Consider the following 55,806-nt stretch of genomic DNA (forward strand, 5'->3'; position numbering starts at 1 on the left):
CGGCCAGACAGGCCGTCAGGATCAGGTGAAACATCCCGGACCTCGTGGGCTGGCAGGCGATCCTAGCTTGGCTTCCGGGCGAAACCACCTAAGACCTTTTGGCGGTTGACTGGTCATGGCGTCGGCATACCATCGCAATCTGGCTGCATCCAGCGGCCCCATTGCAGAGGAGGAGATACGCATGGCCTGGACAAAACCCGCGCTGAAGGAAATTGCCTGCGGCATGGAGATCAACATGTATGCCCCGGCTGACGACGAGCCGGTGCTGTTCTGATCCGTCGAACGGCATGATGCGAACCGGCCGGCGCTGAGGTGCTGGCCGGTTTGCAGCAGCGCAAGATGCGTATCGTCATTCTGGGCACTGGTGCAGGCGGAGGACTGCCGCAATGGAATTGCGGATGTCCGAACTGCGGGCGCGCGCGCGACGGGCTGATCCCGGCGATGAGCCAGAGCGGGATCGCAGTGTCCGCCAATGGCCGCGACTGGGCGCTGATCAACGCCTCGCCCGATCTGCGCGGCCAGTTGCAGGCGACGCCGGCGCTGGCGCCGCAGGCGCTGCGCGGCACGCCGATCCGTTCGGTTCTGGTCAGCAATGGCGACATCGACCATGTCGCCGGGCTTCTGACGCTGCGCGAGGGGCAGGGGTTCGACCTGTTCGCCACAAAGGCGATCCATGCCGTGCTGGCGGAAAACCCGATGCTTTCGGCGCTGGACGCGCGGCTGGTGCGCCGGGCCGAGGTGGCGCTGGATCAGCCCTTTGAGCTGGCGCCGGGCCTGACCGCCTGCCTGTTCGCGGTGCCGGGCAAGGTGCCGCTGTATCTGGAGGGCGAGACGGTCGAAACCGGGCTGATCGGTGAGCAGACCGTCGGCGTCGAGCTGACGGCGAACGGTCGCCGCGCCTGTTACGTGCCCGGCTGCGCCGAGGTGCCGGACTGGCTGAAACAGCGGCTTGCGGGCTGTGACGCGCTGCTGTTTGACGGCACACTGTGGACCGATGACGAGATGATCCGCGCCGGGCTGGGCGCCAAGACCGGCCGGAGGATGGGCCATGTGCCGGTCTCGGGCGCCGATGGCAGCATGGCGGCGCTGGCCGGGCTGGCGCTGGGGCAGCGCATTTTCGTGCATTTGAACAATTCGAACCCGCTGGTCGATCCCGGCAGTCCCGAACGCGCGCTGGCGCGGGCCGAGGGCTGGCAGGTCGGGCATGACGGACTGGAGATCACGCCATGACCACCCCGGCCCCCGCGCCCCGCGCCCCGCAATCGCGCGCCGAGTTCCACGAGCGGCTGCGGCGCATCGGCGCCGAGCGCTATCACGATCTGCATCCCTTTCATAAGCGCCTGCATGGCGGCGGCTGCACCCCCGACGAGGTGCGCGCCTGGGTGGTGAACCGCTGGCAATACCAGTCGCGCATCCCGATGAAGGACGCGGCCTTCATGTCACGGCTGGACGATCCGCAACTGCGCCGCATCTGGCGCAGCCGGATCGAGGATCACGATGGCGGCGTCGACGAAGGCGGCGGCATCCGGCGCTGGCTGGCGCTGGCCCGCGCGGTGGGGCTGGACCCCGATTATGTCGCAAGCGGCGTGGGGGTGATGCCGGCGACGCGCTTTGCCGTCGATGCCTATGTCCGCTTCGTGCGCGACATGCCCTTGCTGGATGCGGTGGCCGCCAGTCTGACCGAGATGTTTGCCCCCCGCATCCATGCCGAGCGCATCGAGGGCCTGCTGAAGCACTATGATTTCGCCGATGACGCCAGCCTTGCCTATTTCCGCAACCGCCTGACCGAGGCGCGCAAGGATGTCGAATTCGGCCTGACCTATGTGCTGGACCATGCCGATACGCTGGAGAAACAGGATGCGGCGGCGGCGGCGCTGAGCTTCAAGACCGATGTGCTGTGGGCGCAGCTCGATGCGCTGTGGCACGGCTATGTCGAGGGCAGGATCCCCCCCGGCGCCTGGCAACCCGGTCAGGGGTTGCTGGCCGCTTCGGCAGCAAGCGAGGTCGCATGAGCAGGCCGCGCATCAGCAATGCCGCCGTGCCCTACCTGCCGCGGGGCGTGCGTCTGCATGACGACCGGGTGCGGGGCATCCGTGTGCTGCTGGCGCCCGAACGTGCCATGCAGCTGGACCCGGTGGGCGATGCCATCCTGTCGGAACTGAACGGCAAACGCTCGCTGGCCGAGGTGATTTTGGTGCTTTGCAACCGCTATGCCGCCCCCGCCGAGCAGATCGAAAGCGACGTGCGCGAGTTCATCACCGGGCTGGTCGACCGGCGCATGGTCTTTCTGGCCGAAGAAGGTGGCGCCGGGATCGCGGCGGATGCCGCAAAGGCGGAGGTCGCCCATGCCGGATGATGGTCCCCGCGATATTCTGGGCAATCCGGTGTTGGTCGCGCCGCCGATGGCGATGCTGGCCGAGCTGACGCATCGCTGCCCGCTGGCCTGCCCTTATTGTTCCAACCCGGTCGAACTGGCGCGGGTGCAGACCGAGCTTTCGGCGGCGGAATGGGCCGATATCTTTGCGCAGGCGGCCGCGATGGGCGTCTTGCAGGTGCATCTGTCGGGGGGCGAGCCGGCCTCGCGCCGCGACCTGACCCAGATCGCCACCTCGGCCCGCGACGCCGGGCTTTATGTCAACCTGATCACCTCCGGCATCGGTCTGACCGAGACGCGGCTGCGCGAACTGGACGGGGTCGTCGATCACGTCCAGCTGTCGCTGCAGGGCATCGACGCGGAAATGGCCGACTGGATCAGCGGCTATGGCGGCAGTTTCAGCCGCAAGATGCAGGCGGTGGAATGGATCCGCGCCATCGGCTTTCCGCTGACGCTGAACGCGGTGGTGCATCGCCAGAACCTTGATCGCCTGCCCGAGATGATCGATCTGGCCGAGCGGCTGGGTTGCCGCCGCATCGAGGTGGCGACCGTGCAGTTCCACGGCTGGGCCGATCTGAACCGCCGTCCGCTGATGCCGACGCAGGCGCAGGCCATACGCGCGCGTGAGGTGGTGCTGGCCGCGCGCGAACGTCTGCGCGGGCGCATGGTCATCGACTATGTGCCGGCCGACCACCACGCCGCGCATCCCAAAAGCTGCATGGGCGGCTGGGGCTCGACCGGGCTGAATATCGCGCCGGACGGGGTGGTGTTGCCCTGCCATGCCGCGCAGACCATCCAGTCGCTGCGCTTTGACAATGCGCGCGAACGGCCGCTGGCCGAAATCTGGCGCGACAGCACCGCCTTCAACGCGTTTCGCGGCACCGCATGGCTGCCCGAGCCCTGCCAGTCCTGCGACCGCCGCGAGCTGGATTTCGGCGGCTGCCGCTGTCAGGCCATGGCGGTCGCGGGCGATGCGATGGTCACCGATCCGGTCTGCACCCGCTCACCCCTGAACGCCCGGCTGCGCGCCGAGGCCGAGGCCGATGCCGCCAGCGACGACACCGCGCTGGTCTATCGGCGCATGTCGAGGGAGCTACGATCATGACCCGGTTGGCGCTGATCCTGATGCTGCTTGCGGCGCCGGCGCTGGCGCAGGACGGCGCGGCGGTGGACAATCCGCTGCAACCCTCGGCGCTGTGGGATGACATGCGGCTGGCGGTGATCGGCACCGAGTCCGAGCCGCCGGTCGATCCCGCGATCCTGAACCTTGATGCGCCCAAACGCGCCGACAATCCGGCGCTGGTGCCGGTGCATCTGACCCAGCCGCCGGGCGCGCCGGCGATCACCGGGCTGGTGCTGGTGGTGGATGGCAACCCGGCGCCGGTCGCGGCCGAGTTCACCTTTGGCCCGGCGCTGATGCCTCTGGATTTCGAAGTGCGCGTGCGTGTGGACAGCTATTCCGACCTGCGCGCCATCGCGACGCTGGCCGATGGGCGCAAGGTGATGGCCGGGCGCTATGTGAAAGCCTCGGGCGGCTGCGCGGCGCCTGCCGGCAAAAGTCTGGACGAGGTCCGCGCCGGCATGGGCCAGATGAAGCTGCGCCAGACCGAAGAGGCCGGGCGCCAGATCGGCACGCTGATGATCCGGCATCCGAATTTCTCGGGTCTGCAACGCGATCAGGTGACGCTGATGACGATCCCGGCGGAATTCATCCAGTCGCTGGCGGTGAAGCAGGACGGGGCCGAGCTGTTCACCATGAGCGCCGGGATCTCGATTTCCGAGGATCCGGTGTTCCGCTTTGCCCATGCGCCGGGGCAGGGGCCGATCAGCGTCCATGCCGAGGATACCGAGGGCCGGGTCTGGGACCAGTCCTTCTAGGGGGACTCGTGCGGGGGCGACAGCCGCGCCGGCTGGCCCGCCAGCACTTGCAGCCGGCAGTCCAGCGCCAGCGCCTCGTCCCGGGCATGGGTGACCAGCACCAGCCCGGCGCCGCTGCCCGCCAGCAGCCGGCCGGTCAGCGCCACCATCCGCGCCGCCGTCTCGGGGTCGAGCGAGGCAAAGGGTTCGTCCATCAGCAACAGATCGGGACGCGCGGCAAAGGCGCGGGCCAGCGCCAGCCGCCGTTGCTGGCCCAGCGACAGCTGGCGCGGGAAATGCGCCTCGCGCCCGGCCAGCCCGACCTCGGCCAGCCAGTCGCGGGCGCGGGCGGGATCGCAGCCGGTCGGGATGGTGATATTGGCCAGAGCATCGCGCCATGGCAGCAGCACGGGTTCCTGAAACACCAGCGCCAGCCGTTCGGCCCCCTCGCGTCGGCCCGCGAAATCGCCGTCAAGCCCGGCAAGAATGCGCAGCAGCGTGGACTTGCCGATGCCCGAGGGGCCAAGGATCGCCAGCCGCTCGCCGCGCGTGACCGACAGTGACAGCGGCCCCAGCACCTGCCGGCCGGCATAGGATTTCCCCTCCAGTTCAAGCCGCATCGTGCCGCCAGCGGTTCACCCGCCGCTCCCATGGCCGCAACAGGGCCAGATCCACGGCCAGCATCACCAGCACAAAGGCCAGCGCCCAGGCCAGCACGCCGGCCACGTCGAAATTGGAAAACAGCAGGTGGATCTTGAAGCCGACGCCGTTCGAGCGGCCAAGGAATTCGACCACCAGCACGATTTTCCAGATCAGCGAGATCCCGGCCCGCGCGGCGCCCGCGATCTGCGGCGCAAGCTGCGGCAGCACGACATGGCGCAGCCGCGTCAGGGGCGCCATGCGAAAGGCGCGCGCCATCTCGTCCAGATCGGGGCGCAGGGCGCGGGCGCCTTCGCGGATCATCACCGTGACCACCGGAATCTTGTTCAGCGCCACCGCCAGAACGGCGGCGGTTTCGTTCAGGCCGATCCAGATATAGCACAGCACGATCAGAACCAGCGCCGGCACGTTCAGCAAGATGATCAGCGCCGGGTTCAGCCAGTCGTCGGCGCGGCGCGACCGGCCCATCCACAGCCCCAGCGCCAGCCCCGCCGCCATGGCCAGCGCAAAGCTGAGCCCGACCCGCATCAGCGTCATGCCGGCGTTGAACCACAGCTCGCCGCTGCCGATGAGCTGGCCGATGCGCCCCGCCACCACCAGCGGCGAGGGCAGGGTCTGCGGCTTGCCGACCAGCTCTGCGGCAATGGTCCAGCCGGCCAGCAGCATCAGCACGGACAGCAAGCCGGGCCAGAAGGCCCGTGACGGCGCCTGTCTCAACCGGCCTGCTCCGGCCACCAGAACAGGCCCTTGGGCAGCGTGGTCAGCCCGCCGGTCAGCGCGTCACCGCCAAGTGCCGCCATGGTGGCGAACAGCTTTTGCGCATTGTCGGCATTCACCGGGGCATCGGCCGGCACGCCCGCGCGCCAGCCCGCGCGCAGCGCCTGAAATTCGGCGTCATTGGCCGCGTCCATGTAGCGGCGCAGCGGCTGCCATGCCGCGTCGTCCTGCACCAGCGTGGTCTTGGCGGCGCGCGATGCCTGGGCCAGCCCCCGCGCCAGCGTCGGATTGGCCGCGATCCAGCGGTCGCGCAGCACATAGCCCAAAAGCGGCGTCCGCGCGTCCAGCCCCAGCTCTTGCGCCGCCTGCGCCACCGAGGCGATCTCGCGCATGCCCCGCGCCTGCATCAGCGCCTGCAGGTGCCACAGGTTGATCGCGGCATCGACCTGTCCGGTCTCGGCAGCATTCATGATCAGCGGGGGCGCGCCAAAGACCTGCTCGGTCAGGTCGGCCAGATCCGCGCCTAGCACCTGACGCGACCAGGCGCGCAGGATCAGCCAGCTTTTGTCGATCGGACCGCCGGCAATGCCGATCTTCTTGCCCTTGAGATCGCCGATGCTGCGCACCGGGCTGTCCTTGGGCACGATCAGCCCGCCCACGGCGGTGGAATAGGGCAGAAAGGTGAAATCCTCGCCCCGCGCGCGCTGCTGGGCGACCCATAGCCAGTCCGAGACGATGGTATCGACCTCGCCGCCCTGCATCGCGACCTGAGTCGCCGGCGTTCCGGCCAGGATCAGCGGTTGCAGCGAAAAGCCGCGCGCCTGATCCAGCCCCTTGCCGCGAATGGTCTGAATTTCCCAGTTCACCGTGCCGTTTTCCAGCGTGCCGATGCGCAGCGCCGGCAGGTCGGCGGCCCGTGCTCTCCGGGGCAGGCCCAGACCGGACAGGAAAAGCGCCCCGCCCGCAAGGACGATTCGCCGGTGCAATTCCATGGTATTTTCCCTTTCCTTCGGGGGATTATGCCATTGCCCCACGTGCGGGCCAATCCCTCCGAGGTCTTAGGACGATCCGCTGCATCGCGCCATGAGGCTTGCGCCGTGGTCGCATCCGCCTAAGATGGACGCATGCCACGCCGGATCGGACGCTTTCCGGCGAACCATCCGTTTCTTTGGGAGGAGAACGATGGCCCTAGCCAGTACTGAGATGCAGGACCGTGCGCCGGCTCATCGCCTTTCGGCGGACCGCGTGCGCGAGATCCTGATCGTCGACGACCATCCGCTGATGTGTGACGCATTGGCCCTGACGCTGAAGATCAGCTTCGGGCTGAAGAATGTGCGCACCGCCCGCAGCCTGGCGGCCGCGCAGGAACAGATCAGGGCACAGGGTGCGCCGGATGCGGTGATCCTTGACCTGAACCTGCCCGATGCGCGCGGTGCCGAAGGGCTGGTGACGCTGCGCCGCCAGATCCCGGATGTGCCGATCACCATGATTTCGGCCGATCTGGAAAACGCCATGATCTCGGCGGCGATGGCCGCCGGGGCACAGGGCTATATCAGCAAGTCGCTGGGCCGCGAGGCGCTGGTCGACAGCCTGCGCCGCATGTGGGAGGGCGAGCAGGTCACACCCGACAGCTACCAGCCCGAATGCGCCGGCGAAGAGGATGCCGCCCGTGCCGATCTGGCGCGGCGCTTTGCCAGCCTGACGCCGCAGCAGATGAAGATCCTGCGGCTGATCTGTCAGGGCAAGGCCAACAAGGAGATCAGCTACGAGCTGTCGATCGCCGAAGCCACGGTCAAGACCCACATCACCGCGATCATGTCCAAGATCAACGCCCGCCGTCGCACGCAGGCGGTGCTTCTGGCCAATAGCGTGAGGCTGTTCGAGCCGGCATGACCACGGCCAAGTCCGAGCCATGGCCCGGCGAGGCGCCGCCCGTCGTGGCGCCTCGTGTTTTTGCCGTGCCGCCGGGGCCGGTGATGCTGACCGTGCCGGCTGCGGCGCCTGATCTGGTGCAGCGCATCGCCGAGGTGATGGGCCCCGCCCGTCCGGCGGCGGTGTTGCTGTTTGGCAACCCCGAGGGCGGCGCGCTGGCGCCGGGGCGGGCGCTGCGCGAGGCCCTGGGCGGGCATTGCCATGTCGTCAGCTGCTCATCGGCCGGCGAGATCGGCCCGACCGGCTATGTCAAGGACAGCGTCGTGGCGCTGGGCCTGCCGGCCGAAAGCTTTCGCGTCGGCGTCTGCCTGCTGCGCGATCAGGCGCAGGTGCCGGTGTCGGAATGGATGGCGCGGTTGCGCCGGTTTCATGCCGATTTCCGGCCCGATCTGCGGCGCTCGATCTTTGGCATCCTGCTGGCCGATGCGCTGGCCCAGCACGAGGACGTGCTGGTCGCAACGCTGGATGCGGCCATTCCCGGCCTGCCGGTGGTCGGCGGCTCGACCGCCGAGGGCATCGGCTTTCTGCCGACCTCGCAGGTTGTCGATGGCGTGGCCCATCCCGGTGCGGCGATGTTCCTGCTGATCGAGACCGATCTGGCCGTGGCCGAGGTCTCGTTCGCGCATTTCCGCCCGACCGAGCGGCGCGCCGTCGTTACCGCCGCCGATCCGCAAAGCCGCATCATCTGGGAACTGAACGCCGAACCTGCGGCGCAGGAATATGCCCGGCTGGCCGGGCTGCCGCCGGGGGCGCTGACCACCGCCGAATTCGCCCGCCACCCGTTGTTGCTGCGCACCGGCCGGCGCCACCATGTCCGCGCCATCCGCGCGGTGACGCCCGATGGCGGGCTGCAATTGCTGTCGGGGATCGAGGCCGGGCATATCCTGACCGTCGGCCGGGCGGTGGACATGACGCGCGGCTTTGCCGATGCGCTGGACGCGCTGCCGCGCCCGCCGATGATCGTGCTGGGCTTTGACTGCATCCTGCGGCGGCTGGCGCTGGAACGCGCCGGGATGGCCGGGCAGATGTCCGAACTGCTGTCGCGCTATCGCGTCGCCGGCTTCAACACCTATGGCGAACAGCACAGCGGCATGCATGTGAACCAGACCTTCGTGGGCATGGCCTTGATGCCGCCCGAGGCCGGCTGACATGTTCCTGCGCGATGACGACAGCCCCGAGCGGCGGGTCGAAAAGCTGACGCGGATTTCGGATGTGCTGGTCGCCCGCATCGACCGGCTGGAGGAATCGCGCGGCTCGGCCTGGTCGATGTTTCAGGCCGCCGTGGCGCTGGAACACGAGGTTCAGGTCCGCTCGCGCGAGCTGGAACAGGCGCTGGCCGATCTGAGCGAACGCAACCGCGAACTGGCCGTGGCCCGCGCCCTGGCCGAAGAGGCCAACCGCTCCAAGACCCGCTTTCTGCGCGCCGCCAGCCACGACCTGCTGCAACCGCTGTCGGCGGCCAAGCTGTTTCTGTCCGCGCTCAAGGACACGCAGCTGGATGAATTGCAGGGCGAGCTGGCGAACCGGCTGTCGGGTGCCTTTGAATCGGTCGAGGAACTGATGCATGCGGTGCTGGATATCTCGCGCCTCGACAGCCAGCGCATCGAGTTTCAGCGCAAGCCGGTCGATCTGGGCGAGCTGTTTCGCCGCCTCGCCATCGAATATGCGCCGATGGCCGAGGCCAAGGGGCTGCGGCTGAGTTTCGCGCCGACCTCGGCACGGGTCGAAAGCGATCCGACCTTTCTGCGCCGCATCGCGCAGAACCTCGTCTCGAACGCGATCAAATATACCGACAGCGGCGGCGTGCTGGTCGGCGTGCGCAAGCGCGGCGGTCGGGCCTGGCTGGAGATCATCGACACCGGCATCGGCATCGCCGCCACCGACCGGGCGCGGATCTTTGACGAATTCCAGCGCATTGGCCGCGACGGCGGTGCGCCCGGCATGGGGCTGGGCCTGTCGATCGTGCGTCGCGCCTGCGCCAAGCTGGGCCATCCGATCGCCATGGACAGCGAACCGGGGCGGGGCACGGTGTTCCGCGTCAGCCTGCCGCTGGTCGGGCACGAGGGCGCGGCCTGCCCGGCGCCGGTCGTGCCCTCGGTCGAATATCTGCGCGGGCGTGTGGCGCTGGTGGTGGAAAACGATGATGCGATGCGCCGCGCCTATGAGCTGATCCTGAAGGATCGGCTGGGCATGGTGCCGCGCATCGCCGGCGGCATCGCCGAGGCGCTGGCCCAGATGGGCGACGATGCGCCCGACGTGCTGATCGCCGATTACAATCTGGACAATGGCGACACCGGGTTGCAGGCGATCCGCGATCTGCGCGCACGGGCGGGCCAGCCGGTGCCGGCGATCATCGTCTCGGCCCGGCGCGACCCCGAACTGGGGCGCGCCAGTCTGGAAATGGGCGTGCCGGTGCTGGAAAAGCCGGTGCGGCCCGAGGAATTGCAGGCGGTGCTGCACCGGATGCTGGCCTAATACCAAAGCCGCAGGCGCGGGGGGCGGGGCTTTTGTCCTGACCCGGACAGGGACAATCATTGGCCAATGAGGGGGAGAATTTCATGAAGCATCTGCTTGTCCTGGCCCTGCTGGGGCTGAGCGCGCTGCCGGCGCCGGGTCGGGCCGGCGAGGCGGGCGATCTGGTCTTTGCCGAACGCGCGCCATGGTCGCTGCCGCAGCCGCTGGTCTGGTCGCTGCGCCAGTCCGGCCCCGAGGTCGAGGGCTTCAAGCCGCTGGGCGAGGGCCGCGTCACCCTGTCGGCCATTACCGATCCCACGGACGGCAAGCCGGTGCTGCAACTGGCCGAGGACACCCCCCGCATCAAGCGCAAGATCGGCCCGTTCCCGACCGAGGGCGGCGATCCGGCGCTGACCTTCTTTCTGGAGACGGTCTCGCGTGATATGGCGGCGCTGACCGGTGGCAGCCCGTTCTATATCCGCAACCGGCTCAAGGATGCGCTGTTCCGGGGCGGCGAGGTCCGCGCCGAAAATGGCGGCAAGCTGGCCGTGTTCACCCCGTTCAAGGGCGACAAGAACGCCGAGCGCATGTATGGGTTCGACACGCTGGAGCTGCGCTTTGCCCTGTCCGATGCCCGCCAGCCGATCCGGGCGATGGTGGCCGAAACCGGGCCTCTGGCCGGTGGCCGCCCAGCCTATCACAGCGAAATGGTGTTGAAATGAAGGGGCTGGGCCTGCTGGCGCTGCTGCTTTGGGCCGGCTCGGCCCAGGCGCAGGCGGTGAACGACTATCCGACCAATGCCCGCGCCGATTACGTCTTTGTCTGCATGGCCACCAATGGCCAGACCCGCGACATGCTGGACAAATGTTCCTGCGCCATCGACCAGATCGCCACCGTCCTGCCCTATGACGATTACGTCAAGGCCGAGACGGTGCTGGCCATGCGCCAGATGGGCGGCGAACGTTCGGCGGTGTTTCGCAACATGGGCAGCAATGACATGGTCGCCAATTACCGCCGCGCCGAGGCCGAGGCCGAGATCCTCTGCTTCTGAACTGGACAATCCCCCGCCCGCGCGCTTCCCTGTGGTCAGTCTGAACAGGAGAAGCCGATGGATCTGGGCATCAGAGGCAAGAAGGGGCTGGTTTGCGCCGCCTCGAAAGGGTTGGGCCGGGGCTGTGCCGAGGCGCTGGCCGAGGCGGGTGTCGATCTGGTCATCAATGCCCGCGGCAGCGAGGTGCTGGAGGATACTGCCCGCCAGCTGTCGGGCCGCTATGGCGTGAACGTCACCCCGATCGCCGCTGACATCACCACCAGCTCCGGCCGTGCCGCCGTGCTGGAGGCGCTGGAGGGGCAGGCCGACATTCTGGTCACCAATGCCGGCGGCCCGCCGCCCGGCAACTGGACCGACTGGAACCGCGACGATTTCATCCGCGCCATCGATTCCAACATGCTGTCCGCGATCGCGCTGATGCAGGCTCTGGTGCCGGGCATGATGGAGCGCGGCTGGGGCCGGGTGGTCAACATCACCTCGCAATCGGTCAAGTCGCCGGTCTCGATTCTGGGTCTGTCGAACACCGCCCGCGCCGGGCTGACCGGGTTCGTCGCCGGCATGTCGCGGCAGGTGGCGGGTTCGGGCGTCGTGGTCAACAACCTGCTGCCCGGGATCCATGCGACAGACCGCGCCTATGCGCTGGACAAGGGCGTGGCGCAGGCCGAGGGCATCGAGATCACCGCCGCCCGCCGCAAGCGCGAGGCGACGATCCCGACACACAGCTACGGCCTGCCCGAGGATTTCGGTGCCACCTGCGCCTTTCTGTGCAGCCAGCATGCGCGGTTCATCATTGGCCAGAACATCCTGCTGGACGGCGGGGCGTCGAACAGCACCATGTAGGTTCATGGAACCCATGCGACAAAACCGTGGAAGCCTCTTGTCAGGTTTCCGCGGCGCCGCTACGACTTAAGGTGGAAATCGGGAGACGCTGGCCATGCGCCAGGGCCGAAGGAGCAACCGCCCCGGGAATCTCTCAGGCAAAGGGACCGTTTTCCGCAAATATCTGGAGAGTGGCGGAAATTTTCGCCCGCCGAAGGGATAACGATCTCAGGCGCCCCCGCAGGGGCAGGGACAGAGGGGGCATCTGAAGGGGGACGGAGCAGGTCCGTCCCGAAACAGGGGATGCCCATGGCCGATCTAAGGCGCACGCCGCTATTTTCGCTGCACATGTCCTTGGGGGCACGGATGGTGGCCTTTGCCGGCTGGGAGATGCCGGTGCAATATCCGATGGGCGTGCTGAACGAGCATCTGCACACCCGCGCCCATGCCGGGCTGTTCGACGTGAGCCACATGGGGCAGGTGATCCTGCGCGGGCCGGAGGTGGCGCAGGCGCTGGAGGCGCTGGTGCCGGCCGATGTCGCCGGTCTGGCCGAGGGGCGGCAGCGTTACGGGCTGTTCACCACGCCCGAGGGCGGTGTGCTGGACGATCTGATGTTCGCCAACAAGGGCGATCACCTGTATCTGGTGGTCAACGCCGCCTGCGCTGAGGCCGATATTGCGCATCTGCGCGGCTTGCAGGCGCGCGGGATCGAGGTCGAGGTGGTCACCGACCGCGCGCTGCTGGCGCTACAGGGCCCCGAGGCCGAGGCGGTGCTGGCACGGCTGGTGCCGGGTGTCGTGGCGATGAAATTCATGGATGTGGCCGAGTTTGACTGGGCGGGCGTGACGCTGTGGGTCAGCCGCTCGGGCTATACCGGCGAGGACGGTTTCGAGATTTCGGTGCCAAAGGCGCAGGCCGAGGCGCTGGCCCGCGCGCTGCTGGATCAGCCCGAGGTGGCGCCCATCGGGCTGGGCGCGCGCGACAGCCTGCGGCTTGAGGCCGGGATGCCGCTTTACGGTCATGACATGGATGCGGCGACCACGCCGGGGGCGGCGGGTCTGGGCTGGTCGATCCCCAAGGTCCGGCGTCTGGGCGGCGCACGCGCCGGCGGGTTTCCGGGCGCGGAAACCGTGCTGGCCGAGCTGGTCGCCGGTCCGGCGCGGGTCCGGCAGGGGCTGCGTCCCGAGGGCCGCGCCCCGATCCGCGAGGGCGTGGCGATATTCGATGCGCCCGAGGGCGGCGTGCAGATCGGCACCGTCTGTTCGGGCGGCTTTGGCCCCTCGGTCGGCGCGCCCGTCGCCATGGCGATCCTGCCGGCGCATCAGGCGCCCGGCGATACGGTCTGGGCCGAGCTGCGCGGCAAGCGCCTGCCGGCCCGCGTGAGTCCGCTTCCTTTCCACCAACCCGGCTACAGGCGCTGAGAGGCCAGAGATGCTGAAATATACCGAAGACCATGAATGGTTGAAACAAGAGGGCGACGAGATCGTCGTCGGCATCACCGCCCATGCCAGCGAGCAATTGGGCGATGTCGTCTTTATCGAATTGCCGGAGGTCGGCCGTGAGGTCGAGGCCGGCGAAGAGATCGTGGTGATCGAATCGGTGAAGGCCGCCTCGGATATCGTGGTGCCGGTGGCGGGGGTGATCACGGCGGTGAACGAGGCGCTGCCCGACAGCCCCGGCGCGGTGAACGATGACCCGGCCGGGGCATGGTTCTTTCGCATCAGGCCGGCGGCAGTTGATCTGTCGGGCTTCATGGATGAGGCGGCCTACAAGGCGCTGATCGGCTGATCGCTGCCGGGCCCTGCGGGTCCGGCGGTTACCGGGGGCGCTTCGCCCCCGGACCCCCCGAGGATATTTGGACACGAAAGAAGCCGCGCGCCCGGTTTCGATGGGAAGGCAATCATGGCTGGCTGGATGCCGACGAGCTATAACCCCGACGATTTTGCGAACCGCCGCCATATCGGCCCGTCTCCGGCCGAGATGGCGCAGATGCTGGAAGTCGTGGGCGCCGAGAGCCTGGAGGCGCTGATCGGGCAGACCGTGCCCGCGCGCATCCGTCAGGCCGAGGCGCTGGACTGGCCGGCGCTGTCGGAGGCGGCGCTGCTGGCGCGGATGCGCGAGGTGGCCGGGAGAAACAGGGTGATGACCAGCCTGATCGGGCAGGGCTATTACGGCACGGTCACGCCGCCGGCGATCCAGCGCAACATTCTGGAGAACCCGGCATGGTACACGGCCTATACGCCCTATCAGCCCGAGATCGCGCAAGGCCGGCTGGAGGCCTTGTTGAATTTCCAGACCATGGTGGCGGATCTGACCGGCCTGCCGGTGGCCAATGCCAGTCTGCTGGATGAGGCGACCGCCGCTGCCGAGGCCATGGCCATGGCGCAGCGGGTGGCCAAGTCCAAGGCGAGGGCGTTTTTCGTCAGCGACGAGTTGCATCCGCAGACCGTGGCAGTGATCGAGACGCGGGCCGCGCCCTTGGGCATCGAGATCCTGCGCGGCGATCTGGATCCGGCGCGGGTCTTTGGCGCGATCTTTCAATATCCGGGCAGTCATGGCGGCATCTGCGACTACAGCGACCAGATCGCGGCGCTGCATCAGGCCGGTGCGGTGGCCGTGGTGGCGACCGATCTGCTGGCGCTCTGCGTGCTGAAGGAGCCGGGCGCGATGGGCGCCGATATCGCCGTGGGCAGCGCCCAGCGGTTCGGCGTGCCCATGGGCTATGGCGGGCCGCATGCCGCGTTCATGGCCTGCCGCGACGAGATGAAGCGGGCGATGCCGGGGCGGATCGTCGGTGTCTCGATCGACGCCAAGGGCAACAAGGCTTACCGGCTGTCCCTGCAGACCCGCGAGCAGCATATCCGGCGCGAGAAGGCGACCAGCAATGTCTGCACCGCGCAGGCGCTGCTGGCGGTGATGGCGGGCTTTTATGCCGTGTTCCATGGGCCGGTGGGCCTGCGGGCCATTGCGCAGCGGGTGCATCTGAATGCGGTGACCTTGGCCGAGGCGCTGCGTGCGGCGGGGGCCGAGGTCGAGCCGCAGGCGTTTTTCGACACCATGACCGTGCGCGTTGGTGTCGGGCAGGCGGGCATTCTGGCCGCCGCCCGCCAGCGCGGCATCAACCTGCGCCAGGTGGGCCGCGACCGGGTCGGCATCAGCGTCGATGAGACCACCGATGCGGGCGTGATCGCGCGGGTGCTGGATGCCTTTGGCATCTCGGCTCCGGCGGTGGCGGCGGTGGCGCCGGCCATCCCCGAGGCGCTGCTGCGCGACAGCGATTACCTGACGCATCCGGTCTTTCACATGAACCGCGCCGAATCCGAGATGATGCGCTATATGCGCCGCCTCTCGGACCGGGATCTGGCGCTGGACCGGGCGATGATCCCCTTGGGCAGTTGCACGATGAAGCTGAACGCAGCCGCCGAGATGATGCCGATCACCTGGCCCGAATTCGGCGCGCTGCATCCCTTCGCGCCCGAGGATCAGGCGGCGGGCTATCATGAGGTCTTTGCCGATCTGACCAACAAACTGTGCCAGATCACCGGGTATGACGCGTTTTCGTTACAGCCCAATAGCGGCGCGCAGGGGGAATATGCGGGGCTTCTGACCATCGCGGCCTATCACAAGGCGCGGGGCGAAGAGCGCGACATCTGCCTGATCCCGGTCAGTGCGCATGGCACCAACCCGGCCAGCGCCCAGATGGCGGGGATGAAGGTCGTGGTGGTCAAGTCGGCGCCAAATGGCGACATCGATCTTGAGGATTTCGCGGCCCAAGCGGAGAAGGCGGGCGAGCGGCTGGCGGCGGTGATGATCACCTATCCCAGCACGCATGGCGTCTTTGAGGATACCGTGCGCGAGGTCTGTGACATCACTCACAGCCATGGCGGTCAGGTCTATATCGACGGCGCGAACATGAACGCGCTGGTCGGGCTGGTGAAACCGGGCGAGATCGGCGGCGATGTCAGCCACCTGAACCTGCACAAGACCTTTGCCATTCCACATGGCGGCGGTGGTCCCGGCATGGGGCCGATCGGGGTCAGGGCGCATCTGGCGCCCTATCTGCCTGCCGACCCGCGCAGCGGCGAAGAAGGTGCGGTCTCGGCGGCGCCATGGGGCTCGGCCTCGATTCTGCTGATCTCCTGGGCCTATATCCTGATGATGGGCGGGGCCGGGCTGACGCAGGCGACGCGGGTGGCGATCCTAAATGCGAATTACATTGCCAGCCGTCTGGCCGCCGCCTATCCGGTGTTGTTCATGGGCAATCGCGGCCGCGTGGCGCATGAATGCATCCTGGATATGCGCCCCTTTGCCGCGCATGGCGTGACCGTCGATGATATCGCCAAGCGGCTGATCGACAACGGCTTCCATGCGCCGACCATGAGCTGGCCGGTCGCAGGCACGCTGATGGTCGAGCCGACGGAATCGGAAACCAAGGCCGAGATCGACCGGCTGATCACCGCCTTTCTGGCCATCCGTGACGAGATCACCGACGTGTCCGAGGGACGGATCAGTGCCGAGGCCAGCCCCCTGCGCCACGCCCCGCATACGGTCGAGGATCTGGTGGCCGATTGGGACCGCGAATATTCGCGCGAACAGGGCTGTTTCCCGCCGGGCGCGTTCCGGGTGGACAAATACTGGCCTCCGGTCGGGCGGGTGGACAATGTGTTCGGCGACCGCAACCTGATCTGCACCTGCCCGCCGGTCGAGGATTACGCACAAGCCGCCGAATAGGCCGGCAGAATGAAAATCGGGTCGGGGCAATGACGTCCCGGCCTTTCTTAAAGTCGACGGGGCGGGCAATTCTGTCGGCATGATGCATGTCGGCGCAGAAACCCACTCATTGTTTCACGCGTTCGTGTGCGCGCCCAACTCGTCCCCATGCCTTTGGCAGGAGCGGGGGCCATTCAAACAGGTGAACGGACCATGGCTACAACAACAACCTATCCGACCTTGCCCCCGAACCTGCTGCGCGAGCGGCTGGTGGCGCAGATCATGGCCGTGCCGGCGGCACTGGCCGTCGTCGCTGCATTGGTGGAATTCCTGTGGCACGGCTCGGGCGTGTCATGGACCACGGGCGCGGCGCTGTCGCTGTTCGGCTGCGTCGCGCTGCTATTCGGGGCCTTCATGCTGAAGGTGCTGTCCCCCGGTGCGCTGCGCACCACTTTTACCCTGCTGGTGCTGATCGGGGGCGTGCTGACGGCGCTTGCGGCATGGTTTCTGGAAAGCCATCTGGTGCTGATCGCCGTTCTGGCCATGCTGCTGTGCTGGCTGCTGTTCATTCTGGTCACGAGGTAAGACATGCGTATTCTGGCAACTGTCCTGATCCTTGGCTCGGCCATGCCGGCGCTGGCGCAGCAGGCCGAGTGGCGATCCTTTCACGGCGACGAGATGGGGCAGAAATTCTCGCGCTCGGAGCAGATCACGCCCGAGAATGTCGGCAAACTGGAAAAGGTCTGGGAACTGCATACCGGCGACGTCTCGGACGGCAAAGGGGATATTCCCGGCACCGTCTGGTCGGCCACGCCCATCGTCGCCAATGACACGGTTTATATCGGCACGCCCTTCTATCGCGTCATTGCAGTCGAGCCGGACACCGGCAAGGTGAAATGGACCTATGATCCCAAGACCGAGCTGAAGGCGCTGACCCAGCCCGAGCTGAAGAACCGCGGCGTGACCTATTGGGCCGCCAGCGACGGATCGACCGGCCCCTGTTCCAAGCGGGTCTATATCGGCACCATGTCCGGCCAGATCCATGCGCTGGATGCCGACAGCGGCCAGCTTTGCAAGGATTTCGGCCAAGGCGGCATCCTTGACGTGAACCAGTGGAACAAGCCCGACGCCAACTTTCCGCTGTCGCAATTGCAGCCGCCGACCGTCTACAAGGACACGCTGCTGCTGGGCTGGGCCGGCAAGGATTGGGTGGATAGCAAGAACCCACTGGGCTCGGTCCATGCCGTCGATGCCCGCACCGGCGCGCTGAAATGGAAATTCTATTCGATCGACCCGGATTATCCCGGCAAGACCGGCACCGCCAATATCTGGACCGCCATGTCGGTCGATGAACAGAACGGGCTGGTCTATCTGCCGGTGTCCTCGCCCAGCCCGGATTTCTACGGCGGCGACCGGACGGCGCCGATGCCCTATGCCACCTCGGTCACGGCGCTGAACGGCGATACCGGCGCGGTGGTCTGGTCGCGGCAATTGGTGCATCACGACATCTGGGATTATGACATCAACGCCGCGCCGACGCTGGTCGACATCCCCAAGGACGGTGGCACGGTGCCGGCGCTGGTTCAGACCAGCAAGATGGGGATGATGTTCGTGCTGAACCGCCTGACCGGCGAGCCGATCTTTCCGATCGAGGAACGCCCGGTCCCGGCCAGCGACGTGGCCGGCGAAGAGGCGGCGCCGACCCAGCCCTATCCCACCCTGCCGAAGCCGATGATCGCCGATCACTGGAGCGGCGTCTTCAAGCTGGCCGACATCGCCTCGTTCGGCTGGTGTTCGCGCAAGGCGGCCGAGCTGCGCAACGAGGGCCGCTATACGCCGCCCTCGCTGCAGGGCTCGCTGGCCTTTCCGGCGACGGCGGGCGGCATGCAATGGGGCGGCGGCACCGTCGATCCCGAAACCGGGATCTATTACGTCAACTCGTCCCATGTCGTGCAGATCTATCAGCTGATCGCGCGCGCCGAATATGACAAGCTGTCTTCGGGCGGGTCCGAGGCCGAGGGCGGCTTGTTCCCGATGCATGGCTCGCCCTATGGCTTCCGGCTGACCAATTTCCTCAATCCGCTGGGCATGCCCTGCTGGGCGCCGCCCTATGGCACCATGGCGGCCATCGACCTCAAGACCGGCAAGACGCTGTGGGACGAGCCCTTTGGCCAAGTCCAGCAATGGGGCTTTTACATGCCCGAGAGTTGGGGGTCGCCGACCATCGGCGGGCCGGTGCTGACCAAGACGGGGCTGATCTTTATTGGCGCGTCGATGGATGCGCGGGTGCGGGCGCTGGATGCCAAGACTGGCAAGGTGCTGTGGAAGGCGCAGGTCGACGCGCCCGCCGTCTCGATCCCGGCGGTCTTCGATTACAAGGGCCGGGAATATGTGCTGTTCGCCGCCGGCGGCAATTCGATTATCAAGCCGCAGGTCGGCGATCAGCTGGTCGCCTTTGCCCTGCCGCCGGCGAAGTGACGCGGCAGGGATTGAAAAACGCCATGGCGATCACATCCTTGAAGGCAAGGAGATCGCCATGGCTGAAACATCGCTGAAACTGACCTGTCTGGCCTGCGGCCAGCTGAACCGCATCCCGGCCTCGCGTCTGGCAGAGGCGCCCAAATGCGGTACCTGCGGCGCAAGGCTGCTCCAGCCCAAGCCCTTTGCCGTCGATTTCGCCACGCTGCGCAAGGCCACCCGCGCCGATGAGCTGCCGCTGCTGGTGGATTTCTGGGCGCCCTGGTGTGCTCCCTGCCGCGCGATGGCACCCGAATTCGAAAAGGCGGCGGCGCAGCTGGCGGGGCGGGTGCGTCTGGCCAAGATCGACACGCAGGCGCATCCGCAGGCCAGCCAGGTCTTTGGTATCCGGGGCATTCCTGCCTTTGCCCTGTTCCGTGCCGGGCGTGAGCTGGGCCGCGAATCCGGTGCCCGCCCGGCCGCCGATCTGCTGCGTTTTGTCGAAGCCCGCATCGCCGGCTGAGTGCGCGACAGAATTTGCACGCCGCCGCTTTTCGGTGCCTTGACAATCCCCACGCCCCGGTCCAGATAGCGCGCCAGTGGGGCCGTAGCTCAGTTGGTAGAGCGCATCGTTCGCAATGATGAGGCCAGGGGTTCGATTCCCCTCGGCTCCACCAAGCAATCTGAAATTTCCCTGTTAAATCAATTGCTTGTGCTGGGGGGTAAGTTGCCAGTCCGGCTCGCTGTCCCCCACCTTGCAGCGCAATAGTGCGGATGAAAGCGGAATGATCACACCGCGCGATCCGCCGCCGCGTCCAGCCGAACCAGACGATAGCCGCCGAAGCGCGCCACATTCTCGACCACCAGCCCGACGCGGGCGAGCTTGCCGCGCATCAGAGACAGCTTTTCCTTGAAGGTCGCATACATCGGCGCGGGGTCAGGCGGACTGTCGTCGTCGCGATAGATCGCCCGCAAAATCGCGTCTGTCGGGATCGGCTGGCCGCGACCGGCCATGACAGCGCGCAGGATCGCGGCTTGAACTGGCGTCAGCCCCAGCGCCAGGCCGAGGGGGCTGCGAGTGCGGTCCCACGACGCCGACGCCAAAGCCCGGCGCAACGCGGGCGCGGATGATCTCGACCAGCAGCCGTGCGCGGTTTTCCAGCAGCCCGCCCCAGCGGTCCTCACGCCGGTTGGTCAGGGGCGAGAGGAACTGGCTCAGCAGATAGCCATGCGCGGCATGGACCTGTACGCCGTCGAACCCGGCCTGCTCGGCCAGCGCGGCGGTATTGGCAAAGCGGCGGACCACCTCGTCAATGTCCGCATCAGACATGTGACGAGAGCGCAGCGCGGACCGTCCGGCTGCCGGGCAACCCGCCTGCCTTGATGGGATACCTGTTGCCCGACCCCGCCGGTTGCCAAGGTCGTCACCCCAGCCTAGAGAGACGCCCCAACCAAAACCAAAGGCATTTCAATGAAACAGATCTTGCTGCCCCTCGTCGTCGCCTTAGCTGTTGGCTTCGGCTTCATGGCATATGACAAGTCGCGTGGCGCTGAATGGGTCGTCTCGCCCGAGCAGATTGCAGCGGCCAAGGCGCAGGGCAAGTCCGGTTATGAAAGCGCGCCGGGAACGGTAGCGGTGCTGCCGATCCGAAGCGAGACGGCAGATGCGCTGCCATTCAAATGGGCACTGGCTGGCATCGCGGCCGGTGTGCTTGTGTTCTCGGCCACACGTCGTCGGAAGAAGGCCGCATAAGGGTTTTTGTGGCGCAAGAGAGTTGCACGCATTCGAGACAAGCAATCGTATCTTGAGCAATCCGAGCTCGTAGGGAACGCTCTTTATACACGTGTGCGCCACTGACAAAGGCATTGCCGATCATCAGAAGTGGCTCGTCTCGCGGTATCGCAGTCACCCCGCTGCCCCGACGCGTCACTCCCAGGTGGCGCTCAGGGGTGCGCGGATGCGGCAGGTCACGCCTTCGGGGGCGAATTCCAGCTCGACCTCGCCGTTCAGCTCGGCGGCCAGCGCGTCCTGGATCAGCATCGAGCCAAAACCGGTCCTGACCGGCTCCTTGACCGTCGGGCCGCCGCTTTCACGCCATGTCAGCTGGAACTCGTCCTTTTCGGGGCAGCAGCCCCAATCGATGGAAACCAGCCCTGTCGGTTGCGACAGCGCGCCATATTTGGCGGCATTGGTGGCCAGCTCGTGCATCGCCATCGACAGCGTGACGACAGCGCGCGGCGGCAGCGGCATGTCCGGGCCGGTGACGCGGAAACGTTCGGCGCCAAAGGCGCTGACCACGCCATCCACGATCGAGACCAGACTGGCGCTTTCCCAGTTCCGCTGGGTCAGCAGGTCATGCGCCCGGCCAAGGGCCCGCAGCCGGTCCGAAAAGGCGCGCGATTTCTCTGGCTCGGCGGCGCCGAAGCTTTGGTTGGCGATGGCCTGCACGGTGGCCAGCACGTTCTTGACGCGGTGTTTCAGCTCTCCCATCAGAAGCTGCCGCAGGCGTTCGGATTTCTTGCGGCCGCTGATGTCGCGGGCGATCTTCGAGGCGCCGATAATCCGGCCGGCGTGGTCATGGATCGGCGACACGGTCAGCGACACGTCGATCAGGCTGCCGTCCTTGTGCCGGCGCTGGGTTTCATGCGTGTCGACGCGGACCCCGGATATGATCTGGGCCATGATCCGGTCCTCTTCATCGGGGCGGTCCTCGGGCAGGATCAGGGTCACGGGCCGGCCCAGCACCTCGGCGGCGGCATAGCCGTAAAGCGCCTCGGCGCCCCGATTCCACGCCGTGATCCGCTGTTGCATGTCCATGCCAAGGATCGCATCGCCCGAGGACGAGACGATGGCGGCAAGGCGGCGCTCGGCCTCTAGCGCCTTCAGCCGTTCGGTGGTCTCGGCGACGATGCATAGCACCGCATGGATCCGGCCCCGCGCGTCGCGGATGGGCGAGAAAGAGAAATCGAAACGCACCTCCTCCAGAAAGCCACGGCGGTCGATATGGAACGGTCGATCCAGCGCCGAGACGGTTTCGCCGGTCGTGCTGACCCGACGCAGCATCTGTTCGAGTTCGGACCAGAGCTCGGCCCAGCCTTCGCGCGCGGGGCGGCCAAGGGCGCGGGGGTGCTTGTTGCCGATGGTGGCAGCATGCGCGTCATTGTAAAGCGCGACATAATCCGGGCCGGCAAAGATGACGATCTGGGCATGGGTCGGCAGGATCAGATCCACGGCTGCGCGCAGGCAGTCGGGCCATTCGCCCTTGGGGCCCAAGGGGCAGGTCGGCCAGTCCAGTGCCGCGATCAGATGCGCCAGGTCGTTCTGGCCGCGCGCCAAAGTCGTGTCCACAATTCCCGCCGATCGGGCCAGCATGGCCAGAGCCTTACCGTGGCGCAACGACAAGGCATGGTCCTAAAAAGCCATGGGCTGGGGGGATTTGCAAGGTAATCCGGCAAGGTCGGGGGCAGGTGGCGCGGCCCCGCCGATGACACGGCGCGCCGGGGCAGGGCCCGTGGCTGCTGGGGGTCAGCAATCCTCGTCCTTGTCCACGAAGCCGGGGCGGTCGCGGTTTTCGCACATGGCGGTGTCAGGCTTGGCGCCGCCGGGGCGCGAGGGCCAGCTTTTGCCCTGCTCTGGCGGGTTTTGCTCGGGCTGGCCCCGCAGGAATTCTTCGGGCCGATGGGGCATGCCCTCATGCCGGCCCTGACCGTTTTCCCGCTTGGGAGCCGTGGCCGGATAGTCCTTTTGCGTCGGCTTTTCAGGTGTCATTTCCGATCCTCCTGCCTGCCAACCCCGGCTCAGCGGGGATGTTCCAAGTCAGCGGGATGGGGCGGTCGGGGCGCCGTCGCCCAATCCCCCTCGCGTCGCCACAAATCTGGCGCGGGATCGTCACGCGCCTGTCAATCGCCGCCGCTACCGAAGGGCCGTGACTGTTTCTCCCGGTCAGCAGGCATCTGGGCAGGGCGCCAAGAGCCCGCGCGGAAAGGGCAAGGACAAGCCCGCCGCGCCATGCGGCATCCGGTCGGGACGGGAAACAGGCCGGACCTGCGCCGCAAGGCGCGGGCCCACCCCAAGGCGCCCCTGCGGCGCAACCTATTGCGGAGAAGCAAGCAATGACGGACCTCACCAGCAACGCCGGCCTCGTCGGCAAGGTCGCGATCGTGACCGGCTCGACCAGCGGCATCGGCCTTGGCATCGCCCGCGGTCTGGCCGCCTCGGGCGCGCATGTCGTCATCAACGGTCTGGGCGACGCCGCCGGGATCGAGGCCGAGCGCGCCGGGATCGAGGCCGAATTCGGCGTGCGCTGCCTGTATTCCCCCGCCAATATGCTGTCCGCCGACGAGATCGCCGGCATGGTCGGGCTGGCCGTGGACGAACTGAGCAGCGCCGACATTCTGGTCAACAACGCCGGCATCCAGTTCGTCTCGCCGATCGAGGAGTTCCCCGACGACAAGTTCGAGGCGATCATGCGCATCAACCTGATGGCGGTGTTCCATTCGATCAAGGCGGCGCTGCCGGTGATGAAGGCGCGCGGCTGGGGGCGGATCATCAACGTGGCCTCGGCGCATGCGCTGGTCGCCTCGCCCTTCAAATCGGCCTATGTCGCGGCCAAGCACGGCGTCGCCGGCCTGACCAAGACCGTCGCGCTGGAGGCGGCCACCCATGGCGTCACCGCCAATGCGATCTGCCCGGGCTATGTCTGGACGCCGCTGGTCGAAAAGCAGATCCCCGACACCATGGCCGCGCGCGGCCTGACCAAAGAGCAGGTCATCCACGACGTGCTGCTGGAGGCCCAGCCGACCAAGCAATTCGTCACCGTCGATCAGGTGGCGGCGCTGGCGCTGTTTCTGGCCTCGGACGCGGCGGCCTCGGTCACCGGGGCGATCCTGCCCATCGACGGCGGCTGGACCGCGCATTGAACCCGGAGCTGAAGCCATGAAAGCCGAAGATGTCGCCCGCGCCTATGCGATGCCGCTGACCAATCCCGCCTATCCGCCGGGGCCTTACCGTTTTATCGACCGTGAATATGTCATCATCACCTATCGCACAGACCCCGAGGCCCTGCGCGCCGTGGTGCCCGAGCCGCTGGAGATCGCCGAGCCGCTGGTGAAATACGAATTCATCCGCATGCCGGATTCCACCGGCTTTGGCGATTACACCGAGACCGGGCAGGTGATCCCGGTTCTCTTGGACGGCAAGCCCGGCACCTATGTCCATTCCATGTATCTGGACGACGATGCCCCCATCGCCGGTGGCCGCGAGATCTGGGGCTTTCCGAAAAAGCTCGCCACGCCGAAACTGTCGCATGAGGGCGAGGTGATCCTGGGCACGCTGCACTATGGTTCGGTGCTTTGTGTGACGGCGACCATGGGCTTCAAGCATCGCGCGGTGCCGCTGGGCCCGCTGACCGAGGCGTTGGCCGAGCCGAACTACCTGCTGAAGGTCATCCCGCATGTCGATGGCACGCCGCGCATCTGCGAACTGGTCCGCTATCACCTGACCGACATCAACGTGAAGGGTGCCTGGACCGGGCCGGCCGATCTGCAGCTCTTTCGCCATGTCATTGCCGATGTGGCGCGCCTGCCGGTGCTGGAGGTGGTCTCGGCGCTGCATTTCATCGCCGATCTGACGCTCGACATGGGCGAGGTCGCCCACGACTATCTGAAAAGGGACTGAGCCCATGGACGCGACAGCAACGCCTGCCACCCAACGCAAGCCGGCGCGCAGGACCGTGGCCGCGCCGCTGGTGCCCGACGAGCAGCGCTCTGATGCCATCGGCGAGCCGCCCGAGATCCGTGACCTTCTGGCCGATTACGCCTCGGTTGCTCTGGTGCTGCAGGGCGGGGGGGCGCTGGGTGCCTATCAGGCCGGCGTGTTTCAGGCGCTGGACGAGGCCGGGATCGACCCGGTCTGGCTGTCGGGCGTGTCGATCGGCGCGATCAATGCCGCCATCATTGCCGGCAACCATCGCGGCGACCGGCTGGACCGGCTGCGCGATTTCTGGGAAACGGTGTCGAAACGCAAGGTCTGGCACTGGAACCCCGAGGGCGACTGGATGCGCCGGCTGCGCAACCACACCAGCTCGTCGATGACGATGATGCACGGCCTGTCCGGCTTCTTTCAGCCGCGCCCGGTCAACCCTTGGCTGCGCCTGCCCGGCGCCAGCGGCGCCACCAGTTTTTACGATACCTCGATGTTGGAAGGGACGCTGAACCGGCTGGTGAACTGGGACGTGCTGAACGATCCCCAGCGGCGGTTGTCGGTGGGGGCGGTGAACGTGCGCACCGGCAACTTCCGCTATTTCGACAGCCAGATTGAACGGATCGGGCCGCAGCATATCATGGCCTCGGGGGCGCTGCCGCCGGCCTTCCCGGCCGTCCATATCGAGAACGAGTATTACTGGGACGGCGGCATCGTGTCGAACACGCCGCTGCAATACCTGCTGGAACAGGAAGAAATGCACGACACGCTGGTGTTTCAGGTCGACCTGTTCAGCGCGCGCGGCATCCTGCCCCGCGACATGGGCGACGTGATGGCCCGGCACAAGGACATCATGTATTCCAGCCGGACCCGCAACAACACCGACACCTTCCGCCGGCTGCACAACCTGCGGCTCTGGCTGCACAAGGCGCTGCAAAAGGTGCCGGCCGAGCGGCTGACCGATGAGGACCGCGCCTTCCTGACCTCGATGGAGGAGGACGTGCCGCAGATCAACATCGTCCACCTGATCTATCAGCAAAAGATCTATGAAAGCGATGCCAAGGACTATGAGTTCTCGGGCACCTCGATGCGCGAGCATTGGGAAAGTGGCTATCAGGACACGCGCAAGACGCTGCGGCACCGCAAATGGCTGGTCAAGCCGCCGGAATCGATCGGCATGACCGTCCACGACGTGCATCGCGACGATCCGACCTGACCCGGGCCGGCGGGCGCTGCGGCCCCGCCTGTCCACCTGACCTTTGTCCGGGCAAGCGCCGTTTGACGGCCTTGCCCAGTCTGCTTTTGGCCGGGCGGCACCGCTGCATGAGGGGCGGGACGCGCGCGAATCATGCGCCTGATCGGCCCTGCTGCGCGCCGGTTTCGGCGCCCATCCCGGCGCGGGCGCCGGGCATCTGCGACCGCCGCAGCCAGCAATTGCAGAGATAAACCTTAGGTAGAAAATTTTATGGGCCTTTCGCAGACTAATTGATCCAGTCGCGATTTGGTGATAGCTTTTCTTGAAATAGACGTGTTTTTGTTTCGCACCAGAAATGGTCGGTTTTTCCTGGTTTTTTCCGAGGATGCCGCTATGAATCCGGACCGTGCCTTTCCGCATGAAGAGAATGCCAATGTCATTTTCCGACCGCTGACTTTCAGAAATCTGGAAATTAAAAACCGCCTGCTGCGCTCGAACATTTCCGGTACTTTTGATGACTATAATGGGCACGGCGGTCATGCGCGGCTGAATTGGGAAGAAAAGTTTGCCCGCGGTGGGGTGGGGGCGATCCTGACCTCGTTCACGCCGGTCACGGTGCGCGGGCGCATCCTGACGCGCTATGCGATGATCGACCATGACGACAAGATCCCGTTCTGGCGCGCGGTCGGGCAGCGGGTGCATGGCCATGATTGCAAGCTGATCATGCAGCTGTCCCATTCCGGCCGGCAGCAGGATCTGGGCGGGGTCGAGAACCTGCATCTGCGGGCGCAAAGCTCGACCGACAAGCGGGATTATTTCCACGGCATCCTGTGCCGGGCCATGTCGCGCCCCGAGATCGCCGAGATCGTGCGCCTGTTCGCCCAAGGCGCGCGCCGCGCGCGCGAGGCGGGGCTGGACGGGGTCGAGCTGCATGGCGCGAATGGCTATCTGATCACGCAGTTCCTGTCCTCGGGCATCAACGACCGCAAGGACGAATATGGCGGCAACTGGGAGGCGCGGGCCCGCTTCGTGCTCGAGATCGTGCGCGCCATCCGCGCCGAGGTCGGGCAGGATTTCCACCTGCAGATGAAGATCAACGGCGAAGATCACAACGCCTGGCTCTACCCCTGGCAAAAGCCGGGCAATACGCTGGACGAAACGCTGCGCATCTGCCGATTGCTGATGGATGACGGCAAGGGCGTCGATGCCTTTCACGTCTCGTCCGGCTCGACCTTTCCGCATCCGCGCAACCCGCCGGGCGATCTGCCGATGCGCGATCTGGCGCGCTGGTATGACGGCATGATCAGTCAGGGCACGCGGGCGGGCTTCAACCACGCGATCTTTTCCAACAGGGTGACGGCGCAGGCATTCCGGGCCTTCTGGCGCTGGCGGCGCGGCCGGGTGATCGAGGGCATCAACCTGCCTTACGCCCGTGCCATCCGCGCGGCTGTGCATGCGGTCGATCCCAGCGTCGCGGTGATCTGCACCGGCGGCTTCCAGCATGCCGATGTCATTGCCGGCGCCATCCGCGAAGGGGATTGCGACGCGGTTTCCATCGCGCGGCCGCTGATCGCCAACAATGATCTGCCACAGATCCTGCGTCAGGCCAATGGCCCCGAACGGCGGCGCGAATGCACCTATTGCAACAAATGCCTGATCAACGATCTGGAAAACCCGCTGGGCTGCTATGAGGTCAGCCGCTTTCCCGGCGACAGCTTCGAGGACAGGTATCAGGCGATGATCGCCGATGTCATGTCGGTCTTTGACCCGCCGGCCTTTCCGCCCACCCCAACCCCGCCACGGCAGGAGGCGCAGCCATGAGACGCGATGACGAGCCGCTGACCCCGGTCGAGCGGGCGGTGCGCAACCGGCGCCGGCTGGTCTGGTTGGTCGTTCTGGCGCTGCTGGGCGGGCTGGTCTGGTGGCTGGTGGGGGTGAACCAATATGTCGTCGCCCAAAAGACCGAACAGGACCACTTCCTGCATGGCTCGATCGGGGCCGAGACCGAAAACGGACTGCCCTATTGGGTCTTCAAGGCGCTGCCCGAAATCTACAGCCAGAAGCTGGGCGGCGAGGGGTGGGAGCATTTCGGCCTGATCACCCTGCCGGGCGACGACCTGCCGCTGGGCTTTTCGCGCCGCGTCGTCACCGGGGTCGAGCGGGTCTGGTTCAACTGCTCGCTCTGCCATGTCGGCAGCTACCGGATGGCCGACGGCCAGCAGCATCTGATCGCCGGGGCGCCCTCGAACAACCTGCGCCTGCAAGAGCTGATCTCGTTCCTTGTCGAGGCTGGTCGTGATCCCGGGTTCACGGCCGACAGCCTGATGACCGGGATCTCGAAAGCCGGCGGCCAATTGTCATGGCCCGAGCGGCTGATCTATCGCCATCTCGTCTTTCCTGCCGTCAAGACGAAGTTGCAATGGGTCGGCGACCGCCTTGCCTTTATCGACCGGCAAGAGCCTTGGGGCCCGGGCCGCGTGGACACGTTCAACCCCTACAAGGCGATCGAGTTCAATTTTCCCATGGATGAGGCGCATGTCGGGGCCGATGTGCTGAACGGCGCCTCGGACTATCCCGCGATCTGGCAGCAAAGCCCGCGCGAGGGGATGAACCTGCATTGGGACGGCAACAACGATTCCGTGGCCGAGCGCAATCTTTCTGCTGCGCTGGGCGCCGGGGTGACACCCGTAACGGTGGACCGCGCGGCCATCGGCCGGATCGAGGAATGGATGTGGCACCTGCCCGCGCCCCGCTATCCCGGCCCGGTGGATGAGGTAAAGGCCGCGCGGGGCGAGATGCTTTACACCCGTTACTGCGCCGCCTGCCATGGCCGCATGGCGGCCTCGCCGCCTCTGGAGCCGCAGCGCGGGCCCGGCAGCGGTGCGGCCCGCCTTTACGCCGCAGCCCATGTCGCCAGCAATATCGCAACCCCGCCAACGCGCGATTGCGCCGCGCCCCAGCCTGCGGGCCCGGTGGTGCCTGCGGCCGGGCTGGGCGGCTATCAGCAGCCCGGCACCTATGGCGAGGGTATCTTTGCCTATGCACCGGCGCGGGCCTATGATTACGACCGTGGCCGCTATCCCTGTCTGGGGCAGGTGGTGGCGCTGGACCGGATCGGCACCGATCCGGGGCGCTGGCGGTCCTATACCCGCGAATTCGCCGCCGCGCAGAACCTGCTTTATGCGGGCTACCCCTGGCGCTTTCACCGCTTTCACAAGACCGAGGGCTATGCCGGCCATCCCCTCGACGGGATCTGGGCCCGCGCGCCCTATCTGCACAATGGCTCGGTTCCGACGCTGCGCGACCTGCTGGAGCCCGCCGCTGCCCGCCCGGTGCAATGGTATCGCGGCTCGGACGAGCTTGACACCGCGCGCGTCGGCTATCGGGCGGATTCGGCGGCGCCGGGCCGGCTGTTCCTGTTCGACACCACCCGGCCCGGCAATGCCAACAGCGGCCATGACTACGGCACGCAGCTGACCGCCGATCAGAAAGACGACATCGTCGAATATATGAAAAAGCTATGAAACGCATGGATTCCCTCAGCCGCTGGAAAAGCCGCCATTCCCTGATCGTCTGGCTGGGAATCGTGCTGAACATGGGCTTTGTGCTGCCGCTGGTCTTTGCCCCGGCGTGGTTTCTGTCGCTGTTCGGCCTGACCGCCGAGCCGCTGCTGTGGCCGCGCTTTTCGGGGGTGCTGCTGGGGATCCTGTCGATCTTTTACATCCCCGCGACCTTTGACATCGACCGCTACCGCATCTTTGCCTGGCTGTCGGTGCTGCCGTCGCGCAGCTTTGGCGTGCTGTTCTTTTCGGTCATGGTGTTTCTGGCCCAGCAGCCCGCCGCCTTTCTTCTGGGGGTGGCGCTGGATGGCGGCATCGGCATCGCCTCGCTGTGCTGCCTGATCCGCATCGTGTCGCTGGAACAACAGATCGCCGAGGGAGATTCGTGATGCGTTGGGCGCGGATCCTGCAGGTCATTCTGGTGCTTGTGGTCGTGGGCGGGCTTGGCGGCTGGTTGCTGCTGTTCCGGCCGGTCAGCCAGCCGGGTAGCAACGACATGGCGGCGGTGTTCAACCACGGCTCGATCGGGAACGAGGAAACGCAGGGCATCCCCTATTGGATCTGGCGCGTGCTGCCGCAGGTGTTTCCCGACCTTCTGCCCAATGGCGGCGACGGCTATGCGGCCTTTGGCCTGCAATGGCAGCGCGGCGACGAATTGCCGATCGGTTTTTCGCGGATGACGCTGGGCGTGGTGCCGCGCGTGGCGCCGAACTGCGCCTTTTGCCATCAGGGCAGCTATCGGCTGTCGCCGCAGATGCCGGCGCAGCTGGTCAGCGCCGGTGCCGGCACGCGGGTCGATGTGCAGGCCTATCTGCGCTTTCTGATCGCCGCCGGGCAAGACCCGCGCTTTACCCCCGACCGGCTGATGGACGAGATCGAGGGCGTCGTCGCCCTGCCGCTGTGGCAGCGCGGGCTTTATCGCTATGTGCTGATCCCGGCGACGCGGCAGGCCCTGCGCCAGCAGGCCCTGCGCTTTGCCTGGACCGAGACGCGGCCGGATTGGGGGCCGGGGCGCATCGACCCGTTCAACCCGGTCAAATTCTCCAATCTGGGCCTGCCCGACGACGACACCATCGGCAATTCCGACATGATGCCGCTTTGGGCGCTGGGGCCGGTTGCGACGACGGATTCGGTGATCCGCTCGATGCATTGGGACGGGCTGATGACCGACCTGCACGAGACCGTGGTGGCGGGCGCGATCGGCGATGGCATGACGCAGCTCAGCTATCCGCGCAGCCGCAAGAACCTAGCCCGGATGGAGGATTTCATCCGCGTGCAGGTGCCACCCGCCTCGCCCTTTCGCAGCGACCTGCCGCCGGGCGACCCCTACCGGGTCGAGGCCGAGGCGGTGCAGGCGGGTCACGCGCTTTATCGCCGGCTCTGCGCCGATTGCCATGACCCCGCCGGCGCGCGGTTCCGCCAGCCGATCCCGGTGATCGAACTTGGAACCGACCGGCACCGTCTGGACATGTGGAGCGTCGAGGCCCGCGACCGCTATGCCGCCTATGAGCCCGATTACAATTGGGGCTTTCGGTCCTTTCGCAAGACTCAGGGCTATGTCGCGGTCAACCTGACCGGGCTGTGGCTGCGCGGGCCCTATCTGCACAATGGTTCGGTCCCCAGCCTGCGCGCGCTTTTGCTGCCGCCGCAGCAGCGCCCGGTGACCTTTACCCGGGGCAATGACCTGATCGACCCGGCCAATGGCGGCTTTCGCGCCGATCCGGGCGGCCCGGGCTGGCTTTATGACACGCGGCAACCGGGGAACGGCAATGGCGGCCATCTCTGGGGCACCGAGCTGTCCCCCGGTGATCGCGAATCCCTGCTGTCCTATCTGAAGACATTGTGAGGTTGCCATGCGCCTGATGAAACGCCTCGTGACCTGGCTGGCCGGACTGGCCGCCGTTCTGGTGCTGGTGCTGGCGGTCGGGGGCTATCTGCTGCTGCGCGCCTTTGTCGAACCCGACGAGGCCGCCTTTGGCAATGTCCGGGACGAGGCGAGTGTCGCGGGGCTGTCGGGCGATCATTTCACGGCCGCGGATGAGGCCTATTTCGCCGGCATGGACAAGGGGCTGTTGCTGCCCCCGGCGCCGGGGCAGGACTATCCGGCCGAGATCCGCGAGGTTGCCACCGTGACCGGCCTGCCCCCCGAAGAGGTGCGAAAGGCGGCGATCCGGGGCCAGAACGCCTGGATTGTCTGGACTGGCGGCAATGACCGGTTCTGGGATTTCGCGGCGGGCAATACGGTCGGCTCGTTCGACCTGCTCAAGACGGTCTCGTCGCACCCTTCGCAATATTATGGCCGCGACAACCGCTTTCGCTGGCTGGGGCTGATCAACGAGCCCTGCTTTACCCGCCCGACCGGCCCCGATGACCCCCATTTCGGGCTGTGGCTGGACCAGCGCGACGGCAATTGTCCGGCCGATCCCTTTGCCGATGCCGCGAAATATGCCGGCGTTGCTGCGGGCGCGCGGGGCAAGACGCAGCCGGTCGGTTCGTATTACGGCGAGCCTACCGGCGTCGTCGGGCTGCGGCTGTTTCCCAACCCCGATTTCGATGCGGCGGCGCGCGCGCGCTGGGATCCGGTGCGCTATTACACCGACCCGGACTATTACAACGACCGCAATCTGGTGCGGCCTTATCGCGTCGGCATGTCCTGTGCCTTTTGCCATGTCGGCCCGAACCCGATCAACCCGCCCAAGAACCCCGAGGCGCCGCGCTGGGACGAGCTGACCTCGAACCCGGGCGCGCAATATTTCTGGGTCGAGCGCATCTTTTTCTGGAACACCCGCCCGCGTGGCGCGCCGGGGCAGCCCGCCCCGAACGAGGCGAATTTCCTGTTCCAGCTTTTCCACACCAACCCGCCCGGCGCGCTGGATACCTCGCTGGTCTCGTCCGATTACATGAACAACCCCCGCACCATGAATGCGGTCTATGAGGTTGGCGCCCGGCTGGGCATTGCCGCGCAGCAGGGCATCGAACAGCTGCAGGGCGGTGAAAAGGACAACCGGCAGTTTCAGGACTATCCGCAGACCTCGGCCTTTGCCGGGCTTTATGACGCGGCCGAGGGGCGCGTCGCCTCGATGCGGGTGCTTAAGGATGGGGCGGATTCGGTGGGCGCGCTGGGGGCGCTGAACCGGGTCTATCTGAACATCGGCCTGTTTTCCGAAGAATGGCTGCTGCATTTCCGGCCCTTCCTGGGCGGGCAGAAGATCTCTCCGATCCGCATTGCCGATGCGCAGAAGAATTCGGCCTATTGGCAGGCGACGGAAAAGATGACGCCGGACATGGCGATCTTTTTTCTGGTGACGGCGCGGGCCGACCGGCTGGCCGATGCCCCCGGCGGTGCCGCGCGTCTGGCCGCGCGCGATCCCGCCGGGGTCGCGCGGGGCAGGGAGGTCTTTGCCGAGACCTGTGCCGCCTGCCATTCCTCGCGCCAGCCTCAGCCGCCGGCGGAATCCGGCGTCGATCAGGGCATCTGTGCGGGCGGCGGTTCCGGGCCGCATTACCGCGAATGCTGGGACCGCTATCGCAGCTGGACGCTGAGCGACGATTACAAGGCGCGGATGCGTGCGTTGGCTGCCCAGCCCGATTTCATCGCCGGCAATTATTTCTCGACCGAGCGGCGGGTGCCGATCGACGTGCTGGGCACGAATGCCTGTTCGGCCCTCGCCACCAACGGGCTGCGCGGCGACATCTGGGACAATTTCACCTCGGACAGCTATAAATCGCTGCCGCCGCCCGGCCCGGTGACGGTGCAGCATCCGGTTTCGGGCGCCGCCTCCAGCTTTCAGCCGCTGGGCAGCGGGCGCGGTTATCTGCGGCCGGCCTCGCTGGTCAGCCTGTGGTCCAGCGCGCCCTATCTGTTGAACAATTCGGTCGGCTATGACGGGGGCTATGCCGCCGCCTACAAGGCCGGGGCGCCGGAAAGCTGCCCGGCGGCCGATGTCCACGACCCCGATCTGCCCTGTGTGGAAAACCGGCTTTACCAGTTCGACAAGTCGATCCGCCAGATGCTCTGGCCCGAGACGCGGCGCAAGGACCATCTGACGACCGAGCCGGTGCCGGGCTATATCTATCGCCTTTCGGCCCCGGCCTGTCTGATGGTGCCCAAGGGTTTTGCCCCTGCCGCGATCCGAGACAATGCCCGGCTGCTGTCGCGCGTGGCGCCGTGGCTGGTGACGCCCGATGGCTCGGTGCGCATCGGTCCCTTCCCCAAGGATTTCCCGATCAATGCGCTGGTCAACACCCAGCTGCTGCCCGACAATGACCAGCCTGACATGCTGGCGCATCTTCTGCGCATGGCCAAGGCCTCGCCCAAGCTTCTGGGGGCGGTGCGCGAACTTGGCGGCCGCTGCACGCCGGCCGAGCTGGCCGATCCCGCCGTACAGGCCGATGCCGAACGCATCCTGCGCGAGACCGGGTTGGTCGATACGCTGGTCGGCCTGTCGAAATGCCCCGATTACGTCGTGAACAAGGGGCATGAATTCGGCGCCGATCTGGCTCCCGCCGACAAAGAGGCGCTTATCTCCTTCCTGATGGAGCTTTGACATGGCCGGCGGCGCGCCCGACTATATCGTCGTCGGTGCGGGGGCCGGTGGCGCGGTGGTGGCGGCGCGGCTGGCGCAATCGGGCCAGCGGGTGCTGGTGATCGAGGCCGGCGGCGATCCTTCGGCCGAGATTCAGGACGGCGCGCAGGACATGCCGGTGCGCGATGCGATCCGGGTGCCGGCATTTCATGCCTTTGCCTCGGAACATCCCGATCTTTGCGCCGATTACTGGGTCAAGCATCACGACGACCCCGATCTGTGCCGCCGTGACTGGCGCTATGACCCCCAGCGCGGCGGCGTGCTTTATCCCCGCGCCAAGGGGCTGGGCGGCTGCACCACGCATCATGCGATGATCATGGTGCGGCCCAATGATTCCGACTGGAACCAGATCGCCGCCATTACTGGCGATGCGGGCTGGCGCGCCTCGGCCATGCAGCGGCATTTCGAGCGGATCGAATGCTGCCGCTATCGCTTTTTCCTGTGGCGCTGGCTGGCGCGGCTGACCGGGCTGAATCCGACCGGGCATGGCTGGTCCGGCTGGCAGACGACCGAGCGCGCCATCCCCATGCGCGCCATTCTGGACCTGCCGCTGCGGTTGGCGCTGCGGCGCTCGATCAACAGCGCCACCGACGTGCTGGAGGGCGAGGGCGCGCGCTGGGAGACCTCGACGCTGGACCCGAACGACCGCCGCTGGTGGAACCGCGGCATCGCCGGGATAAGGGTGGCGCCCTTGGGCACCCGTCGCCACGCCCGGCATGGGCCGCGCGAACGGCTGCTCGACATCCACGAACGCCATCCCGACCGGCTGGAACTGCGGCTGCATTGCAAGGTGCTGCGCATCGAGATCCGCGATGGCCGCGCCCGGGGCGTGCTGATCCGCACCCGCGACGGCACCACCGAGCTGATCGAGGCCCGGCGCGAGGTCATCCTGGCTGCTGGCGCCTTTGGCACGCCGCATCTGCTGATGCTGTCGGGCATCGGTCCCGCCGCGCATCTGGAAAGCCACGGCATTCGGTCGGTGCAGGATCTGCCCGGCGTCGGTGGCAATTTGCAGGACCGTTATGAAATCGGCGTCGTCAACCGGATGAAAAAGCCGTGGCGCGCCATGCGCGGCGTCGAATATACGCGCAAGGACCGGCATTATCGCATCTGGAAATGGTTTGGGCGCGGCAATTACGCCTCGAACGGGGTGCTGTTTTCGCTGGCGCTGCGCTCCGATCCCCGGCTGGCGGAAACGGATTTGCATTGCTTTGCACTGCTGGCGGATTTTCGCGGCTATTATCAGGGATATTCCGAACGCATCCGGCGCGGCGATTATCTCAGCTGGGTGATCCTCAAGGCCTATGCCGCCAATCGCGCTGGCAGTGTGCGGCTGGCCGGCCCCGATCCCGATACCCAGCCCGAGATCCGCTGCCGCTCGTTTCAGGGGCCGGGCGGCGATGAGGATCTGGATGCCATGGTGCGTGCCATCCTCATCGTGCGGCGTCTGGGCGATTCCCTTGACGATCAGGTCGCCGCCGAGGAAGAGCCGGGCCGCCAGCGCAGTTCGGACGCCTCGCTGCGCGACTATGTGCGCGACAATGCCTGGGGGCATCATGCCTGCGGCACCGCCGCCATGGGACCGCAGGACCAGGGGGGCGTACTGGATTCGCGCCTGCGCGTACATGGGATCGCCGGGCTGCGGGTGGTCGATGCCTCGGCCTTTCCGCGCATTCCGGGTTATTTTCTGGCCATGGCCGTCTTCATGCTGGCCGAGCGCGCTGCCGAAATGATTGCCGAGGACGCCGTGACCCAGCCCTGACACCGTTGCAACTAGGAGATCCGCATGTTCAGTGCCCCCGCCCCTGTGGGCGCCCGCTTCGTCAAGCGGCTGGTGCGCGGCTGGCGCCGTCTTGATGCGCGGTTCAACCGGCCCGCGCCGCGGGGGCGGCGCTGGTTCTGGGCGCTGCTGCTGCCGGCGGGCGTGGTCTGGTATATGCCGCTGCTGGCGCTGCTGTCGGTGATCGGCATGGCGCTGGGGCCGGCGCCGCGCATGGGCGGGCCGCAGATCCTGTTGCTGCTGCTGGGGGTGGCGGGGCTGGCGCTGGTGCATCTGCGCGCGATGCGCGACGGCGCGCCGGGTGCCGATCGGCTGGGACGGCTTTGCGCCGGCTATCTGATGGTGCTGCTGGCACTGGCGGCGGTTCTGGTGGCGCTGGCCGGGGCCGAGGCTTTTGGCGATCCGGGGCTGCAATTGCATGTCGGTGCAGCCATCGTTCTGGCCGTCACGCTGGGGCTGGCGCTGGCGGGCAGGCTGTCGCGCCGCATGCTGGGCACGGTGCCGCCCGGCGCGCTGGCGGCCACGCTGGCCGAGGTGGACCTGTTTTCCCCGCGCGAACGCTATACTCAGGTCGATGGCATCGTGCTGCCCACCGCGGCGCTGGTCGCGCTGACGCGCTATGGCGACCGTATCCTGCTGCCGGCGGCGCTGCTGATGCTGTTTCTGGACGAGCCGGCCCGCGACGTGCTGGGCCGGGGCTGGCAGGGCGAGCTATGGTTGCTGGGGGTGATCAGCCTGCTGACCTGGGCGCTGATGACGCTGGGCCTGATCCATGAGCGCCTGCTGGAGCTTCTGGAGACCGTCGGCCGCATCTTCTTTGTCGGGCCGCAGCGGCTGGTCAGCTGGCTGGTGATCGCGCTGGCCGGGCTGAGGCTGATGCAACTGCATTATGTCAATTACCTATTCGACGGCGGCGCCAGCGTGTTGGTGGTCTATGTGCTGCTGGCCTATGTCACCGCCTGTTTCTACGGCTTCTGGAGCGATCTTCTGCTGGCGCGGCGGATGCTGCCACTGTTGGCGGGCGGAGAGGGCGGCGGGCGCTATCACTATCGCGTCTGTCTGGACCCCGCGACGCCTGACACCGGCGCCGATCCGGCAGCGGTCGGCACGGTCCGCCCCGCCTCATCGGTCATGACCGAGGGGCGCAGCCTTGCCCTGCATGGCGCCGGGCGGTTCAAGATCGAGGGGCTGCACAGCCCCGACTATGCCCAGCGTGAGGGCATCGAGCGGCGCGCGCTGGCCTTTCTGACCGCCCAGCAGCTGAGCTGCCGGCTGCGGACGGCTGCCGAGGAAAGCGACGGCACCACCTCGCTGGCGCTGGTGCGCGACGTGCAGCGGGCGGCGATGATCTATCCGCCGCTGATGGCGATACTGGCCTTTGTCATTCTGGGGGTGCCGGCCTATGTCGGCATCGTCGATACGATCCAGCCCGCCGCGCTGGAGATCCGGCCCGCGCCCTCGGGCGGCAGCTATGATCTGGCGGCCGCGCTGGAGGGGCGCGAACATCCCGCATCCAGCTGTGAGCCCCCGGCGCCCGGTCAGCCGCGCATCGCGCTGGCGCTGTCGGGCGGCGGCACGCGGGCGGCGATGCACGGCTATGCGGTGCTGCGCGGGCTGGCGGCGGATGGGCAGATCTGCAACCTCGTCGCGGTCAGCGGTGTGTCGGGCGGGGCGGCGGCTCTGGGCTATTTCGCCGTGCATCAGGGTGCTTTGCGCACGCCACGGCTGGACGCCAAGGCCTGGGACGCCTTTGGCAAGGCGATGACCGATCCCTTCATCGACGATGTGCTGGCCGCGCAAAGCAGCCTGCGCGTGTCCTATGGCCGCTTCAGCTGGCGCAACGATGTCTGTGGCGAAACCCCGCGCCCCTATGCGCGGGTCGAGGGCTGGTTCCCTCCGGCCCGCACCCGCAGCGGCACGATTCTGGCCGAGGATTTCGTCTGCACCTTTGGCGCCGGCACGCTCGATCAACTGCCCTTTGCCGCCATCTTCAACGCGGCGCTGCTGGGCAGTTTCGATACCGGCACCACGCGCTGTCCCGATGCCGGCGGCCCGCTGGCTGCCCGCGCGCGGCGCTGCGACGCCTCGCTGGACGGCGGGCTGGCCGGCAAGCGACTGGCGCTGACCAACCTGCCGCTGTTGGGATCGGGGGAAAAGGCCGGCCCCGGCGGACAGGCGAACTGGCTGCTGACGCTGAACCAACCGGGGATTTCGGCCGCGCGGGCGGCGGCGGTGTCGTCGAATTTTCCGCCGGTCTTTCCCGATACCGCCATCGATGTGACCGCCGATGGCCGGAACGGCCGCCGCTATTGGGTCACCGACGGCGGCGTGATCGAGAACCGGGGCCTGCCTACGCTGCTTCTGGCGCTGAACGATGCCGCCTCGGCCCCCGGCTTCACGCTGGCGGGGCCGCTGCATGTCATCGTCGCGGATGCCTCGGCGTTGGGTGGGGGCTATGCGGAAAGCCGGGGCTTCCGCTCGCTTACCAGCGCCGGATCGCAGCTGGCGCTGGCGCTGGAAACCCGGCTGGCCGATGCGCTGGTCGAAAAGCTGCGTCAGCAGGGCGAGCCGGTGTATTTTCACCGTCTGGCAATGCCGCCGACGCTGGTATCGGTCATCGGCACGCATTGGCGGCTGCCGGGGCGGGTGGTGATCGGTGATCCGCAACGGGATGGGCCCGGCCTGCTGGGATCGCTGCGCCGGGCCATGCGGGGCGGTAATGGCGGGCGCCACGCCCCGGACAGCGTCGCGCTGCGCGGGCCCGAGGTCGCGGCGCTGGTCGAATGTCTTTACAGCGCCAATACCGAGGGCATCTCGGGACTGGAGCCGGCCAAGACCGCCGCCGCGCTGGCGATCATGGCGAGGAAGGGCGACGATTGGAGCAACGGCGCCGCGTGGCGCAATCTGCACGGGCTCTTGGGCGGCAACCCGGAGGCGGGGCTTTGTGGCGGGCTGGGGCCGCCGCGCGACAGGGGGCGATAGCGGTCGGGCCTGTCTTGGTGGCAGCGGCCGGCGCTGCCTAGCGCGGTCTGGCGGCTTGCGAGGTGGGGCTACCTTGCACAAAAGGCGAAATGGCTGCGTGGCCGGGTGGCCTTTCCCAAGCAAGCCCGCGGGATGCAGCGCGCCCGGTCACGCCCCATCCCGCAACGAAAAACGCCGGCCCCAGAGGAGCCGGCGTTTCAGGTCAAAGGCCGAAGGGATCAGGCGCCGGCGAGGGTCTTGGCGACCTCGGCTGCGAAATCCTCTTCTTTCTTCTCGATGCCTTCGCCGACCACGACGCGGGCATAGCCGGTGATCTCGACGCCGGCTTCCTTGGCGGCCTGCTCGACGGTCAGGTCGGGGTTCACCACGAAGGGCTGGCCCAGCAGGGTGTTCTCGGCGATGAATTTCTTCATCCGGCCCGGGATGATGTTGTTCTGGATCACGGCCTCGGGCTTCGGCTTGGCCGAAGAGGCGTTTTCTTCCAGAGCTTTGGCGGTCTGCACTTCCAGCTCGCGGGCCAGCAGCGCCGGGTCCAGCGTCGCTTCCGACAGCGAGACCGGGTTGGTCGCGGCGATATGCATCGCGAATTGCTTGCCGATGACCTGCGCCTTGTCGGCGTCACCTTTCAGCGCGACCAGCACGCCGATCTTGCCCATGCCTTCGGTGGCGGCGTTGTGGACATAGGTCACAACGGTGTCGCCTTCCAGAACGTGCATGCGGCGCAGGGTCAGGTTCTCGCCGATGCGGGCGATGGCGTCGGTCACGACTTCCGAAACCGGCTTGCCGTTCAGATGCGTGGCTTTCAGCACCTCGACATCCTCGGCGGTGGTCAGCGCGACATTGGTGATCTCGCGAACCAGCTGCTGGAAGTCGGCGTTCTTGGCGACGAAGTCGGTTTCCGAGTTCAGCTCGACCGCAACACCACGGCCGGCGGTCACGGACACGCCCACCAGACCCTCGGCCGCGACGCGGTCGGCTTTCTTGGCGGCTTTGGCCAGACCCTTGGTGCGCAGCCAGTCGACGGCGGCTTCCATGTTGCCATCGGTTTCGGTCAGCGCTTTCTTGGCGTCCATCATGCCGGCGCCGGTCGATTCGCGCAGCTCTTTCACCATCGCAGCGGTGATAGCCATCGGATGTCTCCTTGTTCTTGAATGCGTCAGGCGGGGCTTATCCCCGCCTGATGACTGTTCGGTAAATGCCAGGCCCCGGGGGGCAGGCCGATCAGGCGTCTGCGGCTTCTTCGGCGGTTTCGCCGGCCAGCTCTTCTTCGACCGAGGCTTCCAGAGCGCCGAGATCGACACCGGCAGCGCCCATCTGGGCGGTCATGCCGTCCAGAGCGGCGCGCGAGGCCAGGTCGCAATACAGCGAGATGGCGCGAGCGGCGTCGTCGTTGCCCGGGATGATGTAGTCAACGCCCTTGGGCGAGCAGTTGGTATCGACCACGGCGACGACCGGAATGCCAAGTTTCTTGGCTTCCAGGATGGCCAGGTCTTCCTTGTTGACGTCGATGACGAACAGCAGGTCGGGCAGGCCGCCCATTTCGCGGATGCCGCCCAGCGAGGCCTGCAGTTTGGCCTGCTCGCGTTCCATCTGCAGACGCTCTTTCTTGGTCAGGCCTTCAGCGCCCGAGCCCAGCGTCTCGTCAAGCGCTTTCAGGCGCTGGATCGACTGCGAAACGGTTTTCCAGTTGGTCAGCGTGCCGCCCAGCCAACGGTGGTTCATGTAGTATTGCGCCGATTTCTCGGCGGCTTCGGCGATGGATTTCTGCGCCTGACGCTTGGTGCCGACGAACAGCACACGGCCGCCTTTGGCGACGGTGTCGCGCACGGCTTGCAGAGCGGCGTCCAGCATCGGGACGGTCTGCGTCAGGTCGAAAATGTGGATGCCGTTGCGTTCACCATAGATGAACTCGGCCATACGGGGGTTCCAGCGCTGGGTCTGGTGGCCGTAGTGAACGCCAGCTTCAAGAAGCTGACGCATGGAGAATTCGGGAAGCGCCATTCCATGTTCCTTTCCGGTTTGCGCCTTGGCGGGGTTTTCAGGGCAATTGCCCCAACCGGTGGACCTGCGAGGATTTCTCCCCCGAAGGCCCGACCCCACCTGTGAAGTGCGCGCGACATAGGCTGTTTTGCGGCGGAATGCAAGTCCCGATGCGCCAGGGCGGCGCGATCGGGTGGTCCTTATTCGGTGGCGGCTTCAGTGGCGGCGGGGTCTGCGGCGGCAAAGCTGCCGTCGAAGCTGCGATAGGACCATGGCCGCAATTCGCGCATGTCGGCATGGGCGGCGCGTTCGGTGCGCTCATCGCAGCGTTCACCAATATCGACAAAGATCTGGTGGCTGCCATGGGCCAGCAGCACGGCATGGGCGGTGTTGCGCGCGCCAAGCGCGGCGCGGGCCAGGCGCAGGTGCTTTTCGACTGTGGACAGGGTGATCTGCAGCTGTTCGGCGATGGCGGGGGCGGGCAGGCCAAGGCCGGTCAGCTCCAGCACCTGACGCTGGCGCGTGGTCAGCACCGGCTCCAGCGTATCGCGCGCGAGATTGGCGATGCGCTCGTGCAGCAACTTGGCCAGCAGATGGATCTGCGTCGCCTGCATCCGCCACAGCCGGTCGACGCTGGTCTGATCGACGCCCTCGCCGCCGATCAGCAAAAGGATGGCGCGCATGCGCGGCACACGGTCGGCCAGGCTGACGGCGATGCCGCTGCCCAGACGATAGCGCCGGAACAGCGCGAAGGCGCTGGCTTCGCGGGCCGAGATCCGTTCCGGGTGGCTTGCGAGCCAGCCCCAGCTTTCGACACCGAAATGGCGCACCAGCCAGCCGGCCATCGGCAGGTGCATGCCCAGCTTGGCCGCCTCGATATCATCCAGCAGCGCCGGCGGCGCTTCGGACAGCGCGATGCCATCGACGATCATGCGTTCGTCGCCCGCCGACAGGATGCGGTGGCCGCGATACAGCATATGGGGAAAGCCCATCTCGCGCATGCAGGCGGTGAATTGCTGCCACAGGCTGGCCATCGTGCGGCAGTCCAGCAGCATATCGATTCGCCTGAGTTCGTGCTCGATCGTCATGTCGCCTTGGCCCGCCACGGCAGGAAGCTGATGGGAACTTGGGTGAGTTCTGCGGTGCGGCGCGTAAAAATGTCAAGGATACCGCCTGCGGGCCGGCGGGCTTCCGCTCTGTGGCTGGACCTCGTCCGCCGGCTCCGGCAAAAAGCGGCGGAACAGCTCAGGGGATCATGCGCCACATGTCGTTCACCATCGCCATCGACGGGCCTGCGGCAGCGGGCAAGGGAACCATCGCCCGCGCGCTGGCGGCCGAGCTGGGCTTTGTGCATCTGGATACCGGGCTTTTGTATCGCGCGGTGGGTGCGCTTGGTGGCGATCCGGTGGCGGCGGCACGCGGCCTGCACCCCGCCGATCTGCAGCGCGGCGATCTGCGTTCGGCCGAGGCCGGGCAGGCGGCCAGCCGCGTCGCGGTGATCCCCGAGGTCCGCGCCGCGCTGGTCGATTTCCAGCGCCGCTTTGCCCGCACCGAGCCGGGCGCGGTGCTGGACGGGCGCGACATCGGCACGGTCATCTGCCCCGAGGCCCGGCTGAAGCTTTACGTCACCGCCCGCGACGAGGTGCGTGCCCACCGCCGCGCGCTGGAGCTGGGCGCCGATCCGGTGCAGATCCTGCATGAGCTGCGCGAGCGGGACGCCCGCGATGCCGCCCGCGACGTGGCGCCGATGCGCCCGGCGCCGGATGCGCTGCTGTTTGACACCAGCGACATGGCGATCAGCGATGCCGTGCGCGTGGCCATCGAGGCGGCGCGGCGCGCCGGCGCCTGAACCTGCGCCTCCGGGCGGGCCTGCGGCAAAACCGCCCGAAACCCTTGCCACATTGGCCGATCCCGGCTATATCGCGCCCGTCGGGATGCGTGATGGGGCCATGACAGGCCGCGTGAAGACAGGGTCGGGCGCAAGCCGCGACCCTTTGTGCATATCCCGGGTGACTACAAAAAGACCGGCGGAGCCAACCGCAAGGCCAGAAAACCGTGTAAAGGAAACTGGATACATATGTGCGCTAAAGCGACCATGGAAGAGTTCGAGGCCCTTCTGAACGAAAGCCTCGAGATCGACACCCCGGACGAAGGTTCGGTTGTCAAAGGCAAGGTCATCGCCATCGAGGCCGGCCAGGCTATCATCGACGTCGGCTACAAAATGGAAGGCCGCGTTGATCTGAAAGAATTCGCAAACCCCGGCGAAGCCCCCAATATCGCTGTCGGCGACGAAGTCGAGGTCTATCTGGACCGCGTCGAGAACGCCCGTGGCGAAGCCAGCATCTCGCGCGAGAAAGCCCGCCGCGAAGAAGCCTGGGATCGTCTGGAAAAAGCCTATGCCGCTGAAGAGCGCGTCGAAGGCGCCATCTTTGGTCGCGTCAAGGGCGGCTTCACGGTGGATCTGGGCGGCGCTGTCGCCTTCCTGCCGGGTTCGCAGGTCGATGTGCGCCCCGTGCGCGATGCCGGCCCGCTGATGGGTTTGAAACAGCCGTTCCAGATCCTGAAAATGGACCGCCGCCGTGGCAACATCGTCGTGTCGCGCCGCGCCATTCTGGAAGAAAGCCGCGCCGAACAGCGCGCCGAAGTCATCGCCAACCTGACCGAAGGTCAGACGGTCGAGGGCGTGGTCAAGAACATCACCGAATACGGTGCGTTCGTTGATCTGGGCGGCGTTGACGGTCTGCTGCACGTCACCGACATGGCCTGGCGCCGCGTCAATCACCCGTCCGAGATCCTGTCGATCGGCGAGACCGTCAAGGTCCAGGTCGTCAAGATCAACAAGGACACCCACCGCATCAGCCTGGGCATGAAACAGCTGCAGGCCGATCCGTGGGATACCGTGGGCAACAAGTTCCCGATCGGCTCGGTCCATTCGGGTCGCGTGACCAACATCACCGATTACGGCGCGTTCGTCGAACTGGAAGCCGGTGTCGAAGGTCTGGTCCACGTCTCGGAAATGAGCTGGACCAAGAAAAACGTCCATCCCGGCAAGATCGTGTCCACCTCGCAAGAGGTTGACGTGATGGTTCTGGAAATCGACGAAGCCAAACGCCGCGTGTCGCTGGGTCTGAAACAGACCATGCGCAACCCGTGGGAAGTCTTTGCCGAGACCCACCCGGTCGGCACCGTCATCGAAGGCGAAGTCAAGAACATCACCGAATTCGGTCTGTTCGTTGGCCTCGAGGGCGATATCGACGGCATGGTTCACCTGTCGGACATCTCGTGGGACGCCCGTGGCGAAGACGCCATCCAGGACTTCCGCAAGGGCGACGTGGTGAAAGCCGTGGTTCAGGAAGTCGATATCGACAAAGAGCGCATCTCGCTGTCGATCAAGGCTCTGGAAAACGACGCCATGGCCGAAGCGGTCGAAGGTGTGAAACGTGGCTCGGTCATCACCGTCACCGTGACGGCGATCGAGGACGGCGGCATCGAGGTCGAATACAACGGCATGAAATCCTTCATCCGTCGTTCGGACCTGGCCCGCGACCGTCAGGACCAGCGCCCCGAGCGCTTCCAGGTCGGTGACCATGTCGACGTCCGCGTCACCAACATCGACGCCAAGACCCGTCGTCTGGGCCTGTCGATCAAGGCACGCGAAATCGCCGAAGAGCGTGAAGCCGTCGAACAGTTCGGCTCGTCCGACTCGGGCGCCTCGCTGGGCGACATCCTGGGCGCCGCGCTGAAAAGCAAGAACTGATCCGGTCGATTTCGACTGATCCTGCCCCCGGTTCCTGTGAACCGGGGGCATTTTCATGCCAACCGGGCGGTGATCTGGCTCAAGGCGCAAAAATCTGGCAACCTTTTCAGCGAGAAGGCGTTCAGCCATTGAAACGCGCCGTGCCTGATCTAAGATCGGTTGGGCTGTAACTGGTTAAACGCGCCAAAATCGGGAACCAAAATGATCCGGTCCGAACTGATTCAGAAAATCTCCGAAGAGAACCCGCATCTTTTCCAGCGCGACGTCGAGCGGATCGTCAACACGGTGTTCGAGGAGATCATCCATGCGATGGCCCGCGGCGACCGGGTCGAACTGCGCGGGTTCGGCGCCTTCTCGGTCAAGAAGCGCGACGCCCGTCAGGGCCGCAACCCGCGCACCGGCGAGTCGGTCAGCGTCGATCAAAAGCATGTGCCCTTCTTCAAGACCGGCAAGCTCTTGCGCGAGCGGTTGAACGGCGAAGAGGAATAGGCCAGATTGGCCGCAGCTTTCGCAAGGGGTGAATCATGCGCGCGATCCGGTTGTTCTTCATTGCTGTTCTGGCCGTCGTGCTGATCCTGATCGCCGCCGCGAACCGGGGCGCGCTGACCGTCAGCATGTTCCCCGAAAGCCTTGCGTCGCTGACGGGCGGGCAATGGTCGCTGACCATGCCCGGCTTTCTGGCGCTGTTTCTGGCCATGGTCTTTGGCCTGATCGTCGGCCTGATCTGGGAATGGCTGCGCGAGGCCGGCATCCGCGCCGATGCCAAGGCCAAGACCCAGGAGCTGGCCCGGCTGGAACGTGAGATGGGCGACATGCGCCGCAAGCACGCCCAGCCGCAGGACGAGGTTCTGGCGATCCTCGACCAATCCGCCAGCCGTCCCACCGGTGCCGGCCTGCCGGCCACGCGCTGAGCCATGGCCACTGCCGTCAAGATCTGCGGGCTAAGCCAGCCCGACAGCGTCGATGCCGCCATCAAGGCCGGCGCGCGCTATCTGGGTTTCGTGTTTTTCCCGAAATCGCCGCGCCATGTCACACCGGCGCAGGCGGCCGAGTTGACCGCGCCAGTGCCGGTCGGCATCGCGCGGGTCGGGCTGTTCGTGAACCCCGATGATGCGGCGCTGCAATCGACGCTGGCCACGGTGCCGCTGGACGTGATCCAGCTGCATGGCCACGAGACTCCGCAGCGCGTGGCCGAGGTCAAGGCCTTGACCGGCCTGCCGGTGATGAAGGCGGTGGGCGTTGCCGAGCCTGCCGATCTGGATGCGCTTTGGGATTATGGTCTGGTCGCCGACATGCTGCTGGTCGATGCCAAGCCGCCCAAGGGCGCCGATCTGCCCGGCGGCAACGGGCTGGCCTTCGACTGGCGGTTGCTGGTCGGGCGGCAGATGGTGCGGCCATGGCTGCTGGCTGGCGGCCTGACGCCCGAGAATGTCGCGCAGGCGATCCGGCTGACCCGCGCGCCGGGCGTCGATGTCTCGTCTGGCGTCGAAAGCGCGCCGGGCGTCAAGGACGTGGAAAAAATCCGTCAATTCATCGCCCGCGCCACCGCGCCGATCCTCTGAACTTTACCAAGGGCGGCGTCGGCGTTAAGAACGGCCGACGGGCTATTTCCGTTTTTCAAATACCCGATCCGACCGCGCGAGGAGAGCCATGGCCGAAGATCTCATCAACAGCTTCATGAACGGCCCCGACGAACAGGGCCGTTTCGGCATCTTCGGCGGCCGCTTCGTCAGCGAAACCCTGATGCCGCTGATCCTGGACCTCGAGGCCGAATACGACCGCGCCAAGGACGATCCCACCTTCTGGGCCGAGATGGACGATCTCTGGGCACATTACGTCGGTCGCCCGAGCCCGCTTTATTTCGCGCCGCGCCTGACCGAGGCCCTTGGCGGTGCCAAGATCTATCTCAAGCGCGAAGAGCTGAACCACACCGGCAGCCACAAGATCAACAACGTGCTGGGCCAGATCCTGCTGGCGCGCCGCATGGGCAAGACCCGGATCATCGCCGAAACCGGCGCCGGCCAGCATGGCGTGGCGACGGCGACGGTCTGCGCCCGCTTCGGGTTGAAATGCATCGTCTACATGGGCGCGCATGACGTTGAACGGCAGGCGCCGAACGTGTTCCGCATGCGGCTGCTTGGTGCCGAGGTGGTGCCTGTGACTTCGGGTCGCGGCACGCTCAAGGATGCGATGAACGATGCGCTGCGCGATTGGGTCACCAATGTGCGCGACACCTTCTATTGCATCGGCACGGTCGCCGGCCCGCATCCCTATCCGGCCATGGTGCGTGATTTCCAGTCGATCATCGGCCGCGAGACCCGCTGGCAGCTTGAGGAACAAGAGGGCGCCGGCCGTCTGCCCGACAGCGTGATTGCAGCGATCGGCGGCGGCTCGAATGCCATGGGCCTGTTCCATCCCTTCCTCGACGATGCCTCGGTGCGCATCATCGGTGTCGAGGCCGGTGGCAAGGGCGTCGATGAACGCATGCAGCATTGTGCCAGCCTGACCGGCGGCCGTCCGGGCGTCCTGCATGGCAACCGCACCTATCTGCTGATGGATCACGAGGGCCAGATCCTAGAAGGCCATTCGATCAGCGCCGGTCTGGACTATCCCGGCATCGGCCCCGAGCATGCCTGGCTGAAAGAGCAAGGCCGCGCCGAATATGTCAGCGTCACCGACACCGAGGCGCTGGCCGCGTTCCAGAAGCTTTGCGAACTGGAAGGCATCATCCCGGCGCTGGAACCCAGCCATGCGCTGGCCCATGTCATCAAGCTGGCGCCGACCCTGCCCAAGGATCACATCATGGTCGTGAACCTGTCGGGCCGTGGCGACAAGGATATCTTCACCGTGGCGAAACACCTTGGTTTCGACATGAAGATCTGACCGCAATCACCAGATAACACGATGGATTACGAAGGCGCGAGCCGGGGAAACCCGGTCTCGCGCCTTGGCGTTTGGCTCACGTGACATGTCGTGGCACAAGGAGGCCAAAATGTTCATGAAGACGCTGAAGATCGCTGCAATCGCTACCGCTCCGCTGCTGTTCGCCGGCGGCGCCATGGCCGTGGAATCGATCACCGTGCCGCAACAGCTGCCGGTGAAACAGGGCCAGAAGGTCGCCGAACAGGCGCTGACCCAGGAGCTGGCCAAACAGGGCTTCACTCAGGTGAAACTGTCCCAGGGCGGCAAAGCGATCGAAGCCAGCGGCATGCGTCAGAACCAGGAACTGAGCCTCACCTATGACCTCAAGACCGGGGATCTGTTCAAGGTCAACGGCAAGCCGCGCCTCATGAAGACCAGCGAAGCCGAACCCGCCAAAACGGTAAAGCCGGCCAAACCGGCCACAACCGCGCCGCAGGCGCACAAGGTCGAAACGCCGGCCAAGCCCGCCCCGGCGGCAAAGGGCTGATCTCGTTCAGACCAGATGATTTCCGGGTAACGATTGCCGGGCCAAGGTAGATGCCTTGGCCCATTTTTCATTTGGCGCCGCGCGCCTCGTCGACCAGTTCCTTCAGATCGGCCTGCGGCAGATAGCCGAACACCGCCCGGTCGCCGGCGATGAAACTGGGTGTGCCCTGCAAGCCGATCTGGTCGGCCAGCTCCAGATTGGCCTCGATCTGTGCGGCAAGCTTGGGGTCAGCGATGTCGCGCTCGAACCGCGCCATGTCGAGGCCCAGCCGCCGCGCCTCGCGCAGCACCGAGGGTTTTTCCGCCTTGCCGGCCATCCCCATCAGCGCCCGGTGGAACTCGGGGTAGCGGTCCTGTCGGGCCGCAGCCAGCGCCGCCAATGCAGCGTAATGCGAACCCTCGCCAAAGATCGGCACCTCATGCACCACCAGCTTGACATCGGGATTGGCGGTCAGAAAGGCGGCGACCTCAGGCATGGCCTTGCGGCAGAAGCCACAGTTGTAATCCGAAAACTCGACCAGCGTGACCGTGCCGGCGGGATTGCCCATCACCGGCGCTGCCGGATCGTCAAAGACCGCGCGCTTGACTGCCGCCACCTCGGCCGCGCTCATCTCGGGCTGGGCCGCCGCAGTCAAGGGCAGGGCGGCAAGCACCAGCGAAAGCATCATGGCTGCAAAGCGGGACATGGTGGCTCCTTTCGTCAGACCTTTCCTGAAAGCCACGTCCGGGGCCAGCGGTCAAGCCTTGCGCGACGGCAACTCTGGCCCGCCCATCGGCCCCCCGGCTTCTTTCGTGTCGAAATATCCCGGGGGAACGTCTCGTGGCCCCGTTGAGGGGCCGCGAGACGTGGGGGCAGAGCCCCCGACCTAAGCCCAGATCTTCGCGTGACGATTGACGTCCTTGTACAGCAGATAGCGGAAGTTGCTCGGCCCCCCGGCATAGCAGCATTGCGGGCAATAGGCGCGCAGCCACATGAAATCGCCGGGCCCGACCTCGACCCAGTCGCGGTTCAGCCGATAGACCGCCTTGCCCTCGATCACGTACAGCCCATGCTCCATCACATGCGTCTCGGCAAAGGGGATGCTGCCGCCCGGCGTCAGCGTCACGATGGTGATATGCATGTCATGGCGCATGTCGGTCGGGTCCATGAAGCGCGTCGTGGCCCAGCTGCCGCCGGTGTCGGGCATCGGGATCGGCGCGATGTCGCGTTCATTGGCGATGATGACATCGGGCTTGTCGAGCCCCTCGACCACCTCCCAGCGCTTGCGCCACCAGTGAAAGCGCGACGTGGCATCGCCATTCTCGACCGACCAATCCATGCCCGCCGGGATATAGGCAAAGCCGCCGGGGACCAGTTCGTGCCGCTGCCCGGCGATGGTCAGGGTGATGGCGCCGTCGGTGACGAAGATGGCCGATTGCACCCCCGCATCGACCTCGGGTTTTGCCGAGCCGCCCTTGGGTTCCAATTCGACGACATACTGGCTGAAGGTTTCGGCGAAACCCGACAGCGGCCGGGCAATCATCCACATGCGCATGCCGCGCCAGCCGGGCAGGAAGCTGGTGACGATATCGCGCATCGTGCTGGCCGGGATGACGGCATAGGCTTCGGTAAAGACCGCGGTATCGGTGCTGAGATCGCTTTGCGGCGGCAGGCCGGCAAAGGGTCCGGCATAGTGGGGCGCGGGCATCGGGCTGCCTTTCGGAATATGGTTCATCGAGGATTCTCCTTGGTCCTGGCCCATCACTGCAGCGCAGATTGCAGGCGCAATTGGGCGATGCGCATGACCTGGCGTTCGGCCTCGGCCCGCTCGGTCGGGGTGTCGTTGTTCCTGCGGGCCTGCATCGCGGCCATGATCCCGGCCTTGTCGTAATCGCGCACCGCGATGATGAAGGGAAAGCCGTGCTTGGCGACGTAATCGACATTCACCTGCTGGAACTCCGCACGCTCGGCATCGGTCAGCGCATCCAACCCCGCCGAGGCCTGCTCCGAGGTGCTTTCCGCCGTCAGCCGCTTGGCCTCGGCCAGCTTGCCCGCCAGATCCGGGTGCGCGACCAGCACGCCCAGCCGTTCCGCGTCCGAAGCGGCGCGGAACACCTGCGCCATGCGCGCGGCCAGACCGGCGGCCGTATCGTGGATCGCGCCCATCTCACCGTCCCAGGTGCGTTCGGCGATAAAGGGCGAATGCTCGTAGATGCCGCCGAATTTCTGCACGAAATCCTCGCGCGTCATCTCGGAGGGGCGCAGCCGGGCTTGATAGGGATGCGTCTTGGCCCAGTGCCGCGCGATGTCCAGACGGCTGGCAAACCAGACGCCCTCATGCTGGCGGCAATGCTCGATGAATTTCTGCACGGCGATGGCGCGGCCCGGCCGCCCGGCCAGACGGCAATGCAGCCCGATCGACATCATCTTCGGCGCGCCCGCCTGACCTTCGGCATAAAGCACGTCGAAGCTGTCGCGCAGATAGTCGAAGAACTCGACCCCGGTGCCGAAGCCCTGACCCGAGGAGAAGCGCATGTCATTGGCGTCCATCGTATAGGGCACCATCAGCTGCGGCTTACCCTTGTGGACATGCCAATAGGGCAGGTCGTCGGCGATGGTGTCGGCCAGATATTCAAAGCCGCCTTCCTCGCATCCCAGCGCCACCGTGTTCATCGAGGTGCGGCCCTGATAAAAACCGCGCGGCCGCTCGCCGGTGACGCGGGTGTGCAGCTCGACCGCTTTGGCGATATGCTCGGCCTCGGTCTCGGCGGGGATGTCGCGATAGTCGATCCATTTCAGGCCATGGGTCGCGATCTCCCAGCCGGCGGATTGCATCGCCGCGACCTGTTCGGGCGCACGCTCCAGCGCCGTCGCCACGCCATAGACGGTGATCGGAATGTCTTTCAGCAGACGGTGCAGCCGCCAGAACCCGGCGCGGGCGCCGTAATCATAGATCGATTCCATGTTCCAGTGCCGCTTGCCGGGCCAAGGCTGGGCACCGATGATCTCGGACAGGAAGGCCTCGGAGGCGGCATCGCCATGCTCGATGCTGTTTTCGCCGCCTTCCTCGTAATTCATCACGATCTGCACGGCGATGCGCGCGCCGCCCGGCCATTGCGGATCGGGGGTGTGTTCGCCATATCCGATCATGTCACGGCTGTAGCGCATCGCTTGCTTCCTTGTATCTCTTGCGGCTTGATGCAGTCATCATCTTGCCGGCACCGCAGGCAACCCATGAATGACTAAAAACACAGCGCCATTTTCGTTGAAAATTCCCGGTTCTCAACAAAGCATTGAAACTCTGTCGTCAGAGCCTGCATTCTCGTGAGGAATAGCCGGTTCTACTGTCGCTATCACGGCGGGCGCATCCGCCAGCGGGAGGTAAAATGCTAGAAAAACAGTTTGGCCTGAAGGCCAGCGGCACCAGCGTCAGGACCGAGGTGATCGCCGGGATCACCACCTTCCTCACCATGGCCTATATCATCTTCGTCAACCCCGAGATCCTGTCGACCACCGGCATGGACAAGAGCGCGGTCTTTGTCGCGACCTGTCTGGCGGCGGCGCTGGGGTCGGCCATCATGGCGCTGTGGGCGAATTGGCCCATCGGCATGGCGCCGGGCATGGGATTGAACGCGTTCTTTGCCTTTACCGTGGTCGGCACGCTGGGATTCACCTGGCAGCAGGCGCTGGGGGCGGTGTTCATTTCCGGCCTCGTGTTCCTGTTCCTGTCCGCGACCGGCATCCGGCGCTGGCTGATCGCGGGGATTCCGCATTCCATGCGCTCGGCCATTGCGGCGGGGATCGGCATGTTCCTGGGCCTGATCGCGCTGAAGAACGCCGGCATCGTCGTCGACAACCCGGCGACGCTGGTGGGTCTGGGCGACCTGACCGCCACCGGCACGCTGCTGGCGGTGCTGGGGTTCTTTATCATCGCGGCGCTGGATGCGTTGCAGGTGCGAGGCTCGATCCTGATCGGCATCCTTGTGGTGACGGTGGTCTCGATTTTGCTGGGCGCCAGCCCGTTCGGTGGCGTGATGTCGATGCCGCCCTCGATCGCGCCGACCTTTCTGCAATTGGATATCGCGGGCGCGCTGACCGTGGGCATCGTCCATGTCATTCTGGTCATGGTGCTGGTCGAGGTCTTTGACGCCACCGGCACGCTGATCGGCGTGGCTAAGCGCGCCGGCCTGCTGACCGAGGGGCCGGCCCATAGCAACAAGGGGCTGAGCCGGGCGCTGATGGCCGATTCGACTGCGATCCTGGCGGGTTCGATGCTGGGCACCAGCTCGACCACTGCCTATGTCGAAAGCGCCTCGGGCGTGCAGGCGGGCGGGCGCACCGGGCTGACTGCGCTGGTCGTGGCCGGGCTGTTCCTGCTGGCGATGTTCTTTGCGCCGCTGGCAGGTTCGGTCCCGGCCTATGCCACCGCGCCGGCGCTGCTTTATGTCGCCTGCCTGATGGTGCGCGAATTCGAGGAAATCAGCTGGGGCGATGTCACCGAAAGCGCGCCGGCGGTGCTGACGGCACTGATGATGCCGTTTACCTATTCCATCGCCAATGGCCTTGCCTTTGGTTTCGTCAGCTATGCTGCGATCAAGCTGTTGACCGGCCGGGCGCGCGAGGTGCATGCGGCGACATGGATCGTGGCGGCGCTGTTCGTCATCCGCTTTGCCTTTTTCATGGACTGAGCAGGGGGGCTTTGCCCCCCGCCTCCGGTCGCCCCTCGACGGGGCGCCCGGAGGCTCCCCCCAGGATATTTTCACACGAAAGAAGACGCGCCGCGGTCACGGAGGCGTGGTTTGCGGGTTAGCGCAGGCCCATCTCGGCCAAGGCGCGGGCGATCTCGGTCGGCAGGCTTGGTTCGGCCTCGCGTCCGGCGGGCAGGTCGGGTGGCGCATCGGCGGCGGCGAGATAGCGCCAGCCCTGAAAGGCGCGGCGCGGCACTGCGGCGGTGCGCACCAGTTCGGGATCGAGCACCAGAGCGCAGCGGCGGATGCCGTCGGCACCCTCGACCTCTTCCAGCGCCAAAAGCCGCTGGCGCGCCTGCATCACGCCCTTGAACACCCAATAGATCGAGCCGCCAGCCAGCAGCTCGGTTTCGCGCTTGGGCCACATGCGGGTGACATGGCGGGCCGGGCCGCCCTGCCATTGCTCGTGTTGCCATTGGGCCAGTTCGGCGGGGCTGTCGCAGCCGACGCAGAGTTTCATCAGGTGCAAGGATACGCTCATACGTCAGATATAGCCTGTCGCCGGGCGGGTGCAACGGGGCGGCTTGCGCCGGGCCGGGCCGGACGATAGGCCGGATACGTTCCATACCAGAGGGTGCCATGTCCGATCCCGCTTCGAATCCGCGCGCCGCGTCGGGCGGATCCCGCCAGCCGCTGCCCGAGTTCATCGCCATGCTGGCGCTGACCTTTGCCTCGATCGCCTTTTCCATCGATTCGATGCTGCCGGCGCTGCCCGACATTGCGCGTGAACTGACCCCGGAGGACGTGAACCGGGCGCAGCTGGTGCTGACGGCCTTTGTCGCCGGGCTGGGGGCAGGGCTGTTCGTGGCGGGGCCGCTGTCGGATGCCTTTGGTCGCAAGCCGATCATCGTGCTGGGCTTTGCGGTCTATGCCATCGGCGCGGTGGCGGCGGTCTTTGCCCCCTCGCTGGAGATGCTGCTGGCGGCGCGCGTCTTGCAGGGCATCGGCGCCGCCGGGCCGCGCATCGTGTCGCTGGCGCTGGTGCGCGATCTGTATCAGGGCCGCGAGATGGCGCGGATCACCAGTTTCGTGATGATGATCTTTATCCTTGTGCCGGCGGTGGCGCCGTCGCTGGGGGCGGGGATCATTCATCTTGCGGGCTGGCGCGGCGTCTTTGGCGCCTTCGTGGTGCTGGCGGTGATCGGCAGCCTGTGGCTGTCCCTGCGTCAGGCCGAGACGCTGCCCCCCGCCCGGCGCCGGCCGCTGCAAATGGGCAGCCTGCTGGCCGGCGCGCGCGAGGTGCTGGGCCATTCGCAGGTGCGGCTGGTCACGGTGGTGATGACGCTGGGCTTTGGTCAGATGTTCGCGCTGCTGAGTTCGGCGCAGCAGCTGTTTTCGCAGACCTATGGCAAGGGCGAGAGCTTTCCGCTGTGGTTTGCCGCCATGGCGCTGTTGTCGGGCACGGGCACGGTGCTGAATGCGCGCTATGTCGTGCGGCTGGGCATGCGCCGCATCGTCGCCGCCGCCTATGCCATGCAGGTCGTCGTCGCAGCCGTGGTGCTGGCGCTGCTGATGGGCGGGCTACTGCCGCAGGCGCTGGCCTTCCCGGTGTTCTTTTTCTGGGCGGTCAGCGTGTTCTTCATGGCCGGCATCACCTTTGGCAACCTCAATGCCATGGCCTTGCAGCATATGGGCCATCTGGCGGGCATGGCGGCCTCGGTCGTGGCGGCGGTCTCGACGCTGGGCGCGGTGCTGATCGCGGCGCCTGTGGGGCAGCTTTACAACGGCACCGCCGTGCCGATGGTGCTGGCGACGCTGCTGTGTTCGGCGCTGGCGCTGTGGCTGATGCGCCGCGTCAGCGAGGTCTGATCAGGACGGGCGCCGGTTCGCCGGCGCCGACCAGCCATTTTGAATGACACATGCCGGACATGCAACTGCCCGGGCCGGCCAATGTTGTCTGCTTTTCAGGGAGGAAGTGGCAGCCCGTAGGGGAGTCGAACCCCTCTTTTCAGGTTGAAAACCTGACGTCCTAACCGATAGACGAACGGGCCACTTTCACGGCTGCCGGGTCATGCCCTGCAGCGTGGAGCGGTGTTTAGGCGAGCGACGCGGGCCGCGCAAGCGGAAAAATGCGCGGGCGGACAAGTTTTTTCGCCCCGCGCCGCGACAGGGTTCAGCCCGCCGGCGCGGCATCGTCCAGCCGCAGCCGCACCCGTTCGCGCCCGCCCCAGAGCGACAGTTCCAGCCGCCCGGCCAGATGAAAGCGCCGGCCCTTGGCACCCAGCAGGGCGGGCCCCAGCGGGCCGGTCATCGCCCCCCAGGCCACCGCCTCGATCGCCGGGCTGCCCGGGCTGCGAAAGCGCAGGCGCAGATGGCTGTCGCCCATGGTGGCGGCGCTGTCGATCAGCTGATCGGCAAAGGCAAAGCGCGGCGCGGGCGCGGCTTGCCCAAAGGGGCCGGCACGTTCCAGCAATTGCATCAGCTCGACGGTGGCCCCGGCCGGATCCAGAAGCCCCGAGATGCGCAGCTCTCCGGCGCCGGCGCGATCGGCCATCTCGCGCGAGAGCAATTCGGCAAGCCGGGCCATGGCCTCGGGGATGCGGGCCTCGTCCACCGTCAGCCCGGCCGCCATGGCATGGCCGCCGCCCTTCAAAAGCAACCCCTCGGCGGCGAGGCGCTGGATGGCACGGCCCAGATCGACGCCGGGCACCGAACGGGCCGAGCCTTTGCCGATGCCGTTCTCGACCCCGATCACCACCGAGGGCAGGCCGGTCGCCTCTTTCAGCCGGGCGGCGACGATACCGACCACGCCGGGGTGCCAGCCCTGATCGGCGGCCCATGCCAGCAGCCCCGGCCCCTGAGCGGCCTCGCGCGCCTCGACCTGTGCCAGCGCGGCCTCGCGCACGGCGGCCTCGATGGCGCGGCGGTCGCGGTTCAGCGTGTCCAGCTCCTCGGCATAGCGGGCGGCGGCGCTAGGGTCGGTGCAGCTAAGGCACTGCGCGCCCAGATCTGCCCGGCCGACGCGACCGCCGGCATTGATGCGCGGGCCCAGAAGAAAGCCCAGATGAAAGGCGCTGGGTGCCGAATCCAGCCGCGCCACATCCGACAGCGCCACCAGACCGGGACGTTCCCGCCGGGCCATGATCGCCAGCCCCTG

At 66.5% G+C, this 55,806-nt stretch carries 54 protein-coding genes, 2 tRNA genes and 1 riboswitch (2 of these 57 running past the window's edge); of the genes, 39 read left to right on the plus strand and 17 right to left on the minus strand.

Features of this window, described 5'->3' with window-relative positions; translation table 11 throughout:
* Positions 1-34 carry the 5' end (the start) of a quinoprotein relay system zinc metallohydrolase 2 gene (locus tag GL279_RS00890; protein WP_155062712.1) on the minus strand. It extends 1,025 nt beyond the left edge of the window, so only the first 34 of its 1,059 coding nucleotides appear in the window; it begins with the start codon at positions 32-34; its stop codon lies off the left edge, out of view.
* Between the two features lie 147 nt (positions 35-181).
* Here GL279_RS00890 and pqqA point away from each other — a divergent pair, with 147 nt between their 5' ends.
* The 6 genes from pqqA (at position 182) to GL279_RS00920 (ending at position 4,252) form a co-directional block, all read left to right on the plus strand.
* Positions 182-274 (plus strand): pyrroloquinoline quinone precursor peptide PqqA, encoded by a 93-nt coding sequence (gene pqqA / locus GL279_RS00895; protein WP_155062713.1) that lies wholly within the window; start codon positions 182-184, stop codon positions 272-274.
* A gap of 65 nt (positions 275-339) precedes the next feature.
* Positions 340-1,230 (plus strand): pyrroloquinoline quinone biosynthesis protein PqqB, encoded by an 891-nt coding sequence (gene pqqB, locus GL279_RS00900; protein ID WP_155062714.1) that lies wholly within the window; start codon positions 340-342, stop codon positions 1,228-1,230.
* Positions 1,227-2,012 (plus strand): pyrroloquinoline-quinone synthase PqqC, encoded by a 786-nt coding sequence (gene pqqC, locus GL279_RS00905; RefSeq protein ID WP_155062715.1) that lies wholly within the window; start codon positions 1,227-1,229, stop codon positions 2,010-2,012. Before pqqB ends, pqqC begins: the two co-directional genes overlap by 4 nt.
* The gene (gene pqqD, locus GL279_RS00910) at positions 2,009-2,356 is read left to right on the plus strand and encodes a pyrroloquinoline quinone biosynthesis peptide chaperone PqqD (RefSeq protein ID WP_155062716.1); all 348 of its coding nucleotides are present in this window, start codon (positions 2,009-2,011) and stop codon (positions 2,354-2,356) included. Before pqqC ends, pqqD begins: the two co-directional genes overlap by 4 nt.
* Positions 2,346-3,479 (plus strand): pyrroloquinoline quinone biosynthesis protein PqqE, encoded by a 1,134-nt coding sequence (gene pqqE, locus GL279_RS00915; RefSeq protein ID WP_155062717.1) that lies wholly within the window; start codon positions 2,346-2,348, stop codon positions 3,477-3,479. The genes pqqD and pqqE overlap by 11 nt, the downstream gene beginning before the upstream one ends.
* A complete protein-coding gene (locus tag GL279_RS00920) occupies positions 3,476-4,252 on the plus strand; it encodes a quinoprotein dehydrogenase-associated SoxYZ-like carrier (RefSeq protein WP_155062718.1) in 777 nt (258 codons plus the stop codon). The genes pqqE and GL279_RS00920 overlap by 4 nt, the downstream gene beginning before the upstream one ends.
* Here the strand turns inward: GL279_RS00920 and GL279_RS00925 are convergent.
* Genes GL279_RS00925 through GL279_RS00935 form a run of 3 tightly spaced genes read right to left on the minus strand, consistent with a single transcriptional unit; the run spans position 4,249 to position 6,600 of the window.
* On the minus strand, positions 4,249-4,851 hold the full coding sequence (locus tag GL279_RS00925) for an ATP-binding cassette domain-containing protein (RefSeq protein ID WP_155062719.1): 603 nt from the start codon (positions 4,849-4,851) through the stop codon (positions 4,249-4,251). The genes GL279_RS00920 and GL279_RS00925 overlap by 4 nt on opposite strands.
* Entirely contained in the window at positions 4,841-5,557 is a 717-nt protein-coding gene (locus tag GL279_RS00930) for an ABC transporter permease (RefSeq protein ID WP_155062881.1), read from the minus strand. The genes GL279_RS00925 and GL279_RS00930 overlap by 11 nt, the downstream gene beginning before the upstream one ends.
* A 47-nt stretch (positions 5,558-5,604) precedes the next feature.
* A complete protein-coding gene (locus GL279_RS00935) occupies positions 5,605-6,600 on the minus strand; it encodes an ABC transporter substrate-binding protein (RefSeq protein ID WP_155062720.1) in 996 nt (331 codons plus the stop codon).
* A 190-nt stretch (positions 6,601-6,790) separates the two neighbouring features.
* On the opposite strand from GL279_RS00935, the gene GL279_RS00940 reads away from it, so the two are divergent.
* The 13 genes from GL279_RS00940 to GL279_RS01000 all read left to right on the plus strand — a co-directional run bounded on the left by GL279_RS00940 (position 6,791) and on the right by GL279_RS01000 (position 19,709).
* Complete coding sequence (locus tag GL279_RS00940; protein WP_155062721.1) at positions 6,791-7,501, plus strand: response regulator transcription factor; 711 nt, start codon at positions 6,791-6,793, stop codon at positions 7,499-7,501.
* On the plus strand, positions 7,498-8,688 hold the full coding sequence (locus GL279_RS00945; protein WP_155062722.1) for an FIST N-terminal domain-containing protein: 1,191 nt from the start codon (positions 7,498-7,500) through the stop codon (positions 8,686-8,688). The genes GL279_RS00940 and GL279_RS00945 overlap by 4 nt, the downstream gene beginning before the upstream one ends.
* Before the next feature lies 1 nt (position 8,689).
* On the plus strand, positions 8,690-10,015 hold the full coding sequence (locus GL279_RS00950; protein ID WP_155062723.1) for an ATP-binding response regulator: 1,326 nt from the start codon (positions 8,690-8,692) through the stop codon (positions 10,013-10,015).
* Between the two features lie 83 nt (positions 10,016-10,098).
* The gene (locus GL279_RS00955; protein WP_155062724.1) at positions 10,099-10,716 is read left to right on the plus strand and encodes a hypothetical protein; all 618 of its coding nucleotides are present in this window, start codon (positions 10,099-10,101) and stop codon (positions 10,714-10,716) included.
* Positions 10,713-11,045, plus strand: a complete 333-nt coding sequence (locus GL279_RS00960; RefSeq protein WP_155062725.1) for a hypothetical protein — start codon at positions 10,713-10,715, stop codon at positions 11,043-11,045. The genes GL279_RS00955 and GL279_RS00960 overlap by 4 nt, the downstream gene beginning before the upstream one ends.
* Before the next feature lie 57 nt (positions 11,046-11,102).
* Positions 11,103-11,885 (plus strand): SDR family oxidoreductase, encoded by a 783-nt coding sequence (locus GL279_RS00965; protein WP_155062726.1) that lies wholly within the window; start codon positions 11,103-11,105, stop codon positions 11,883-11,885.
* 69 nt (positions 11,886-11,954) lie between these two features.
* Positions 11,955-12,044: riboswitch (glycine riboswitch) on the plus strand.
* Positions 12,045-12,173: 129 nt separating this feature from the next.
* Positions 12,174-13,286: a glycine cleavage system aminomethyltransferase GcvT gene (gene gcvT / locus GL279_RS00970; RefSeq protein ID WP_155062727.1), complete on the plus strand. Its 1,113-nt coding sequence runs from the start codon at positions 12,174-12,176 to the stop codon at positions 13,284-13,286.
* Positions 13,287-13,296: 10 nt separating this feature from the next.
* Positions 13,297-13,653: a glycine cleavage system protein GcvH gene (gene gcvH, locus GL279_RS00975; protein WP_155062728.1), complete on the plus strand. Its 357-nt coding sequence runs from the start codon at positions 13,297-13,299 to the stop codon at positions 13,651-13,653.
* A gap of 114 nt (positions 13,654-13,767) precedes the next feature.
* Positions 13,768-16,596, plus strand: a complete 2,829-nt coding sequence (gene gcvP / locus GL279_RS00980) for an aminomethyl-transferring glycine dehydrogenase (protein ID WP_155062729.1) — start codon at positions 13,768-13,770, stop codon at positions 16,594-16,596.
* A gap of 192 nt (positions 16,597-16,788) precedes the next feature.
* Entirely contained in the window at positions 16,789-17,160 is a 372-nt protein-coding gene (locus GL279_RS00985; RefSeq protein ID WP_155062730.1) for a hypothetical protein, read from the plus strand.
* Between the two features lie 3 nt (positions 17,161-17,163).
* Complete coding sequence (locus GL279_RS00990) at positions 17,164-19,053, plus strand: pyrroloquinoline quinone-dependent dehydrogenase (RefSeq protein WP_155062731.1); 1,890 nt, start codon at positions 17,164-17,166, stop codon at positions 19,051-19,053.
* 58 nt (positions 19,054-19,111) lie between these two features.
* Positions 19,112-19,555, plus strand: coding sequence for a thioredoxin family protein (locus GL279_RS00995; protein ID WP_155062732.1), 444 nt, complete (start codon positions 19,112-19,114; stop codon positions 19,553-19,555).
* Between the two features lie 78 nt (positions 19,556-19,633).
* Positions 19,634-19,709 (plus strand) — tRNA-Ala (locus tag GL279_RS01000).
* Between the two features lie 112 nt (positions 19,710-19,821).
* On the opposite strand, the gene GL279_RS01005 is transcribed toward GL279_RS01000, so the two are convergent.
* Together GL279_RS01005 and GL279_RS19690 are read right to left on the minus strand one after the other, a co-directional pair.
* Complete coding sequence (locus tag GL279_RS01005; RefSeq protein ID WP_170293891.1) at positions 19,822-19,959, minus strand: hypothetical protein; 138 nt, start codon at positions 19,957-19,959, stop codon at positions 19,822-19,824.
* Between the two features lie 10 nt (positions 19,960-19,969).
* Positions 19,970-20,362: an oxidoreductase gene (locus GL279_RS19690; protein ID WP_425495597.1), complete on the minus strand. Its 393-nt coding sequence runs from the start codon at positions 20,360-20,362 to the stop codon at positions 19,970-19,972.
* A 141-nt stretch (positions 20,363-20,503) separates the two neighbouring features.
* Between GL279_RS19690 and GL279_RS01015 the strand changes: the two genes are divergently transcribed.
* Positions 20,504-20,785: a hypothetical protein gene (locus tag GL279_RS01015; RefSeq protein ID WP_155062734.1), complete on the plus strand. Its 282-nt coding sequence runs from the start codon at positions 20,504-20,506 to the stop codon at positions 20,783-20,785.
* Between the two features lie 174 nt (positions 20,786-20,959).
* Here GL279_RS01015 and GL279_RS01020 read toward each other — a convergent pair whose 3' ends face one another.
* Together GL279_RS01020 and GL279_RS01025 are read right to left on the minus strand one after the other, a co-directional pair.
* On the minus strand, positions 20,960-22,405 hold the full coding sequence (locus GL279_RS01020) for a PAS domain S-box protein (protein WP_155062735.1): 1,446 nt from the start codon (positions 22,403-22,405) through the stop codon (positions 20,960-20,962).
* Positions 22,406-22,558: 153 nt separating this feature from the next.
* Positions 22,559-22,801 carry a hypothetical protein gene (locus GL279_RS01025; RefSeq protein ID WP_155062736.1) on the minus strand — a complete coding sequence of 81 codons (243 nt, stop codon included), beginning with the start codon at positions 22,799-22,801 and terminating at the stop codon, positions 22,559-22,561.
* 344 nt (positions 22,802-23,145) lie between these two features.
* Here GL279_RS01025 and GL279_RS01030 point away from each other — a divergent pair, with 344 nt between their 5' ends.
* The 10 genes from GL279_RS01030 to GL279_RS01080 all read left to right on the plus strand — a co-directional run bounded on the left by GL279_RS01030 (position 23,146) and on the right by GL279_RS01080 (position 38,836).
* Positions 23,146-23,952 carry a 3-hydroxybutyrate dehydrogenase gene (locus GL279_RS01030; protein ID WP_155062737.1) on the plus strand — a complete coding sequence of 269 codons (807 nt, stop codon included), beginning with the start codon at positions 23,146-23,148 and terminating at the stop codon, positions 23,950-23,952.
* Between the two features lie 16 nt (positions 23,953-23,968).
* Complete coding sequence (locus tag GL279_RS01035; RefSeq protein ID WP_155062738.1) at positions 23,969-24,709, plus strand: acetoacetate decarboxylase; 741 nt, start codon at positions 23,969-23,971, stop codon at positions 24,707-24,709.
* Positions 24,710-24,713: 4 nt separating this feature from the next.
* On the plus strand, positions 24,714-25,949 hold the full coding sequence (locus GL279_RS01040) for a patatin-like phospholipase family protein (protein WP_155062739.1): 1,236 nt from the start codon (positions 24,714-24,716) through the stop codon (positions 25,947-25,949).
* Between the two features lie 372 nt (positions 25,950-26,321).
* Positions 26,322-27,749, plus strand: a complete 1,428-nt coding sequence (locus GL279_RS01045) for an NADH:flavin oxidoreductase (protein ID WP_155062740.1) — start codon at positions 26,322-26,324, stop codon at positions 27,747-27,749.
* A complete protein-coding gene (locus GL279_RS19225) occupies positions 27,746-29,452 on the plus strand; it encodes a c-type cytochrome (RefSeq protein WP_211371233.1) in 1,707 nt (568 codons plus the stop codon). The genes GL279_RS01045 and GL279_RS19225 overlap by 4 nt, the downstream gene beginning before the upstream one ends.
* On the plus strand, positions 29,449-29,877 hold the full coding sequence (locus tag GL279_RS01060) for a hypothetical protein (protein WP_155062741.1): 429 nt from the start codon (positions 29,449-29,451) through the stop codon (positions 29,875-29,877). The genes GL279_RS19225 and GL279_RS01060 overlap by 4 nt, the downstream gene beginning before the upstream one ends.
* Positions 29,877-31,334: a c-type cytochrome gene (locus tag GL279_RS01065; protein ID WP_155062742.1), complete on the plus strand. Its 1,458-nt coding sequence runs from the start codon at positions 29,877-29,879 to the stop codon at positions 31,332-31,334. Before GL279_RS01060 ends, GL279_RS01065 begins: the two co-directional genes overlap by 1 nt.
* Positions 31,335-31,341: 7 nt before the next feature.
* Entirely contained in the window at positions 31,342-34,035 is a 2,694-nt protein-coding gene (locus GL279_RS01070; protein ID WP_155062743.1) for a cytochrome c family protein, read from the plus strand.
* A 1-nt stretch (position 34,036) separates the two neighbouring features.
* Entirely contained in the window at positions 34,037-35,836 is a 1,800-nt protein-coding gene (locus GL279_RS01075; protein ID WP_155062744.1) for a GMC family oxidoreductase, read from the plus strand.
* A 24-nt stretch (positions 35,837-35,860) separates the two neighbouring features.
* Complete coding sequence (locus GL279_RS01080) at positions 35,861-38,836, plus strand: patatin-like phospholipase family protein (protein WP_155062745.1); 2,976 nt, start codon at positions 35,861-35,863, stop codon at positions 38,834-38,836.
* Positions 38,837-39,054: 218 nt separating this feature from the next.
* Here the strand turns inward: GL279_RS01080 and tsf are convergent, their stop codons facing one another.
* The 3 genes from tsf to GL279_RS01095 all read right to left on the minus strand — a co-directional run bounded on the left by tsf (position 39,055) and on the right by GL279_RS01095 (position 41,904).
* On the minus strand, positions 39,055-39,966 hold the full coding sequence (gene tsf, locus GL279_RS01085) for a translation elongation factor Ts (protein ID WP_155062746.1): 912 nt from the start codon (positions 39,964-39,966) through the stop codon (positions 39,055-39,057).
* A gap of 91 nt (positions 39,967-40,057) precedes the next feature.
* Entirely contained in the window at positions 40,058-40,837 is a 780-nt protein-coding gene (gene rpsB / locus GL279_RS01090) for a 30S ribosomal protein S2 (RefSeq protein ID WP_155062747.1), read from the minus strand.
* A gap of 179 nt (positions 40,838-41,016) precedes the next feature.
* The gene (locus tag GL279_RS01095; protein WP_155062748.1) at positions 41,017-41,904 is read right to left on the minus strand and encodes a helix-turn-helix transcriptional regulator; all 888 of its coding nucleotides are present in this window, start codon (positions 41,902-41,904) and stop codon (positions 41,017-41,019) included.
* Positions 41,905-42,080: 176 nt separating this feature from the next.
* Between GL279_RS01095 and GL279_RS01100 the strand changes: the two genes are divergently transcribed.
* The 7 genes from GL279_RS01100 to GL279_RS01130 all read left to right on the plus strand — a co-directional run bounded on the left by GL279_RS01100 (position 42,081) and on the right by GL279_RS01130 (position 47,982).
* Entirely contained in the window at positions 42,081-42,665 is a 585-nt protein-coding gene (locus GL279_RS01100; protein WP_155062882.1) for a (d)CMP kinase, read from the plus strand.
* Positions 42,666-42,893: 228 nt separating this feature from the next.
* Positions 42,894-44,573, plus strand: a complete 1,680-nt coding sequence (rpsA, locus tag GL279_RS01105; protein ID WP_155062749.1) for a 30S ribosomal protein S1 — start codon at positions 42,894-42,896, stop codon at positions 44,571-44,573.
* Positions 44,574-44,774: 201 nt separating this feature from the next.
* Complete coding sequence (gene ihfB, locus GL279_RS01110) at positions 44,775-45,062, plus strand: integration host factor subunit beta (RefSeq protein WP_155062750.1); 288 nt, start codon at positions 44,775-44,777, stop codon at positions 45,060-45,062.
* 35 nt (positions 45,063-45,097) lie between these two features.
* On the plus strand, positions 45,098-45,484 hold the full coding sequence (locus GL279_RS01115; RefSeq protein ID WP_155062751.1) for a LapA family protein: 387 nt from the start codon (positions 45,098-45,100) through the stop codon (positions 45,482-45,484).
* 3 nt (positions 45,485-45,487) lie between these two features.
* Positions 45,488-46,135, plus strand: coding sequence for a phosphoribosylanthranilate isomerase (locus GL279_RS01120; protein WP_155062752.1), 648 nt, complete (start codon positions 45,488-45,490; stop codon positions 46,133-46,135).
* 88 nt (positions 46,136-46,223) lie between these two features.
* The gene (trpB, locus tag GL279_RS01125; protein WP_155062753.1) at positions 46,224-47,456 is read left to right on the plus strand and encodes a tryptophan synthase subunit beta; all 1,233 of its coding nucleotides are present in this window, start codon (positions 46,224-46,226) and stop codon (positions 47,454-47,456) included.
* Positions 47,457-47,565: 109 nt separating this feature from the next.
* Entirely contained in the window at positions 47,566-47,982 is a 417-nt protein-coding gene (locus GL279_RS01130; protein ID WP_155062754.1) for a PepSY domain-containing protein, read from the plus strand.
* A 67-nt stretch (positions 47,983-48,049) separates the two neighbouring features.
* On the opposite strand, the gene GL279_RS01135 is transcribed toward GL279_RS01130, so the two are convergent.
* The 3 genes from GL279_RS01135 to puuE form a co-directional block, all read right to left on the minus strand.
* Positions 48,050-48,667, minus strand: coding sequence for a DsbA family protein (locus GL279_RS01135; protein WP_155062755.1), 618 nt, complete (start codon positions 48,665-48,667; stop codon positions 48,050-48,052).
* Positions 48,668-48,847: 180 nt separating this feature from the next.
* Positions 48,848-49,669 carry a bifunctional allantoicase/(S)-ureidoglycine aminohydrolase gene (locus GL279_RS01140; RefSeq protein WP_155062883.1) on the minus strand — a complete coding sequence of 274 codons (822 nt, stop codon included), beginning with the start codon at positions 49,667-49,669 and terminating at the stop codon, positions 48,848-48,850.
* A 53-nt stretch (positions 49,670-49,722) separates the two neighbouring features.
* Positions 49,723-51,129: an allantoinase PuuE gene (gene puuE, locus GL279_RS01145; protein ID WP_155062756.1), complete on the minus strand. Its 1,407-nt coding sequence runs from the start codon at positions 51,127-51,129 to the stop codon at positions 49,723-49,725.
* A gap of 218 nt (positions 51,130-51,347) precedes the next feature.
* On the opposite strand from puuE, the gene GL279_RS01150 reads away from it, so the two are divergent.
* Positions 51,348-52,649, plus strand: a complete 1,302-nt coding sequence (locus tag GL279_RS01150; protein WP_155062757.1) for an NCS2 family permease — start codon at positions 51,348-51,350, stop codon at positions 52,647-52,649.
* Between the two features lie 118 nt (positions 52,650-52,767).
* Here GL279_RS01150 and GL279_RS01155 read toward each other — a convergent pair whose 3' ends face one another.
* Complete coding sequence (locus GL279_RS01155) at positions 52,768-53,190, minus strand: DUF1489 family protein (protein WP_155062758.1); 423 nt, start codon at positions 53,188-53,190, stop codon at positions 52,768-52,770.
* A 98-nt stretch (positions 53,191-53,288) separates the two neighbouring features.
* Between GL279_RS01155 and GL279_RS01160 the strand changes: the two genes are divergently transcribed.
* Positions 53,289-54,518, plus strand: a complete 1,230-nt coding sequence (locus GL279_RS01160) for a multidrug effflux MFS transporter (RefSeq protein WP_155062759.1) — start codon at positions 53,289-53,291, stop codon at positions 54,516-54,518.
* A 107-nt stretch (positions 54,519-54,625) separates the two neighbouring features.
* Here the strand turns inward: GL279_RS01160 and GL279_RS01165 are convergent.
* Positions 54,626-54,700: transfer RNA gene (locus tag GL279_RS01165), tRNA-Glu, on the minus strand.
* A 122-nt stretch (positions 54,701-54,822) separates the two neighbouring features.
* Positions 54,823-55,806, minus strand: partial view of a single-stranded-DNA-specific exonuclease RecJ gene (gene recJ, locus GL279_RS01170; protein WP_155062760.1) — the 3' portion only. Its footprint extends 783 nt past the window's final position; the window shows 984 of its 1,767 coding nt (coding positions 784-1,767); its start codon lies off the right edge, out of view — the gene reads right to left on this strand; its stop codon occupies positions 54,823-54,825.

Origin of the sequence: Paracoccus limosus (assembly GCF_009711185.1) — a bacterium.
Lineage (GTDB): Bacteria > Pseudomonadota > Alphaproteobacteria > Rhodobacterales > Rhodobacteraceae > Paracoccus > Paracoccus limosus.

Coding starts and splice junctions, on each gene's coding strand:
- GL279_RS00920 (WP_155062718.1), top strand. CDS start 3,476: ATGACCCGGTTGGCGCTGATCCTGATGCTGCTTGCGGCGCCGGCGCTG.
- GL279_RS00950 (WP_155062723.1), top strand. CDS start 8,690: ATGTTCCTGCGCGATGACGACAGCCCCGAGCGGCGGGTCGAAAAGCTG.
- GL279_RS01045 (WP_155062740.1), top strand. CDS start 26,322: ATGAATCCGGACCGTGCCTTTCCGCATGAAGAGAATGCCAATGTCATT.
- GL279_RS01155 (WP_155062758.1), bottom strand. CDS start 53,190: ATGAGCGTATCCTTGCACCTGATGAAACTCTGCGTCGGCTGCGACAGC.
- GL279_RS00955 (WP_155062724.1), top strand. CDS start 10,099: ATGAAGCATCTGCTTGTCCTGGCCCTGCTGGGGCTGAGCGCGCTGCCG.
- GL279_RS01095 (WP_155062748.1), bottom strand. CDS start 41,904: ATGACGATCGAGCACGAACTCAGGCGAATCGATATGCTGCTGGACTGC.
- GL279_RS00960 (WP_155062725.1), top strand. CDS start 10,713: ATGAAGGGGCTGGGCCTGCTGGCGCTGCTGCTTTGGGCCGGCTCGGCC.
- gcvH (WP_155062728.1), top strand. CDS start 13,297: ATGCTGAAATATACCGAAGACCATGAATGGTTGAAACAAGAGGGCGAC.
- gcvT (WP_155062727.1), top strand. CDS start 12,174: ATGGCCGATCTAAGGCGCACGCCGCTATTTTCGCTGCACATGTCCTTG.
- GL279_RS01020 (WP_155062735.1), bottom strand. CDS start 22,405: ATGCTGGCCCGATCGGCGGGAATTGTGGACACGACTTTGGCGCGCGGC.
- GL279_RS01160 (WP_155062759.1), top strand. CDS start 53,289: ATGTCCGATCCCGCTTCGAATCCGCGCGCCGCGTCGGGCGGATCCCGC.
- GL279_RS01075 (WP_155062744.1), top strand. CDS start 34,037: ATGGCCGGCGGCGCGCCCGACTATATCGTCGTCGGTGCGGGGGCCGGT.
- rpsB (WP_155062747.1), bottom strand. CDS start 40,837: ATGGCGCTTCCCGAATTCTCCATGCGTCAGCTTCTTGAAGCTGGCGTT.
- GL279_RS00935 (WP_155062720.1), bottom strand. CDS start 6,600: ATGGAATTGCACCGGCGAATCGTCCTTGCGGGCGGGGCGCTTTTCCTG.
- gcvP (WP_155062729.1), top strand. CDS start 13,768: ATGGCTGGCTGGATGCCGACGAGCTATAACCCCGACGATTTTGCGAAC.
- GL279_RS01100 (WP_155062882.1), top strand. CDS start 42,081: ATGTCGTTCACCATCGCCATCGACGGGCCTGCGGCAGCGGGCAAGGGA.
- trpB (WP_155062753.1), top strand. CDS start 46,224: ATGGCCGAAGATCTCATCAACAGCTTCATGAACGGCCCCGACGAACAG.
- GL279_RS01115 (WP_155062751.1), top strand. CDS start 45,098: ATGCGCGCGATCCGGTTGTTCTTCATTGCTGTTCTGGCCGTCGTGCTG.
- GL279_RS01030 (WP_155062737.1), top strand. CDS start 23,146: ATGACGGACCTCACCAGCAACGCCGGCCTCGTCGGCAAGGTCGCGATC.
- GL279_RS01120 (WP_155062752.1), top strand. CDS start 45,488: ATGGCCACTGCCGTCAAGATCTGCGGGCTAAGCCAGCCCGACAGCGTC.
- GL279_RS00995 (WP_155062732.1), top strand. CDS start 19,112: ATGGCTGAAACATCGCTGAAACTGACCTGTCTGGCCTGCGGCCAGCTG.
- GL279_RS00925 (WP_155062719.1), bottom strand. CDS start 4,851: ATGCGGCTTGAACTGGAGGGGAAATCCTATGCCGGCCGGCAGGTGCTG.
- GL279_RS00940 (WP_155062721.1), top strand. CDS start 6,791: ATGGCCCTAGCCAGTACTGAGATGCAGGACCGTGCGCCGGCTCATCGC.
- GL279_RS01080 (WP_155062745.1), top strand. CDS start 35,861: ATGTTCAGTGCCCCCGCCCCTGTGGGCGCCCGCTTCGTCAAGCGGCTG.
- GL279_RS01150 (WP_155062757.1), top strand. CDS start 51,348: ATGCTAGAAAAACAGTTTGGCCTGAAGGCCAGCGGCACCAGCGTCAGG.
- GL279_RS19225 (WP_211371233.1), top strand. CDS start 27,746: ATGAGACGCGATGACGAGCCGCTGACCCCGGTCGAGCGGGCGGTGCGC.
- GL279_RS01005 (WP_170293891.1), bottom strand. CDS start 19,959: ATGTATGCGACCTTCAAGGAAAAGCTGTCTCTGATGCGCGGCAAGCTC.
- GL279_RS00985 (WP_155062730.1), top strand. CDS start 16,789: ATGGCTACAACAACAACCTATCCGACCTTGCCCCCGAACCTGCTGCGC.
- pqqA (WP_155062713.1), top strand. CDS start 182: ATGGCCTGGACAAAACCCGCGCTGAAGGAAATTGCCTGCGGCATGGAG.
- GL279_RS01140 (WP_155062883.1), bottom strand. CDS start 49,669: ATGCCCGCGCCCCACTATGCCGGACCCTTTGCCGGCCTGCCGCCGCAA.
- pqqE (WP_155062717.1), top strand. CDS start 2,346: ATGCCGGATGATGGTCCCCGCGATATTCTGGGCAATCCGGTGTTGGTC.
- GL279_RS01015 (WP_155062734.1), top strand. CDS start 20,504: ATGAAACAGATCTTGCTGCCCCTCGTCGTCGCCTTAGCTGTTGGCTTC.
- pqqD (WP_155062716.1), top strand. CDS start 2,009: ATGAGCAGGCCGCGCATCAGCAATGCCGCCGTGCCCTACCTGCCGCGG.
- GL279_RS01130 (WP_155062754.1), top strand. CDS start 47,566: ATGTTCATGAAGACGCTGAAGATCGCTGCAATCGCTACCGCTCCGCTG.
- GL279_RS01035 (WP_155062738.1), top strand. CDS start 23,969: ATGAAAGCCGAAGATGTCGCCCGCGCCTATGCGATGCCGCTGACCAAT.
- tsf (WP_155062746.1), bottom strand. CDS start 39,966: ATGGCTATCACCGCTGCGATGGTGAAAGAGCTGCGCGAATCGACCGGC.
- GL279_RS01070 (WP_155062743.1), top strand. CDS start 31,342: ATGCGCCTGATGAAACGCCTCGTGACCTGGCTGGCCGGACTGGCCGCC.
- GL279_RS00965 (WP_155062726.1), top strand. CDS start 11,103: ATGGATCTGGGCATCAGAGGCAAGAAGGGGCTGGTTTGCGCCGCCTCG.
- GL279_RS01065 (WP_155062742.1), top strand. CDS start 29,877: ATGCGTTGGGCGCGGATCCTGCAGGTCATTCTGGTGCTTGTGGTCGTG.
- puuE (WP_155062756.1), bottom strand. CDS start 51,129: ATGCGCTACAGCCGTGACATGATCGGATATGGCGAACACACCCCCGAT.
- pqqC (WP_155062715.1), top strand. CDS start 1,227: ATGACCACCCCGGCCCCCGCGCCCCGCGCCCCGCAATCGCGCGCCGAG.
- GL279_RS19690 (WP_425495597.1), bottom strand. CDS start 20,362: ATGTCTGATGCGGACATTGACGAGGTGGTCCGCCGCTTTGCCAATACC.
- GL279_RS01060 (WP_155062741.1), top strand. CDS start 29,449: ATGAAACGCATGGATTCCCTCAGCCGCTGGAAAAGCCGCCATTCCCTG.
- GL279_RS00930 (WP_155062881.1), bottom strand. CDS start 5,557: ATGCTGCTGGCCGGCTGGACCATTGCCGCAGAGCTGGTCGGCAAGCCG.
- GL279_RS01135 (WP_155062755.1), bottom strand. CDS start 48,667: ATGTCCCGCTTTGCAGCCATGATGCTTTCGCTGGTGCTTGCCGCCCTG.
- ihfB (WP_155062750.1), top strand. CDS start 44,775: ATGATCCGGTCCGAACTGATTCAGAAAATCTCCGAAGAGAACCCGCAT.
- GL279_RS01025 (WP_155062736.1), bottom strand. CDS start 22,801: ATGACACCTGAAAAGCCGACGCAAAAGGACTATCCGGCCACGGCTCCC.
- rpsA (WP_155062749.1), top strand. CDS start 42,894: ATGTGCGCTAAAGCGACCATGGAAGAGTTCGAGGCCCTTCTGAACGAA.
- GL279_RS01040 (WP_155062739.1), top strand. CDS start 24,714: ATGGACGCGACAGCAACGCCTGCCACCCAACGCAAGCCGGCGCGCAGG.
- GL279_RS00990 (WP_155062731.1), top strand. CDS start 17,164: ATGCGTATTCTGGCAACTGTCCTGATCCTTGGCTCGGCCATGCCGGCG.
- pqqB (WP_155062714.1), top strand. CDS start 340: ATGCGTATCGTCATTCTGGGCACTGGTGCAGGCGGAGGACTGCCGCAA.
- GL279_RS00945 (WP_155062722.1), top strand. CDS start 7,498: ATGACCACGGCCAAGTCCGAGCCATGGCCCGGCGAGGCGCCGCCCGTC.